The sequence below is a fragment of the Sanguibacter sp. Z41_6 genome, assembly GCF_059621145.1.
Map to the genome: position 1 here is coordinate 1 of NZ_JCAQIF010000001.1, position 57,671 is coordinate 57,671.

Annotated in this window: 54 protein-coding genes (1 of these 54 running past the window's edge); 13 read left to right on the plus strand and 41 right to left on the minus strand. The window is 72.2% G+C overall.

Features of this window, described 5'->3' with window-relative positions; translation table 11 throughout:
- Positions 1-2,314 (plus strand): FUSC family protein (locus tag AC54T1_RS00005; protein ID WP_496910578.1); only part of this gene is annotated, 2,314 nt, incomplete at its 5' end.
- Complete coding sequence (locus tag AC54T1_RS00010) at positions 2,311-4,254, plus strand: heavy metal translocating P-type ATPase (RefSeq protein ID WP_496910579.1); 1,944 nt, start codon at positions 2,311-2,313, stop codon at positions 4,252-4,254. The genes AC54T1_RS00005 and AC54T1_RS00010, both read left to right, overlap by 4 nt.
- Here the strand turns inward: AC54T1_RS00010 and AC54T1_RS00015 are convergent.
- Positions 4,251-5,096 (minus strand): DsbA family protein, encoded by an 846-nt coding sequence (locus AC54T1_RS00015; RefSeq protein ID WP_496910580.1) that lies wholly within the window; start codon positions 5,094-5,096, stop codon positions 4,251-4,253. The genes AC54T1_RS00010 and AC54T1_RS00015 overlap by 4 nt on opposite strands.
- A 50-nt stretch (positions 5,097-5,146) precedes the next feature.
- Positions 5,147-6,856: a serine/threonine-protein kinase gene (locus AC54T1_RS00020; protein ID WP_496910581.1), complete on the minus strand. Its 1,710-nt coding sequence runs from the start codon at positions 6,854-6,856 to the stop codon at positions 5,147-5,149.
- 101 nt (positions 6,857-6,957) lie between these two features.
- On the opposite strand from AC54T1_RS00020, the gene otsA reads away from it, so the two are divergent.
- The 4 genes from otsA (at position 6,958) to AC54T1_RS00040 (ending at position 11,901) form a co-directional block, all read left to right on the plus strand.
- The gene (gene otsA / locus AC54T1_RS00025; RefSeq protein WP_496910582.1) at positions 6,958-8,409 is read left to right on the plus strand and encodes an alpha,alpha-trehalose-phosphate synthase (UDP-forming); all 1,452 of its coding nucleotides are present in this window, start codon (positions 6,958-6,960) and stop codon (positions 8,407-8,409) included.
- The gene (gene otsB / locus AC54T1_RS00030; protein WP_496910583.1) at positions 8,399-9,220 is read left to right on the plus strand and encodes a trehalose-phosphatase; all 822 of its coding nucleotides are present in this window, start codon (positions 8,399-8,401) and stop codon (positions 9,218-9,220) included. Before otsA ends, otsB begins: the two co-directional genes overlap by 11 nt.
- 196 nt (positions 9,221-9,416) lie before the next feature.
- Complete coding sequence (locus AC54T1_RS00035) at positions 9,417-10,547, plus strand: ABC transporter ATP-binding protein (RefSeq protein WP_484343284.1); 1,131 nt, start codon at positions 9,417-9,419, stop codon at positions 10,545-10,547.
- A 112-nt stretch (positions 10,548-10,659) separates the two neighbouring features.
- Complete coding sequence (locus AC54T1_RS00040; protein ID WP_484343285.1) at positions 10,660-11,901, plus strand: DUF4032 domain-containing protein; 1,242 nt, start codon at positions 10,660-10,662, stop codon at positions 11,899-11,901.
- Between the two features lie 93 nt (positions 11,902-11,994).
- Here AC54T1_RS00040 and rlmB read toward each other — a convergent pair whose 3' ends face one another.
- The 7 genes from rlmB to AC54T1_RS00075 all read right to left on the minus strand — a co-directional run bounded on the left by rlmB (position 11,995) and on the right by AC54T1_RS00075 (position 17,648).
- Positions 11,995-13,035, minus strand: coding sequence for a 23S rRNA (guanosine(2251)-2'-O)-methyltransferase RlmB (rlmB, locus tag AC54T1_RS00045; protein ID WP_496910584.1), 1,041 nt, complete (start codon positions 13,033-13,035; stop codon positions 11,995-11,997).
- A complete protein-coding gene (gene cysS / locus AC54T1_RS00050; protein ID WP_496910585.1) occupies positions 13,035-14,465 on the minus strand; it encodes a cysteine--tRNA ligase in 1,431 nt (476 codons plus the stop codon). Before cysS ends, rlmB begins: the two co-directional genes overlap by 1 nt.
- A gap of 9 nt (positions 14,466-14,474) precedes the next feature.
- Positions 14,475-15,137 (minus strand): TetR/AcrR family transcriptional regulator, encoded by a 663-nt coding sequence (locus AC54T1_RS00055; RefSeq protein ID WP_484343288.1) that lies wholly within the window; start codon positions 15,135-15,137, stop codon positions 14,475-14,477.
- 100 nt (positions 15,138-15,237) lie between these two features.
- Positions 15,238-15,711, minus strand: a complete 474-nt coding sequence (locus AC54T1_RS00060) for a VOC family protein (protein ID WP_496910586.1) — start codon at positions 15,709-15,711, stop codon at positions 15,238-15,240.
- Positions 15,712-15,779: 68 nt separating this feature from the next.
- The gene (ispF, locus tag AC54T1_RS00065; protein ID WP_496910587.1) at positions 15,780-16,307 is read right to left on the minus strand and encodes a 2-C-methyl-D-erythritol 2,4-cyclodiphosphate synthase; all 528 of its coding nucleotides are present in this window, start codon (positions 16,305-16,307) and stop codon (positions 15,780-15,782) included.
- The gene (gene ispD, locus AC54T1_RS00070) at positions 16,304-17,110 is read right to left on the minus strand and encodes a 2-C-methyl-D-erythritol 4-phosphate cytidylyltransferase (protein WP_484343291.1); all 807 of its coding nucleotides are present in this window, start codon (positions 17,108-17,110) and stop codon (positions 16,304-16,306) included. The genes ispF and ispD overlap by 4 nt, the downstream gene beginning before the upstream one ends.
- A 55-nt stretch (positions 17,111-17,165) precedes the next feature.
- On the minus strand, positions 17,166-17,648 hold the full coding sequence (locus AC54T1_RS00075; RefSeq protein WP_484343292.1) for a CarD family transcriptional regulator: 483 nt from the start codon (positions 17,646-17,648) through the stop codon (positions 17,166-17,168).
- Between the two features lie 353 nt (positions 17,649-18,001).
- Between AC54T1_RS00075 and AC54T1_RS00080 the strand changes: the two genes are divergently transcribed.
- Entirely contained in the window at positions 18,002-18,475 is a 474-nt protein-coding gene (locus tag AC54T1_RS00080) for a hypothetical protein (protein WP_484343293.1), read from the plus strand.
- 125 nt (positions 18,476-18,600) lie between these two features.
- Here AC54T1_RS00080 and pstB read toward each other — a convergent pair whose 3' ends face one another.
- The 6 genes from pstB to AC54T1_RS00110 form a co-directional block, all read right to left on the minus strand.
- Complete coding sequence (gene pstB, locus AC54T1_RS00085) at positions 18,601-19,380, minus strand: phosphate ABC transporter ATP-binding protein PstB (RefSeq protein ID WP_484343294.1); 780 nt, start codon at positions 19,378-19,380, stop codon at positions 18,601-18,603.
- 59 nt (positions 19,381-19,439) lie between these two features.
- Positions 19,440-20,495 (minus strand): phosphate ABC transporter permease PstA, encoded by a 1,056-nt coding sequence (pstA, locus tag AC54T1_RS00090; RefSeq protein ID WP_496910588.1) that lies wholly within the window; start codon positions 20,493-20,495, stop codon positions 19,440-19,442.
- Positions 20,495-21,484 carry a phosphate ABC transporter permease subunit PstC gene (gene pstC, locus AC54T1_RS00095; protein WP_496910589.1) on the minus strand — a complete coding sequence of 330 codons (990 nt, stop codon included), beginning with the start codon at positions 21,482-21,484 and terminating at the stop codon, positions 20,495-20,497. Before pstC ends, pstA begins: the two co-directional genes overlap by 1 nt.
- 34 nt (positions 21,485-21,518) lie before the next feature.
- Entirely contained in the window at positions 21,519-22,658 is a 1,140-nt protein-coding gene (locus AC54T1_RS00100; protein WP_496910590.1) for a phosphate ABC transporter substrate-binding protein PstS, read from the minus strand.
- Between the two features lie 148 nt (positions 22,659-22,806).
- Positions 22,807-23,502 (minus strand): response regulator, encoded by a 696-nt coding sequence (locus tag AC54T1_RS00105; RefSeq protein ID WP_484343298.1) that lies wholly within the window; start codon positions 23,500-23,502, stop codon positions 22,807-22,809.
- On the minus strand, positions 23,499-24,707 hold the full coding sequence (locus AC54T1_RS00110) for a sensor histidine kinase (RefSeq protein WP_484343299.1): 1,209 nt from the start codon (positions 24,705-24,707) through the stop codon (positions 23,499-23,501). The genes AC54T1_RS00105 and AC54T1_RS00110 overlap by 4 nt, the downstream gene beginning before the upstream one ends.
- Positions 24,708-24,898: 191 nt before the next feature.
- Here AC54T1_RS00110 and phoU point away from each other — a divergent pair, with 191 nt between their 5' ends.
- Complete coding sequence (gene phoU / locus AC54T1_RS00115) at positions 24,899-25,576, plus strand: phosphate signaling complex protein PhoU (protein ID WP_484343300.1); 678 nt, start codon at positions 24,899-24,901, stop codon at positions 25,574-25,576.
- Positions 25,577-25,648: 72 nt separating this feature from the next.
- On the opposite strand, the gene AC54T1_RS00120 is transcribed toward phoU, so the two are convergent.
- Positions 25,649-26,386, minus strand: coding sequence for a phosphoglyceromutase (locus tag AC54T1_RS00120; RefSeq protein WP_484343301.1), 738 nt, complete (start codon positions 26,384-26,386; stop codon positions 25,649-25,651).
- Positions 26,383-27,717 carry a D-inositol-3-phosphate glycosyltransferase gene (gene mshA, locus AC54T1_RS00125; protein ID WP_496910591.1) on the minus strand — a complete coding sequence of 445 codons (1,335 nt, stop codon included), beginning with the start codon at positions 27,715-27,717 and terminating at the stop codon, positions 26,383-26,385. Before mshA ends, AC54T1_RS00120 begins: the two co-directional genes overlap by 4 nt.
- A 114-nt stretch (positions 27,718-27,831) precedes the next feature.
- Between mshA and AC54T1_RS00130 the strand changes: the two genes are divergently transcribed.
- On the plus strand, positions 27,832-28,131 hold the full coding sequence (locus AC54T1_RS00130; RefSeq protein ID WP_496910592.1) for a (2Fe-2S)-binding protein: 300 nt from the start codon (positions 27,832-27,834) through the stop codon (positions 28,129-28,131).
- Positions 28,132-28,469: 338 nt separating this feature from the next.
- On the opposite strand, the gene AC54T1_RS00135 is transcribed toward AC54T1_RS00130, so the two are convergent.
- From AC54T1_RS00135 to dacB, 19 genes are all read right to left on the minus strand, one after another.
- Positions 28,470-28,811 (minus strand): histone-like nucleoid-structuring protein Lsr2, encoded by a 342-nt coding sequence (locus tag AC54T1_RS00135; RefSeq protein WP_484343304.1) that lies wholly within the window; start codon positions 28,809-28,811, stop codon positions 28,470-28,472.
- Positions 28,812-28,901: 90 nt separating this feature from the next.
- Positions 28,902-29,093 (minus strand): hypothetical protein, encoded by a 192-nt coding sequence (locus tag AC54T1_RS00140; protein WP_484343305.1) that lies wholly within the window; start codon positions 29,091-29,093, stop codon positions 28,902-28,904.
- A gap of 56 nt (positions 29,094-29,149) precedes the next feature.
- The gene (lysS, locus tag AC54T1_RS00145; protein ID WP_496910593.1) at positions 29,150-30,682 is read right to left on the minus strand and encodes a lysine--tRNA ligase; all 1,533 of its coding nucleotides are present in this window, start codon (positions 30,680-30,682) and stop codon (positions 29,150-29,152) included.
- A gap of 44 nt (positions 30,683-30,726) precedes the next feature.
- Positions 30,727-31,620, minus strand: coding sequence for a carboxylating nicotinate-nucleotide diphosphorylase (nadC, locus tag AC54T1_RS00150; RefSeq protein WP_496910594.1), 894 nt, complete (start codon positions 31,618-31,620; stop codon positions 30,727-30,729).
- 9 nt (positions 31,621-31,629) lie between these two features.
- Positions 31,630-33,327, minus strand: a complete 1,698-nt coding sequence (locus AC54T1_RS00155; protein ID WP_484344225.1) for an L-aspartate oxidase — start codon at positions 33,325-33,327, stop codon at positions 31,630-31,632.
- 77 nt (positions 33,328-33,404) lie between these two features.
- A complete protein-coding gene (gene panD / locus AC54T1_RS00160; RefSeq protein WP_484343308.1) occupies positions 33,405-33,860 on the minus strand; it encodes an aspartate 1-decarboxylase in 456 nt (151 codons plus the stop codon).
- Positions 33,857-34,756 (minus strand): pantoate--beta-alanine ligase, encoded by a 900-nt coding sequence (panC, locus tag AC54T1_RS00165; RefSeq protein ID WP_484343309.1) that lies wholly within the window; start codon positions 34,754-34,756, stop codon positions 33,857-33,859. Before panC ends, panD begins: the two co-directional genes overlap by 4 nt.
- Positions 34,753-35,691 (minus strand): Rossmann-like and DUF2520 domain-containing protein, encoded by a 939-nt coding sequence (locus AC54T1_RS00170; protein ID WP_484343310.1) that lies wholly within the window; start codon positions 35,689-35,691, stop codon positions 34,753-34,755. The genes panC and AC54T1_RS00170 overlap by 4 nt, the downstream gene beginning before the upstream one ends.
- A complete protein-coding gene (locus AC54T1_RS00175) occupies positions 35,688-37,193 on the minus strand; it encodes a PH domain-containing protein (protein WP_496910595.1) in 1,506 nt (501 codons plus the stop codon). The genes AC54T1_RS00170 and AC54T1_RS00175 overlap by 4 nt, the downstream gene beginning before the upstream one ends.
- On the minus strand, positions 37,190-37,690 hold the full coding sequence (locus AC54T1_RS00180; RefSeq protein ID WP_484343312.1) for a PH domain-containing protein: 501 nt from the start codon (positions 37,688-37,690) through the stop codon (positions 37,190-37,192). Before AC54T1_RS00180 ends, AC54T1_RS00175 begins: the two co-directional genes overlap by 4 nt.
- On the minus strand, positions 37,683-38,162 hold the full coding sequence (locus AC54T1_RS00185; RefSeq protein WP_484343313.1) for a DUF3180 domain-containing protein: 480 nt from the start codon (positions 38,160-38,162) through the stop codon (positions 37,683-37,685). The genes AC54T1_RS00180 and AC54T1_RS00185 overlap by 8 nt, the downstream gene beginning before the upstream one ends.
- A complete protein-coding gene (gene folK / locus AC54T1_RS00190) occupies positions 38,162-39,952 on the minus strand; it encodes a 2-amino-4-hydroxy-6-hydroxymethyldihydropteridine diphosphokinase (protein WP_496910596.1) in 1,791 nt (596 codons plus the stop codon). The genes AC54T1_RS00185 and folK overlap by 1 nt, the downstream gene beginning before the upstream one ends.
- A complete protein-coding gene (folP, locus tag AC54T1_RS00195) occupies positions 39,949-40,821 on the minus strand; it encodes a dihydropteroate synthase (RefSeq protein WP_496911248.1) in 873 nt (290 codons plus the stop codon). The genes folK and folP overlap by 4 nt, the downstream gene beginning before the upstream one ends.
- A 70-nt stretch (positions 40,822-40,891) precedes the next feature.
- Positions 40,892-41,464: a GTP cyclohydrolase I FolE gene (folE, locus tag AC54T1_RS00200; RefSeq protein WP_484343315.1), complete on the minus strand. Its 573-nt coding sequence runs from the start codon at positions 41,462-41,464 to the stop codon at positions 40,892-40,894.
- Positions 41,465-41,496: 32 nt separating this feature from the next.
- Complete coding sequence (ftsH, locus tag AC54T1_RS00205; RefSeq protein WP_484343316.1) at positions 41,497-43,578, minus strand: ATP-dependent zinc metalloprotease FtsH; 2,082 nt, start codon at positions 43,576-43,578, stop codon at positions 41,497-41,499.
- Positions 43,579-43,739: 161 nt separating this feature from the next.
- Positions 43,740-44,294, minus strand: a complete 555-nt coding sequence (hpt, locus tag AC54T1_RS00210) for a hypoxanthine phosphoribosyltransferase (RefSeq protein ID WP_484343317.1) — start codon at positions 44,292-44,294, stop codon at positions 43,740-43,742.
- Positions 44,295-44,310: 16 nt separating this feature from the next.
- Positions 44,311-45,339 carry a tRNA lysidine(34) synthetase TilS gene (gene tilS, locus AC54T1_RS00215; protein ID WP_496910597.1) on the minus strand — a complete coding sequence of 343 codons (1,029 nt, stop codon included), beginning with the start codon at positions 45,337-45,339 and terminating at the stop codon, positions 44,311-44,313.
- A complete protein-coding gene (locus AC54T1_RS00220; RefSeq protein WP_496910598.1) occupies positions 45,336-46,448 on the minus strand; it encodes a zinc-dependent metalloprotease in 1,113 nt (370 codons plus the stop codon). Before AC54T1_RS00220 ends, tilS begins: the two co-directional genes overlap by 4 nt.
- 2 nt (positions 46,449-46,450) lie before the next feature.
- Positions 46,451-47,851, minus strand: a complete 1,401-nt coding sequence (gene dacB / locus AC54T1_RS00225) for a D-alanyl-D-alanine carboxypeptidase/D-alanyl-D-alanine endopeptidase (RefSeq protein ID WP_496910599.1) — start codon at positions 47,849-47,851, stop codon at positions 46,451-46,453.
- Positions 47,852-48,073: 222 nt separating this feature from the next.
- Here dacB and AC54T1_RS00230 point away from each other — a divergent pair, with 222 nt between their 5' ends.
- On the plus strand, positions 48,074-48,571 hold the full coding sequence (locus AC54T1_RS00230) for an inorganic diphosphatase (protein WP_484343321.1): 498 nt from the start codon (positions 48,074-48,076) through the stop codon (positions 48,569-48,571).
- 95 nt (positions 48,572-48,666) lie between these two features.
- Here the strand turns inward: AC54T1_RS00230 and AC54T1_RS00235 are convergent, their stop codons facing one another.
- A complete protein-coding gene (locus AC54T1_RS00235; protein ID WP_496910600.1) occupies positions 48,667-50,220 on the minus strand; it encodes a C40 family peptidase in 1,554 nt (517 codons plus the stop codon).
- Between the two features lie 446 nt (positions 50,221-50,666).
- Here AC54T1_RS00235 and AC54T1_RS00240 point away from each other — a divergent pair, with 446 nt between their 5' ends.
- Positions 50,667-52,007, plus strand: coding sequence for a bifunctional o-acetylhomoserine/o-acetylserine sulfhydrylase (locus AC54T1_RS00240; RefSeq protein ID WP_484343323.1), 1,341 nt, complete (start codon positions 50,667-50,669; stop codon positions 52,005-52,007).
- A gap of 109 nt (positions 52,008-52,116) precedes the next feature.
- Positions 52,117-53,340: a homoserine O-acetyltransferase MetX gene (gene metX / locus AC54T1_RS00245; protein WP_496910601.1), complete on the plus strand. Its 1,224-nt coding sequence runs from the start codon at positions 52,117-52,119 to the stop codon at positions 53,338-53,340.
- 15 nt (positions 53,341-53,355) lie between these two features.
- On the opposite strand, the gene AC54T1_RS00250 is transcribed toward metX, so the two are convergent.
- From AC54T1_RS00250 to AC54T1_RS00265, 4 genes are all read right to left on the minus strand, one after another.
- Positions 53,356-54,141, minus strand: coding sequence for an ABC transporter ATP-binding protein (locus tag AC54T1_RS00250; protein WP_484343325.1), 786 nt, complete (start codon positions 54,139-54,141; stop codon positions 53,356-53,358).
- Positions 54,142-54,227: 86 nt separating this feature from the next.
- Positions 54,228-55,319: a FecCD family ABC transporter permease gene (locus tag AC54T1_RS00255; RefSeq protein WP_496910602.1), complete on the minus strand. Its 1,092-nt coding sequence runs from the start codon at positions 55,317-55,319 to the stop codon at positions 54,228-54,230.
- Complete coding sequence (locus AC54T1_RS00260; RefSeq protein ID WP_484343327.1) at positions 55,316-56,353, minus strand: FecCD family ABC transporter permease; 1,038 nt, start codon at positions 56,351-56,353, stop codon at positions 55,316-55,318. Before AC54T1_RS00260 ends, AC54T1_RS00255 begins: the two co-directional genes overlap by 4 nt.
- Positions 56,353-57,408: an iron-siderophore ABC transporter substrate-binding protein gene (locus tag AC54T1_RS00265; RefSeq protein ID WP_496910603.1), complete on the minus strand. Its 1,056-nt coding sequence runs from the start codon at positions 57,406-57,408 to the stop codon at positions 56,353-56,355. The genes AC54T1_RS00260 and AC54T1_RS00265 overlap by 1 nt, the downstream gene beginning before the upstream one ends.
- A 175-nt stretch (positions 57,409-57,583) precedes the next feature.
- On the opposite strand from AC54T1_RS00265, the gene AC54T1_RS00270 reads away from it, so the two are divergent.
- On the plus strand, positions 57,584-57,671 hold the beginning of the coding sequence (locus tag AC54T1_RS00270) for a maleylpyruvate isomerase N-terminal domain-containing protein (protein ID WP_496910604.1). It continues 644 nt past the right edge of the window; 88 of the gene's 732 nt are visible here — the first part of the coding sequence; the start codon lies at positions 57,584-57,586; the stop codon falls past the right edge of the window.

Genomic DNA, 57,671 nt, shown 5'->3' on the forward strand with positions numbered 1-57,671 from the left:
CATGCACACCCTCACCACCACCGTCGCCCACGACCTCGACTACCAACCCATCCTCATCCCCACACCCACCCCACCCGGGCCCACCGCGGTGCAGGCAGAACCGGACGGCGCCGATCGCACAGCCCGGCACCGGTGGGGGGTGTTCCTGCGGGACCGGGCCGCCCTCGTCGACCCCGGCTCCACCCGTCGCCGGTCGGCGGTGCGTGCCCTGATCGCCGCTACCGCCACCGTCGTGACCCTCGTCGTCGCGCTCCGCCCGTTCGACGGTGCGTCGTTCCCGGCTGCGGTCTACGGAGGCATCATCGCGATGGTCACGAGCGGCGCGATGAGCAGCGCACCAGGCCGGGCACGGGGTTCGCTCGCTGCCCTCGCCGTCGGCCCCGTCGTCGTCGCGGTGGTGCTGACCGCTGTCGTCGACGGCTCCTCCCTCGTGATCGCCGCGTCGGTCGTGGTCGTCGCCCTCCTCGGTGTGTGGGTGGGGCGGTACGGGACGACCTGGGCGTTCCTGGGTCAGATCACGTTCATCGCGTACTACTTCGCTGTGCTCATGGACCTCGAGATCGGGGACATCGTCATGCACGTCGTCGCCGGTGTGGTCGGCGTCGTGTGGTCGGGGATCCTCGGTCTCGTCGTGCTGCGGGACGCCCCGGGGCGGATCGCCCGGGAGGGCGTGGCCGCCTTCCTCTATCGCGTCGTCCTGGCACTGGACCCGCTCGTCGACGCGACCTCGTGGGGACGCTGGGACCCGGACGTCTCCCGACGGGTCGACCAGAACATGCTCCAGCTGCACCGCGCGAGCGCGTTCCTCAGCGGCCAGCTCACCCCGGAGAACACCGCCGTCGACCTCGACCCGGCGCGCGCCGAGACCCTGCGGCTGAAGATCTTCGACGTCGCGCTCGCTACCGCCGCGGTGTCCGACGCGGCGCACGCGGCGAGCGGCGGCGCGCTGCCCGCACTGCTCCGGGGCCGGCTCGCGGGTGAGCTCGAGCTGGTCCGGAGCCGTCTTCACCAGGTCATGGACACGGGTCGCTCCGGGCCGGACGTCGGGCCAGCGACGTCAGACGCGCCCGGAGGGACGTTGTCCTCCGTCGTGCCAGACACGTGGCCCGGGTCCGCGCGTCGTCTGCACCGCGCAACCGTCGCGCTCCTGGACGCGGTGGACGACCTGCACGCGGTGGATGCTGCCGGTCAGACCGGCGGCACGGTGGCGCACGCCGCTCCCGACACCGCCCCGACCGCCGTCGTGCACGGCGATCCACAGGCCGCACCGGACGCCGCCGCGGCGGACGGGGGCACCGGTGCCGGGCCCGCCCACCGACCGGCGGCCCGCCTGCGGCCGTCGACCCGCCGCGCGATCCAGGCCGGTGCGTCCACCGGGCTGGCACTGACCCTCGGGTCGCTCGTGTCGTCGTCCCACCAGGTCTGGGCAGCGCTCCCGACCCTCCAGGTGCTCGCCGGGACGGACGGCGACACGTTCGTCCGGGCGGCCCAACGCGTCCTGGCGACCGTCGCGGGGGCGGCGATCGGCTTCGCCATCGCGATCGCGTCGGGCTCGCACCCGGCCGTCACGCTTCCCGTGCTCGCCCTGTGCGTCTTCGCGTCGCAGTACTTCCAGGCGGTGTCCTCGGCGATCGCCGCGTTCTGGGCGACGATGCTCTACGCCCAGCTCTACGAGCTCCTGCGCTCCATGGGGCCCGTCGCCATCGAGGTCCGCCTCCTCGAGACCATCATCGGTGCCGCCGCCGCACTCGCGGTCGCGCGCGTCGTCCTCCCGCTGCGCACACGCACCAGGCTCGACGGCGAGCTCACGGCCCTCGTCACCTCGCTGTCCGGCGCCACGTCGGCGTCGCTCGGTCTCCTCAGCGGATCGGCGCAGTCCCCGGGTCCGGCGCAGGCTCAGGCGCTGGCCGTCGACCACCAGCTCCAGGCGGTCGCCACGACAGCGGAGCCGCTGCGCCGGTCACCCGGCGCGCTCGGCGTCGGCGGGATCGAGGACGTGCTCACCGCGCTCCGGGCGATGGTCTCCAGCAACGAGGAGATGGTGCACGCAGCCACCGCGACAACGGCAGACTCGGGGATCAGCCACGAGGAGTGGAGGCGGCTCGCGGCCCTCACTGCGGGGAACCTCGACGCGCTCGCCACGGCGCTGCGCGGAGATCCCCCGGTCCAGCCGCCGGGCCCCCTCGAGCTCTCGGACGCCCTGGTGGACGGCGACCACCTCCCCCCAGCGACGACCAGAGCCATCCGGGAGCTCGAGAGGCTCAACGACGCAGCACTGTTCCTGCTCGACGAGCGGGCCGAGGCTGGCCGGTGACAGGACCTGAGCACAGGATCCCGCACCGCCGCACGCACCGGCCCGCCGGCGATCGACCAGCGCTGCGGCCCCGGAGCGCCGCCCGCCGGTACCCGTTGGTCGTCGCCACCATCATCGTCGCCGCCGTGGGAGGAGCCCTGTCCCGGACCGGATGGTCCGGGTACGTGCCCTGGCTCCTCGGAGGGTTCGCGGCCTACGTCGCCGCGCTGTCCGTGTGGCACATGGTCCAGGCGCTCGCGCACGGACGCCTCGGCGTGGACGTGCTCGCGGTCACCGCCATCGGCTCCGCCGTGGCGGTCGGGGAGTACTGGGCGGCGATGGTGGTCGTGCTCATGCTCACCGGGGGCGAGGCGCTCGAGGACTATGCGGCCCACCGCGCCGAGGGTGATCTCACCGCGCTGCTCGCCCGGGCGCCCGTCGTCGCGCACCGTGTGCGCCCCGACGGGACGACGGAGGACGTCCCGGTGGCGTCCGTCGCCCGGGGGGACCGCGTCCTCGTCCGCCCGGGCGAGGTGGTGCCCGTCGACGGCACGCTGCTCACCGAGCTCGCGAGCCTCGACGAGTCGTCGCTCACCGGTGAGAGCCTGCCCGTCGAGCGGGTCGCGGGCGACGAGGTGCTCTCGGGCGGGGTGAACACCTCCGTCGCGGTCACGCTCGAGACGACCCGTCCCGCCGCGCAGAGCCAGTACCAGCAAATCATCGCCCTCGTCGAGCAGGCCTCCGCCAGCAGGTCCCCGATGGTCCGGCTGGCGGACCGCTTCGCCGTGCCCTTCACGGCCCTGGCCTTCGCGATCGCCGGCACGGCGTGGTGGGCCTCGGGTGAGGCGGTGCGGTTCGCCGAGGTCCTCGTCGTCGCCACGCCGTGCCCCCTCATCATCGCTGCGCCCGTCGCGTTCATGGCCGGGATGAGCCGTGCAGCGCGCGAGGGAGTGATCATCAAGAGCAGCGCGACGCTCGAGGCTCTCCACCGCACCCGGACGGTGGCCTTCGACAAGACCGGCACCCTCACCCAGGGGGCGCCGCAGCTCGCGGACGTGCGCAGCTCCGGCGCCCTCGTGGACGCCGAGGTGCTCCGGCTGGCCGCGTCGGCCGAGCAGTACTCCTCGCACGTCCTCGCCGCAGCCGTGATCGACGGCGCGGCGCGGCAGCACCTGAGCCTGTCCGGCGCCGACGCGGCGCAGGAGTCGACGGCCAACGGCGTCACCGCCCGTGTCGACGGCCGCACCGTCGTGGTGGGAAAGCGGTCGTTCGTCGCGGGGGCCGTCGGCCAGGACGTCCCCCGCACGCCGCTCGATGCCGGTGAGCTCGCCGTCTACGTCGCCGTCGACGGCGCGTACGCCGGCTCCCTCGTCCTGCGCGACGAGATCCGGCCCGAGTCGGCGGACACCATCAGCGCCCTGCGGGCACTGGGCGTGCAGAGGATCGTCATGCTCACCGGGGACGGCCGGCAGACCGCCGAGCACGTCGCCGGAGAGCTCGGCGTCGACGACGTGCGCGCCGAGTGTCTCCCGGCCGACAAGGTGCGCGCCGTCCAGGAGATCACCCCGCGGCCGGTCGCCATGGTCGGGGACGGGGTCAACGATGCGCCGGTGCTCGCCGCGGCGGACGTGGGGATCGCGATGGGAGCCCGCGGTGCGACGGCGGCGAGCGAGTCCGCGGACGTCGTCGTCCTGCGGGACGACGTCGCGCTCGTGCCCCGCGCGCTCTCCGTCGGCCGGGAGACCGTCGACGTGGCCCTGCAGAGCATCTGGGTCGGCATCGGGCTCAGCGTGACGCTCATGGTCGTCGCCGCCGGCGGCGTCCTGCCCGCGGTGGTCGGCGCATGGCTGCAGGAGGGTGTCGACGTGGTGTCGATCCTCTGGGCCCTGCGTGCTGGCGGGCGCCGGACAGCACCGCGCCCCGCAGCCGACTCGGCAGCTGCGGGGCGCGGGAGCGACTAGTCGCCTGCGGGCGCGGAACCCTGCGCCTCGGCGATCGCCGCGGCGAGCCCGCCCGGCTGGGCCCAGTTGCCCTCGAACCGCTCGCCGTCGATGACGACCGTGGGGGTACCGAACCCGCCGTTGGGTCCGGCGAGGGCGGGGTTGCTGAAGGCGATCTCCGTCTGAGCCTCGACGAAGGGCTCGTACACCTCCTCCGAGATCTTGCTGGCGACGTCCTCGGGCACACCGACGCTCACCGCGATGTCCCGCAGCTCGTCGTCGGACAGACCCGTGGTGTTCTCGGCAGGCTGGTTGAGGAACAGGGCCTCGTTGAACGCGAGCGCGTGCTCCGGTGCGTTCTCGGCGACGTAGGCGAACGCCTGGGCGGCGCGCGTCGAGTAGGACGTCCCCCGGGACACGGAGTCGAGGATCGAGATGCCGTGGAGGACGAGGTTGATGTCGCCGGAGCTGCGCAGCTCCTCGAGCTCGGGACCGTTGACCTGCTCGAACCCGGCGCAGTTGGGGCACATGTAGTCGAGATAGACCTCGACGGTCACGGCGCCCTCGGACGACGAGCCGGCCTCCCCGCTCGCGCCGAAGCTGATCCCGCCGGTCGCGTCCGCGACAGCGGGAACCTCGATGTCGTCCGGGAACGCCGTGAGACCGTCGCGGTCGGAGTCACCGTTCTGCAGGATCGCCCAGGCGATCAGCGCGACGACGAGCACGCCCGCCACGAGTGAGGTGATGATGACGGCACGCGTCCGCTTCTCGCGGCGCAGCTGCTCCTGCTGGAGCTTGAGCGCCTGCGCCCGGGCGGCCTCCCTCCGGTCGACCTTCGAGAGCTGCGGTTCCTTCGTAGCCATGCGTTCAAGACCTTTGCTGGGTGGGGCACGGACTGGGATTCGCGGCGAGTTTACGGACCAAATCTGGGGGGTTCCTGAAGGGGTGACCACTCGACGGGGTGCCCGGAGACGACGAGCCCGAGGAAGTACGCCGCGAACAGGGCCGCGATGACGACGAGGACGAGGGTACCCACCCACCCCGGCGCGACGCGGTCGAGCACCACGCGCGCACCGTGCCGCACGGGCCAGGTCGCCGGTCCGAACCACAGGAGCAGGGCCGCGAGCGCCGTCGAGAGCGCGAGGACCATCGCGTAGGCGAGGGGCTCGCTCCCGTCCCCGCCGGCGCCGTCCCCGACGACGATCCGGCCGGTCCGCAACGCCCACCACAGCACGCCTCCGACGACGACGACGGCACTGGCGGCCACGAGGAGGGAGGGCACGGCACTGAGCACCGTCCACACGACCCGCCACGGCAGGGCGACGACGGCCCGGACCCCGTCGGACCGCCGGGGCCCCTGCTCCTCCCGTCGGGAGTGGAAGGCGTCATGGCACAGCCCGACGAGCCGGGCCAGGACGACGACCACGAGCAGCGCGACGAGGGCGCCGCCGGGATAGGTCGCCCCCGCGAGCACGATCATGGCGGCGAGCGCGAGGACCGCGGTACCGCGGCGCCGCAGGGGTGGGCGGCGGTAGCCCGGTTCGCCCGGCGGCCCACCATCCTCGCCGGGCCTCTCCCCGTACGGGGAGAGGGGGATGTCTTGCGTCGCCGGCCCCTCGTACGCGGGGCCGACGACGAGTCCCGGTGGGTAGGAGGGGGCTGCCGGCGCACGTTCGAGGACCGCCGTCGCGTCCAGCTCCGGGGCCCTCGCGACATCGAGGGGCCGGGTGGCGTCACCGGCGGGGAGGACAGCGGTCGGGTCCGGTGGCGGGACGTCCGCGGTCTGCGGGAGCACCGCGGTGCTGGGCATGTCCCCGTCCTCGGCCGCGATGCGCAGCTGCTCGACGACGTCGCTCGGCGCGAGCCGGTCGCCCGCGTCGCTCATCAGCGCCCCACGCAGCGCGGCGCTCGTGCGTGGACCGAGGCCAGCTGTGTCCGGGTCACCGTCCCGGGCTCGTGCGATGACGGCCTGCAGGGGTCGCACCCCGAAGGGCGAGCGACCGGTCGCGGCGTAGACGAGCAGCGCGGCCCAGCTCCACCAGTCCGTGGCGGGCGAGGGATCCTGGCGGTCGATGAGCTCGGGCGCGAGATATCCCGGCGTCCCCATGACGAACCCGGTGGAGGTCACGCGCGCGTCCTCCAGGCCGTGCGCGATGCCGAAGTCGATGAGCACGGGTCCGGTATCGGCGATGAGCACGTTGCTCGGCTTGAGGTCCCGGTGGATGACCCCGGCGGCGTGCACGGCGGAGAGGGCGTCCCGGAGCTGCTCGGCCAGCTCGAGAAGGTCCTCGGCGTCCAGCGGGCCGCCCCGGGCGACCTCGGCCTCGAGGGTCGGGCCGTCGACGAGCTCCGTGACGATGAACATCTCCGCGGAGTCGGCCTCGGCGTCGAGCACCTGGGCGACGCCGGGGTGGTGGACGCGCTGGAGAGCGGCGACCTCGCGCGCCAGTCTCCGGCGCATCTCGGCATCGGCCGGGTAGTTGGGGTGCAGCAGCTTGAACGCGACGGGCTGCCCGCCGCCGTCCACCGCCCGGTACACGGTGCCCATGCCCCCCGAGCCGAGCGCGGACAGCAACCGGTATCCACCGATCTCGGTTCCGGGCTCCAGGCCGATCCGCTCCATGCCGCCTACCGTACGCGGAGCGGGGTGCGTAGACGGCCGCCACTGGGCACGCGTCGCGAGGTGTCGTTATTCTGGTGCGGATTCCAAGGAGTTGATCATGTATGGGTAAAGACGGGTTCAGTCTCGTCGTGGTGGCCAACCGGCTACCTGTCGACATGTCCGTGTCCGACGACGGCACCGTGGACTGGAAGCGGTCGCCGGGCGGCCTCGTGACGGCTCTCGAGCCTGTCATGCAGGACGCCGACGGCGCATGGGTGGGCTGGTCGGGAGCGCCCGACCTCGCTGCGACGCCCTTCGACGCCGACGGCATGCGACTCGTACCCGTCACCCTGAGCGAGGACGAGATCGAGCGGTACTACGAGGGGTTCTCCAACGACACCCTGTGGCCGCTCTACCACGACGTCATCGCGGCGCCGGCGTTCCACCGGCAGTGGTGGGACACGTACCGCAAGGTCAACCTCCGGTTCGCCGAGGCAGCAGCCGAGCAGGCGGCCGAGGGTGCGATCGTGTGGGTGCAGGACTACCAGCTGCAGCTCGTGCCCAAGATGCTCCGTGACCTGCGGCCCGACGTGCGGATCGGCTTCTTCAACCACATCCCCTTCCCGCCGCTCGAGATCTTCCAGCAGCTGCCCTGGCGCAAGCAGGTCATCGACGGCCTCCTCGGCGCTGACCTCATCGGGTTCCAGCGGGCGGGCGACGCATCGAACTTCATCCGCGCCGTGCGGCGCCTGACGGACCTCACGACCCGGGGCCAGATCATCACGATGCAGGGCGCGGACGGCCAGCCGAGCCGGCACGTGCGCGCCGCACCGTTCCCCATCTCCATCGACTCCCGACGGTTCGACGAGCTCGCCCGCACCCCGGAGGTGCAGGCACGCGCCAAGGAGGTGCGTGCCGATCTCGGCAACCCCGCGATCATGATGCTCGGCGTCGACCGCCTCGACTACACCAAGGGCATCAGGCACCGCATCAAGGCCTACGGCGAGCTCCTCCAGGACCGTCGTCTCGACCCGGCGCGGTCCACGCTCGTCCAGGTGGCCAGCCCGAGCCGCGAGAACGTCGGCGCGTACCAGGAGCTCCGCGAGCACGTCGAGGGCCTCGTCGGACGCATCAACGGGGAGTACGGAGAGATCGGGCACAGCGCCATCCACTACCTCCACCACTCCTACCCCCCGGAGGAGATGGCCGCGCTCTACCTCGCCGCGGACGTCATGCTCGTGACCTCGCTCCGCGACGGGATGAACCTCGTCGCCAAGGAGTACGTCGCGGCCCGCTCCGACGACCAGGGTGTGCTCGTGCTGTCCGAGTTCACGGGCGCCGCCGACGAGCTGTCCGGGGCGGTCCTGGTCAACCCGCACGACATCGACGGCATGAAGGACGCCCTCATGCAGGCCGCGACGATGGACCACCGCGAGCAGCGCAAGCGCATGCGGCGGCTGCGCCGACGGGTGCTCACGGACGACGTCGCGAAGTGGTCGGCCAACTTCCTCGGGGCGCTCAGCGCGATGCCCGCGAGCTCCCACCACTCCCAGGGCGGCACCCATGACGCCTGAGGCCGTCCTGCGGGACGCGGTGGAGACGTTCCTCGCGGGGTCGGGCACCGCCGGGCCGCTGCTCGTGGCGAGCGACTTCGACGGCGTGCTCGCACCCCTCGTCGACGACCCTGCCTCCTCCCGCATGACGGATGCGGCTGCCCGGGCACTGGCCCGGCTGGCCGCCCTGCCTGCGACGCTCGTCCGGGTCGCCCTCGTCTCGGGCCGCGACCTCGACGCCCTCGCGCACCTCGCGTCACCACCCGCGGGAGCTGTGCTCGTCGGCAGCCACGGCGCCGAGCGTGGGGACGTGCTCGCCGGCAGCGGCGAGACCCGTGTGGAGCGCAGACGCCTCTCGCTGACTCCCGAGCAGGCCGACCTCCTCGCGCAGGTCGAGGCCGGACTCGACTCCCTCGCGGCACCGCTCGACGGTGCCTGGGTGGAGCACAAGCCCTCCGCCGCGGTCCTGCACACACGCCTCGCCGGGCAGCGGGAGCGTGCCGAGGAGTCGGCTCGCGCCTCCGCGGCCCTGGGCGAGCGGCTCGGCGCGCACGTCACGCGAGGCAAGGACGTCGTCGAGATCGCTGTCGTGGAGACCTCGAAGGGGCAGGCGCTGGACGGCCTGCGCACGGAGCTCGGGGCACGCGGGGTGTTCTACATGGGCGACGACGTCACCGACGAGCGCGCGTTCGCCGTCCTCGGCAGCGGTGATCTCGGCGTGAAGGTCGGCGACGGGGACACCCTGGCCGCGGTGCGTGTCGCGGACCCCTCCGCCGCCGCGGACCTCCTCACCCTCCTCGCGGACCGGCTCTCCGAGCGCGCCGGAGCCTGACCGGCGACGCCGCGCGCCGACGAGGACCCTTACGCCCCTCACCCGCTCGTAGTATGCTCACCGTGCCTGGCACCGATGCCGGGCACCACAACTGAAGACGAGTGTCTGCGCGCCGTCTGTTCCTGGACGATCCGCACACACCCCATTCACAACGGATCGTCCGGCACGTACCTGCCGGTGAAGGGATGTCATCACCATGGCAACGGTCACCTACGACCACGCAAGCCGCATCTACCCAGGGACCGAGCGTCCGGCGGTGGACCAGCTCAACCTCCACGTCGAGGACGGCGAGTTCCTCGTCCTCGTCGGCCCCTCCGGCTGTGGCAAGTCCACCTCGCTGCGCATGCTCGCAGGCCTCGAGGACGTCAACGGCGGCCGCATCCTCATCGGTGACCGCGACGTCACCGACGTGCAGCCCAAGGACCGCGACATCGCGATGGTCTTCCAGAACTACGCGCTGTACCCGCACATGTCCGTCGCGGACAACATGGGCTTCGCGCTGAAGATCGCCGGCACCCCGAAGGCGGACATCCGTACCCGCGTCGAAGAGGCCGCGAAGATCCTCGACCTCACCGAGTACCTCGACCGCAAGCCGAAGGCGCTCTCCGGTGGTCAGCGTCAGCGTGTCGCCATGGGCCGCGCCATCGTGCGTCAGCCGCAGGTGTTCCTCATGGACGAGCCGCTGTCGAACCTCGACGCCAAGCTCCGCGTCCAGACCCGTACGCAGATCGCGTCGCTCCAGCGTCGTCTCGGCGTCACGACCGTCTACGTCACGCACGACCAGACCGAGGCGCTCACCATGGGCGACCGCATCGCGGTCCTCAAGGACGGCCTCCTCCAGCAGGTCGGCACGCCCCGCGAGATGTACGACACCCCGCAGAACGTCTTCGTCGCCGGCTTCATCGGCTCGCCCGCGATGAACCTCGGCACGTTCGCCGTCTCCAACGGCGTCGCGCAGATCGGGCAGGCTCGCATCCCGATCGCCCGCGAGGCGACGTCCGCGCTCACCGCTGAGGACAACGGCCGCGTGACCCTCGGGTTCCGCCCCGAGGCGCTCGACATCGTCAGCGCGTCCGACCCGTCGGCCATCCCGGTCGAGGTCAACATCGTCGAGGAGCTCGGCTCCGACGCGTACGTGTACGGCACCCTCAAGGGCGACCTCGCCAACGCCGACCTCGGGGCTGCCGGCGCCGGCGACCACGAGATCATCGTGCGCGTCAACCCGCGCTCGGTGCCGGGCAAGGGCGAGCGCATCCACGTCGCGATCCGCCCCGGCCAGGAGCACGTGTTCTCGCCGAGCAGCGGCCTGCGGCTGTCGAGCTTCTGATGTAGTCCGCAAAGGGGCGGGTGGTGGCCTGGTGCCTCGCCCGCCCCTTTCGCGTTGCCCCGGTACCGACGCCGTGCCGGACCGCTCCACTACCACGGAAAGGACCGCTTTCGTGGCGCAGAACCTCCAGATCACCGCCGCATCACCCGACCCGGCGCTCCTCGACCTCCCGTGGGACGTCCCGCTCGAGGACTGGCCCGCGTCCGTCCTGGCGGCCCTGCCGCGCGGACTGTCGAGGCACGTCGTGCGGTTCGTGCGCCTGTCCGGCGGGGTGATCGCTGTCAAGGAGATCGGCGAGTCGGTCGCGTACCGCGAGTACGAGCTCCTGCGGCAGCTGAGCCGCATCGACGTCCCGAGCGTCGAGCCGGTCGGAGTGATCACCGGTCGGCAGGACAAGAACGGTGAACGCCTCGAGGCCGTGCTCATCACGAAGCACCTCCAGTTCTCGCTGCCCTATCGGTCGCTGTTCAGCCAGACGTTGCGTCCCGACACGGCGACGAGGCTCATCGACGCCCTCGCGGTGCTCCTCGTGCGGCTCCACCTCATCGGGTTCTACTGGGGCGACGTCTCGCTCTCCAACACCCTCTTCCGGCGGGACGCTGAGACCTTCGCCGCGTACCTCGTCGACGCCGAGACGGGTGACCTGCACCAGAAGCTCAGCCCCGGCCAGCGCACCTACGACGTCGAGCTCGCGCGGACGAACATCATCGGCGAGCTCATGGACCTGGCTGCCGGTGAGCTCCTCGACGAGGACATCGACACCATCGCCATCGGGGATGCCCTGCTCGAGCGGTACAACGAGCTGTGGAACGCGCTCACGGAGGAGGAGTCCTTCGACGCGGACGAGCGGTGGCGTGTCGCAGCGCGGATCGACCGCCTGAACAACCTCGGGTTCGACGTCGGTGAGCTCGAGATCACCACCGACATCGACGGGACGAGCGTCCAGATCCAACCCAAGGTGGTCGACGCCGGCCACCACTCCCGACGCCTCATGCACCTCACCGGCCTCGACGTCCAGGAGAACCAGGCGCGCCGGCTGCTCAACGACCTCGACACGTTCCGGGCGGCGACCGACCGCCAGAACGACGACGAGGAGTTCGTCGCCCACGACTGGCTGTCCGGGGTGTTCGAGCCGACCGTGCGTGCCGTGCCCCGGGACCAGCGCCGCAAGCTCGAACCCGCACAGATCTTCCACGAGGTGCTCGACCACCGCTGGTTCATCTCGGAGCAGCAGCACCGCGACGTGCCGCTCAACGAGGCCGTCGCCAGCTACGTCGAGAACGTGCTGCGCCACCGGCCGGACGAGATGGCCATCCTCGGCCTCCCGCCGGAGGCTGCGGACCAGCAGGAGTAGCAGGAGCAGCACGCACGCGCAGAGGGCGGGACCCGGTCGGGTCCCGCCCTCTGCGCTTGGCATGTCCGCCGTCGCGCGGTGCTGACGCGTGTGTCAGGCCTGGGCAGCTGCCGCAGCCCGGACCCGGGCGACCTCGTAGAGCGAGATGCCCGCTGCCACGCCGGCGTTGAGAGACTCGACCTCGGACCCGATGGGGATGGAGGCGATGACGTCGCACGTCTCACGCACGAGCCGCGACAGGCCCTTGCCCTCGGACCCGACGACGAGGACGAGCGGATCCGTGGCGAACGCGAGGTCGCCCACGTCCGTCGAACCGCCCCCGTCGAGGCCCACGATGAAGCAGCCCGCCGACTTGTACTCCTGCAGCGTCCGCGTGAGGTTCGTCGCCCGGGCGACCGGCACACGGGCCGCGGCGCCCGCGGACACCTTCCAGGCGGAGGCCGTGACACCCGCGGAACGTCGTTCGGGGACGAGCACGCCGTGGGCACCGAACGCACCGGCGGAGCGCAGGACGGCCCCGAGGTTGCGGGGGTCCGTCACGCCGTCGAGCGCGACGATGAGCGGCGGTACACCCGCGGCCGCCGCCGCGTCGAGCAGGTCCTCGGGGTCGGCGTACGCGTACGGGGGCACCTGGACCGCGACGCCCTGGTGCACAGAGTCGTCGGTGAGCCGGTCGAGCTCGGGCTTCGTCACCTCGAGGAGGTTGTAGCCCCGGCCGGACGCGATCTGGAGGATCTCCCGGGTGCGGTCGTCGGCCTCGAGCCGGGTGGCGATGTACACCGCCGAGACGGGGATGCGTGCCCGCAGGGCCTCGAGCACGGCGTTACGACCGGAGACCATCTCGTGCGTGGCGGACCCGGCCTTCTTCGTCGTGCGTCCGCCGCGGGGTGCGGCCTTGCCTCCTGGCCGCGCACCACGCGGCCCCTCGGCGCGGTCGGACCGGCCGGCGCTGTCGCCGCGGCTCGCCGCGGCTGCCTTGCGCTTTGCGGCGGGGTGGTGCGGTCGCTCCTCGGCCTTCGGGGTGGGGCCGCGGCCCTCGAGGGCCTGCCGCCCCCAGCCGCCGGATCCCGTCTGGGCGCCCTTCTTCGATCCGGGCTTGCGCACCGCTCCGCGGCGCTGTGAGTTGCCTGGCATCAGTTCTGGTCCTCCGTGGTCGTGGCGGCGAGCGTCCATCGCGCGCCTGATGTCGAGTCCTCGACGACGATCCCGGCCCGCGCGAGGCGGTCCCGGATCGCGTCGGACGTGGCGAAGTCCCGGGCAGCTCGCGCCTCGGCGCGTGCCTCGAGCTCGCAGGAGACGAGAGCGTCCAGCGCTCTCGCGAAGCGGCTGTCGCCGGAGGCGTCGGCAGTCCAGCGTGCCGGGTCGAGCCCCAGGACGTCGAGCATCGCGCGCACGGCGGCGAGCTCGATCGCCACGACGGCGTCCTGGCGGTCCGCGAGCGCGGAGTTGCCCGCCTTGAGGTGCTCGTGGACGACAGCGAGTGCCGCCGAGACGTTGAGGTCGTCGTTCATGGCGGCGACGAATGCCTCGGGCAGCTCGACGGAGCCCACGTCGTCGGGCGCACCCACCCGCTCGGTCGCCCGCTCGACGAACCCGGCGAAACGGTCCCACGTCGCGTCCGCGTCCGCGAGGGTCTCCGGGGTCCACTCGAGCATCGACCGATAGTGGACCGACGCGAGGGCGAACCTCAGGACGGCGGGACGGGTCCGCGCGAGCACCTCGGTGACGAGCAGCCCGTTGCCGAGCGACTTGCTCATCTTGGCGCCCCCCTGCGTCACCCAGGCGGAGTGCATCCAGTACCGGGCGAAGTCGTACCCCGCGGCTCGTGACTGGGCCTGCTCGTTCTCATGGTGCGGGAACCTCAGGTCGAGCCCGCCCCCGTGGATGTCGAAGGTGTCGCCGAGGTATCGCCGCGCCATCGCGGAGCACTCGAGGTGCCACCCGGGGCGGCCGCGGCCGAACGGCGTTGGCCACGACGCAGTCTCGGGTTCGCCGGGCTTCGCGGCCTTCCACAGAGCGAAGTCGCGCGGGTCCCGCTTGACGCTCACGTCCGTCTCGTCGGGGGCCGGGGTGAGGTCCTCGAGACGCTGGTTCGTGAGCTCCCCGTAGGGCTCCCACGACCGCACGTCGAAGTACACGTCGCCCTCGCCCGTCTGGTACGCGTGCCCGGCGGCCACGAGGCGCTCCATGAGGTCGATCATGTCGGTGACGTGCCCGGTGGCACGGGGCTCGTACGTGGCAGGCTCGTTGCCCAGGGCGTCGTAGGCGTCACGGAACGCACGCTCGTGCCTGTCCGCCCATGCCCACCACGGCACGCCCGCCGCTGCGGACTTCGCGAGGATCTTGTCGTCGACGTCGGTGACGTTGCGGATGTACGTCACCGAGCTCCCGGTCCGACGCAGCCAGCGGACGAGGACGTCGAACGCCACGGCCGACCTCATGTGGCCGATGTGCGGCGGGCCCTGGACGGTCGCACCGCAGACGTAGATGCCCACCTCACCCTGACGCAGGGGCTCGAAGTCGCGGACGTCACGCACGGCGGTGTCGTACAGGCGGAGGGTCACACCCCAAGGTTACCGGGGGCCAGCCTCCGCGGCGGAACCGCTCCCGACCTCCGCACCGCGACGGCGCTCGGCCTCCGCACCGAGCGGGGCGGCGAGTCCCGCGATCTGCCGTGCGAAGAGGCGCACGACCCTGCGGGCGGCGTCGTCGTCGCCGTCTGCCACCCAGGCCAGACCCAACCCGTCGAAGAATGCGGCCACTGTCCGCCCGACGTCCTCGACCGGGTACGCCCAGACGACGCCGTGCTGCTCGGCCACCGCTGTGAGGACCGCGACGGCGCCGGCCCGAGAGTCCACGTACTGGCGCGTGACGAGAGGTCGCATCGCGGTGCGTCGCAGCCCGAGCAGGGTGAGCTCGTAGCCGAGGAGCTGGTGGTCCCGCCGGGCGGACAGGTGCGCCCAGAGCGCGAGCCCGACGGACTCGAGCACATCGACGAGGTCGCCCTCCGCGGGCACCTGGAGGTCGTCCGCACCGATGATGAGCCGGGTGACACGACGGCTCATGGCGGCAAGCAGGTCCGCCTGGTCGTCGAACGAGGAGGTGGCCGCGTCCCAGGACACCCCGGCGGCGGCGGCCGCCGAACGGAGCGTGACGTGCTCGATCCCCTGCTCCGCCGCCAGCTCCAGCGCCGCGCTGACCACGCGGTCCCTACGCTCCTCGAGCGTCCACCCCATGTCGATCCTCCGCGCGTCGCCGTCCAGCACCTGACCCCATCATGCGACACGTCTCGTCCCGGACGCCGCGGAGTCCACAGGATCACCCGGTGTATCGCCCTCAGCCCTGCGCCGCCGCACGGAGGGCGGGCAGCGAGATCTTGTCCATGGTGGACAACGCCTGAGCGACCCGGGCCGTGCGGTCGGGGTCGGGGTCGCTCATGAGGCGTTCGAGCTCCGTCGGGACGATCTGCCACCGCAGGCCGTAGCGGTCGGTGAGCCACCCGCACCGGCTGGCCGCACCTCCGTCGCCCGTGAGCCGCGCCCAGAGCTCGTCGATCTCCTCCTGGGTCTCGACCTGCACCGCGAGGGAGACCGCGTCCGTGAACGGGACCGTCGTGCCACCGTTGAGGGCTTGGAAAGACCGCCCTGCGAGCTCGAACTCGATCATGAGCGCGGTGCCTGCCGGAAGCCGCGCGTCGTCCCCGTACCGGGAGATGGACGTGACGGTCGAGCCCGGGAACAGCGAGGTGTAGAAGGCGACCGCCTCTTCCGCGTCCTGGTCGAACCACAGGCACGTGCTGATGCTCGTCATGGGTCCCTCGTCTCGTCGACGTCAGCCCAGCGTGGCACATGTCCGGCCACGGGACCAGGATCCGCGGGTCAGGATCCGGGCGCGACGACCAGCGCGGTCGCGATGGCGGCGACGCCCTCGCCGCGCCCCGTGAGGCCGAGGCCGTCCGTCGTCGTCGCGGTGACGGTGACGGGGGCGCCGGCGGCCACACTCAGCACCCGCTCGGCCTCCGCGCGTCGGGGTCCGAGCCGGGGCCGGGTCCCGACGAGCTGGACAGCGACGTTACCGATGTGGAAGCCGGCAGCCCGGACGCGCGCGGCCGCCTCGGCCAGGAGCACGGCGCCGCTGGCGCCAGACCACTCGGGCGCGCTCGTCCCGAAGTTCGAGCCGAGGTCGCCGAGGCCGCTCGCCGAGAACAGGGCATCGGCCGCGGCGTGCGCGACGACGTCCGCGTCGGAGTGCCCGGCGAGCCCGGGTTCCCCGGGCCAGTGCAGGCCCGCCAGCCAGAGCGCGCGGTCAGCACCCGGCAACGCGTAGGCGTGCACGTCCGTGCCGATCCCGACGCGGGGCAGGACGCCCGCGGGCGGTGCGGCCGGCGGCAGGGGCGGCTCGGTCATCGCCCGGGTGCGGCAGGGTGGGCGTCCACCCCGTCCGCGAGCAGCCGCGCGACAGCGAGGTCGTGCGGCGTGGTGATCTTCAGGGCGGCCACGTCACCGTCGACCACCCACACCGGCTCACCGACGGCTTCGACGAGCGAGGCGTCGTCGGTCGCGGCCGTGGCCTCGGAGCGGGCTCGCTCCTCCCCGGCGGCGTGGGCGCGCACGAGCAGGTCCCAGGTGAAACCCTGCGGAGTCTGCACAGCACGCAGCGACGACCTGTCGACCGATCCGGCGACGAGCTCCGGAGCCGGGCCGTCGGCCGCCGTCGAGCCGAGCGCGGGCGCCACGAGCTTCATCGTGTCCGTCACCGCGTACCCCGGGATGACGGCGCTGTATCCGCGCCGGACCGCGTCGATGATGCGCAGCATCATCGACGCCGGCGCGAGCGGGCGGGCCGCGTCGTGGACGAGCACGACGTCGCACGGTGCGTGCGCGTCCTCGGGGTCCGCCGACGCGTCCTCGAGCGTCGCGGCAAGCGCTGCGATGCCGGCTGCCACCGACGCCTGGCGGGTGTCCCCACCGGCGACGACCTGCCACGGGCCGAGCCCGTCGACGCCACGCAGCACGTCCTCGAACTCGCTGACCCTGTCGGCCGGCGCGGTGACGACGATGCAGCGCACCTCACCGGTCCGGGCGAGCTCACGAGCGGCGCGGACGACGAGGGGCACCCCGCCGATCTCGACGAGGGCCTTGGGGTGCCCGAACCCCAGACGCGTCCCGGAACCGGCCGCCGTGAGGATCGCGACGGCGTTCGCCGTCATCGGCCGGCCGACCCGCGCAGGCACCGCGGGCCGGCAACCGTGTTCTGTCGGCGCATCAGGATGCGAGGACCTCGTCGAGGATGGCTTCCGCCTTCTCCTCCTCCGTGTGCTCGGCCAGAGCCAGCTCGGAGACGAGGATCTGGCGAGCACGGGCGAGCATGCGCTTCTCGCCCGCAGACAGGCCGCGGTCGGCATCACGGCGGGAGAGGTCACGGACGACCTCGGCAACCTTGATGACGTCGCCCGAGGCGATCTTCTCGACGTTCGCCTTGTAGCGGCGCGACCAGTTGGTCGGCTCTTCGGTGTAGGGGGCGCGGAGCACCTCGAACACCTTGTCGAGACCCTCCTGGCCCACCACGTCACGGACACCGACGAGATCGACGTTGTCCGCCGGGACCTCGATGGTCAGATCACCCTGGGCAACCTTGAGCTTGAGATAGATCTTGTCCTCACCGCGCACGGTTCGGGTCTTGATCTCTTCGATAAGAGCAGCACCATGGTGCGGGTAGACAACGGTCTCCCCAACTGTGAACGTCATCAGTGGAAGTCCCCTTTCGCGGATGCCCATCTTACCACGCCAGAACGTTGAAATTCCGGGCTCCTCCGCTCCCCTCCCGCGCCCCCACGAGGAAGCGTCGCGACGCGCCCGGGCTCCCGGTGTGGCGTGCGACATAGTGCAGTCCGTGTCCGGCTGGTACCCGTTCGGCTAGGCTGTGCCCCAGACGGCCTGTCCCCCGAAGGAGCGCGACGGTCGGTGCACGGCCCGCCCGGTGAGACCGGGCGCGACGTGACCAGCACACTCAGCACGACTCCTCAGAGCCGCGCCGACATGCGCCGTGACCCCCGCCACCGTGGCCCCCCGGGCCCGCACGTGACATCCAGGAGCCACCCGTGATCACCCGTTCTCCGAAGACACGCTCCGTTCTCGCCCTCTCCGCGCTCGGCCTCACCCTCGCCGTCAGCGCCTGCGCGCCGACGACGAACCTGCCCTACAACCCCTCGGACGGCATCCGCGCCGAGATCGGTGACATCTCGGTCGACAACCTCATGATCGTCACGACCGCCGAGGGCGAGCCGGGCCAGCTTCTCGGTGCGGCGACGAACGCCGCCGACGACAGCGGGACCCTCTCGATCCGCACCGGTGACAGCTCGGTCAACATCCCCGTCATGCTCAAGGGCGGCGAGACCCTGACCTTCCACAAGGACGGCGCCACCCCGACCGTCATCTCGGCCGTCCCGACCGCTCCGGGGACGAACCTCTCCGTCACCTTGGCGAACGCGGCTGGCGAGTCCACGATCGTGAGCGTCCCGGTCCTCGACGGCACGCTGCCGGAGTACGCCGACGCCCTGCCCGGAAACAGCTGAACCACGGGCTCGGACCGCACCACGGACGACACCGACGAGGGCGGGGCCTGCAGCTGCAGGCCCCGCCCTCGTCGTGATTCATCCGTGCACCTGCCCGCGTCCTCGTCCCTCGACCGGGCGCCCGGTCACCCGAAGCGGCCCGAGATGTAGTCCTCCGTCGCCTTCTCCCTCGGCGAGGAGAACATCGTCGAGGTGTCGTCCATCTCGATGAGGCGGCCGGGCTTGCCCGTGCCGGCGATGTTGAAGAAGGCTGTCCGGTCGCTCACCCGGGCCGCCTGCTGCATGTTGTGCGTGACGATGACGATCGTGTAGTCGTTCTTCAGCTCCGCCATGAGGTCCTCGATCGCGAGCGTCGAGATCGGGTCGAGGGCCGAGCACGGCTCGTCCATGAGCAGGACGTCCGGCTTCACGGCGATCGCGCGAGCGATGCACAGACGTTGCTGCTGCCCGCCGGACAACGAGGAGCCAGGGCGGTCCAGCCGGTCCTTCACCTCGTTCCAGAGGTTCGCACCGCGCAACGACGACTCGACGAGCTCGCTCGCGTCGGTCTTCGAGATCCGCCGGTTGTTCAGCCGCACCCCCGCGAGCACGTTGTCCGCGATGGACATCGTCGGGAAGGGGTTGGGGCGCTGGAAGACCATCCCGACCTGGCGGCGGACGCCCACGGGGTCGACGTCCGTGCCGTAGAGGTCCTGGCCGTCCATGACGGCCTTCCCCTCCACCCGGGCCCCGGGGATGACCTCGTGCATCCGGTTGAGGGTGCGCAGGAAGGTCGACTTCCCGCAGCCCGAGGGGCCGATGAGAGCGGTGACGGACCGCTCCTCGACGGTCATCGTCACGTCGGCGACCGCGAGGAAGTCGCTGTAGTACACGTTGAGGTCGCTGACCTCGATGCGTTTGGACACGTGGATCCTTCCGTTCTCGGTGCGGTACGAGTCCGCGAGCCGTGCGGCGCCGTCGGCCCTCAGCGGGCTGCGGCTGGGGAGAAGTACTTGCTGACCATGCGGGCGACGACGTTGAGGAGCATGACGATCACGATGAGGGTGAGCGCTGCCGCCCAGGCGCGCTCGACCCCGGCACCGCCCTGGGAGTACTGCCGGAACGCGTACACCGGCAGCGTCGTCATGCGGCCGTCGAAGAGGTCCCAGTTGACCCCGACGACGATGCCCACGGTGAGCAGCAGCGGAGCGGTCTCCCCGATGACCCGGGCGACCGCGAGCATCACCCCGGTGACGATCCCCGCGACCGCGGTCCGCAGGACGACCTTGATGATCGTCAGCCACTTGGGCACCCCCAGGGCGTAGGAGGCCTCGCGGAGCTCGTTGGGGACGAGGCGCAGCATCTCTTCGACCGACCGGATGACCACCGGGATCATGAGGACGGACAGGGCCGCGGCTCCCATGATCCCGGCACGGTACGCCGCCCCGAAGATCATGGTGAAGAGCGTGAACGCGAAGAGCCCGGCGACGATCGACGGGATGCCCGTCATGACGTCGACGAGGAACGTGATGCTCCGTGCCAGGCGACCCCGCCCGTACTCGACGAGGTAGATGGCCGTGAGCAGGCCGATCGGGACGGAGATCGCCGTCGCGGCGAGAGTGATGAGCAGGGTCCCCATGATCGCGTGGTAGACGCCGCCCTCGGCCATGTCGCCGAAGACGCCGACCATGTTCGTGTTGAGGAACGTGAAGCTGAACCGCTTCGAGCCCTCACGCACGACCGTCCACAGCAGGGACACGAGCGGGATGAGCGCGACGAGGAAGGCGCCCGTGACGAGAGTCGTCGCGAGCCGGTCCTTCGCCCGGCGCTCGCCCTCGACGATGAGCGACGTGATCGGCAGCGCCAGGACGTACAGGAGCGCCGCGAGGGCGAGGACGGTCCCGACCGTGGGGGTCGCGGCGACGAGCAGGACGAGGAACGACACGACGAGCGCACCGGCACCGAACGCCCAGGGGGCGCGGTCCGGCAACCGGGGGGACACCGAGCTCGACGTGGCCGGCGGGTCTGCGACGAGCGTCATCAGTTGGCTCCTGAGAACTCGCTGCGGCGGGAGATGATCCACCGCGCGAACATGTTGACCGCGAGGGTGATGAGGAACAGCGCGAGACCGGTCGCGATGAGCACGCTGACCGACAGGCCGGAGGCCTCGGGAAACTTCGCCGCGATGTTCGCCGCGATGGACTGGTGGTTGCCGGGCCGGAGGAGGAAGAAGGAGTACACGAACCCGGGCGAGAGGATCATGAGGACGGCCATCGTCTCGCCCAGCGCCCGGCCGAGGCCGAGCATGGACGCGCTGATGATGCCGGACCGGCCGAACGGGATCACCGCCGTGCGGACCATCTCCCAGCGGGTGGCGCCGAGCGCCAGCGCGGCCTCCTCGTGCAGGCGGGGCGTCTGGAGGAAGACCTCCCGAGCGATCGCGGTGATGATGGGAAGGATCATCACGGCGAGCACCACGGCGGCCGTGAGCACGTTCTTGGCCGGTGGCTGGTACCCGCTGAAGAGCGGGACGAACCCGAGCGGACCGGTGAGGAACCGGAAGACGGGATCGAGGACGGGAGCGAGCCACAGCGCGCCCCACAGGCCGTACACGACCGACGGGACGGCCGCCAGGAGGTCGACGACGTACCCGAAGCCGTGCGCCAGACGCCGCGGAGCGTAGTGCGAGATGAACAACGCGATCCCGACAGCCAGCGGCACGGCCAGCAGCAGGGCCAGCACCGAGGCCAGAAGGGTGCCGAACACGAGGGGCCCGACGTACTCGAGCAGCGACGAGGCCTCGCCGAACCAGGCGATCTCCTGGAGCTCCTCCGGCGAGGCCGTGAGCGCTGGCCACGCGCGCAGGACGAGGAACCCCGCGACCGCCGCGAGCGTGACGAGGATCGTCAGGCCCGCGGCGATGCACAGGTACTCGAAGAGCCGTCCCGCGAGCGGACCCCTGGCGCGCGTGCGCGCAGGGGGTTCACCGGCGGGGGCGGTGCGGATCTTCGAAGGGCTCAGAACGGCCACAAGGACTCCGTCAGCTGTGAGGGGTGGGAGAGGGTCAGCCGACCGTGGTGATCGAGTCGATCGCCGCGGTCACCTCCGCGCGCAGCGCGTCCGAGATGGGGGCGGAGCCAGCGACGTCGGGCATCGCCGCGACATCCTGGCCCTCGGTGCTCGCGATGTAGCCGAGGAACGCCTTGACGTTCGCCACCTCGGACGCGTCCTCGTACTGCGAGCAGGCCACCGAGTAGGAGATGAGCACGAGCGGGTACGCACCCTCGGCCGTGGTGGCGCGGTCGAGCTCGACGACGATCTGGTTCTCGTTCGCGGTCTCCGCACGGGGCGAGGAGTCCACGACGGAGGCCGCGGCCTCGGGCGAGAAGGGCACGTACTCCTCACCGACCTTGAGCGCGACCGTGCCGAGGGAACCGGCGCGGGAGGCGTCGGCATAGCCGATCGCACCCTCGGCGCCCGAGACCGTGTCGATGAGCCCGGACGTGCCGTTGCCCGACTGCGTGCCCGAGATGGGCCAGTCACCGCTCGGCTCGTAGGTCCAGGCGCCGTCCGACGCCGCCGCCAGGTACTCGGTGAAGTTCTCCGTCGTGCCCGACTCGTCGTTCCGGTTCACCGGGACGATGGCCGTCGCGGGGAGCTCGACGCCCGCGTTCTCCGCAGCGACGAGCGGGTCGTTCCACATGGTCACCTCGCCGCTGAAGATCTTCGCGATGAGCGGGGCCGACATGTTGAGGTGGTCGACCCCGAGGTCCGGGAGGTTGTAGACCACGGCGATGGGGCTGATGTACAGCGGGAGCTCGAGCACGTCGCCGCCGTAGCAGCGCTCGGACGCGGCAGCGATCTCGTCCTCGGTGAGGGCGGCGTCGGATCCCGCGAACTGCACACCACCGTTGAGGAACTGCTCGCGACCCCCACCGGAGCCCACGGCCTCGTAGCTCACCATGACGTCGGGGGCGACGCTCGCGAACGTGGCCATCCAGCCCTCCATCGCCTTCTCCTGGGAGGAGGCACCCGCGCCGGCGAGGTTGCCCGAGAGGTCGGCCGCGGCGCTCGAGGTTCCCGACCCGCTCGTCGCTCCGGCGCTGCCACCGCTCGTGGCGTCCGCACCGCAGGCGGCGAGCGTCACGGTGAGTGCGCCGACCGTCGCGACGGTGGTGAGGCTGCGGTTCTTGACACGCTTCACTGTCGTACCCATTCTGCAGAGCCCGCTCGCAGCGCGGTCGCGTGCGATCACCGCCGACGTTAGAGAGCGCGGGTGGCCGCCCGACGGGCTCAGGGTGAACGCGAGGTGAACACTCGTCGACGGTGGGGCAGGGCCGCCGACGGCACCGTCAGTCGTGCTCGGCGAACTTGTAGCCCAGTCCCCGGACGGTGAGCACGAGCTCGGGCGCCGCCGGGTCGAGCTCGACCTTCGCCCGGATGCGCTTGATGTGCACGTCGAGGGTCTTGGTGTCCCCCACGTAGTCCGCGCCCCACACCCGGTCGATGAGCTGGCCACGTGTGAGGACCCGCCCCGCGTTGCGCAGGAGCAGCTCGAGGAGGTCGAACTCCTTGAGCGGCAGCGGAACCACCTCCCCGCGCACCGTCACGACGTGCCGCTCCACGTCGAGGCTGACAGGCCCGACGACGAGCGTCCCGGGGTCGTCGTCGTCCGCCGGGGACTGCGGCTGGCGGCGGCGCAGCACCGCACGCACGCGGGCGAGCAGCTCCCGGAACGAGTACGGCTTCGTCACGTAGTCGTCGGCGCCGAGCTCCAGCCCGACGACCTTGTCGATCTCACCGTCCTTCGCGGTGAGCATGATCACCGGCACGTCGCCGCGCTGCCTCAGCTCCCGGCACACCTCGGTCCCCGACAACCCGGGCAGCATGAGGTCGAGCAGCACGAGGTCCGCCCCCGACTCGTCGTACGCCGCGAGCGCCTCCGGCCCTGTCGCAACGGCGACCACCTCGAAGCCCTCCCGCTCGAGCTGGTACGTCAACGGCTCGCGGTAGGACTCCTCGTCCTCGACCACCAGGATGCGCGTCACGCCCCGACCTCCCTGTCTTCGGGCGGGGCGCCCAGCGCCCCGCGTTGCGGTTGTCCGGCGGCAGACCCGTCGGCCACGCCCGGTGCGGGCGCGGCCGCCGGGATGCGGAGCGTGAAGGTCGAGCCCTTCCCCGGCTCGGACCAGATCGTCACGTCTCCCCCGTGGTCGGCCGCCACATGCTTGACGATGCTCAGGCCCAGCCCCGTGCCCCCGGTGTCCCGGGACCGTGCTGGGTCGACCCGGTAGAAACGCTCGAAGATGCGTTCCTGCTGGGCGGCGTCGATCCCGATGCCCTGGTCCACGACGGCGATCTCGACGAGGTCGTCCACGAGCCGGACGCCCAGGCCCACACGCGTGCTCGGTGGCGAGTAGGCCACGGCGTTGTCGAGGAGGTTGCGCACGGCCGTGACGAGCAGGGCGTGGTCCCCGTAGACCTGCAGGCCCGGCTGACCGCCCACCTGCACCGTGATGTTCTTCGCCTGCGCGACCACCCTGGCCCGGTCCGCCGCCTCGGCGACGACGTCGTCGACCTCGATGACAGAGACCTCCTGCAGCGCCCCTGCGACCTGGAGCCGCGACAGCTCGATGATCTCGTGGACGAGCGCTGCGAGCCGCGTCGACTCCTGCTGCATGCGCTGCGCGAAGTGCCGGACCGCGGCCGGGTCCTCGGCCGCGTCCTGCATCGTCTCGGCGAGCAGCGAGATCGCGCCCACCGGCGTCTTGAGCTCGTGGGAGACGTTCACCGCGAAGTCCCGGCGGATGGCCTCGACGCGCCGCGCCTCGGTCCGGTCCTCCGCGAGGACCGCCACGTGCCGGGCGTCGATGCTCGCGACGCGCACCTGGAGCATGACGCGACCCCGGCCGACCGGTCCCCGCGGGAGCTCGAGCTCCTCGTCGGCGATCACCCCGTCCCGGCGCACGGCGTCGACCATGTCCTGCACGGCCGCGTGGGCGATCGCCTCCCCCCGCACGACGCCGAGCGCGTACGCCGCGGCGCTCGCCCGGATGACGACGTCGTCGGGACCGAGGACCACGGCCGCGGAACGCAGGATCGCGAGCACCCGGGCGACGCCCGGATCGATCTCGGGGGCGGGCTGCTCCGGGACGCGTCGCTGCTCGTGCTCGCTCACCCGGAAGGCGAGCGTCGCCAGCACGCCCGTGACCAGGCCGAGCAGGCCGGCCACCACCACCTCGAATCCGTCCACGCACGCCAGCCTACGGTTCCGTGTCGGCGCCGTGGGCCGCTCCCAGCCGCCTCGGGCACGCCCCGTCGGGCCCACCGGACACCGTCCATGAAGTGTTCATCTGCGCCCCACCTCCTGTTCACCCACGGGTCGTCGCGTCCACACCTCACGTTGGGACGCTCGGGGCCGTACCGGACGACGAGAGGGAACACATGCGCGACATCTTCGAAGCAGAGCTCCACCAGGTCGGCGAGGACCTGGCCGAGATGAGCACCCTCGTCGAGACCGCGATCACGCGCGCCGGCACCGCTCTGCTCACGGCCGACCTCGAGCTGGCGCAGGCCGTCATCGCGGCCGACCACGCGATCGACCAGCTGGAACGGGGCCTGGACGAACGCTGCGTGCTCCTGCTCGCCCAGCAGCAACCGGTCGCGACCGACCTGCGCGTGGTCGTCTCCGCCCTGCGCATGAGCGCGACGCTCGAGCGCATGGGAGACCTCGCGCGGCACATCGCCCAGGTGGCACGGGGCCGCTACCCCCATCCCGCCATCACCGGAGGGGCACAGCCGACCTTCGCCGCGATGCACGACGCCGCGACGCAGCTCGCGAGCCGCACGACGGTGCTGCTCACGACCCGGGACCTCGCTGTCGCGGAGAACATCGAGCGGGACGACGAGATCCTCGACCAGCTTCACAAGGACACGTTCGACGCGCTCCTGCACGAGTCCTGGTCCGGGACCGCCCAGGAGACCATCGACGTCACGCTCGTGGGCCGCTACTACGAACGGTTCGGCGACCACGGGGTCTCGATCGCCCGCCGCGTCGCCTTCCTCGTCACCGGGGAGTTCACGGACGAGCACCGCCGACCGGTCCAGCCGGCCGCACGCTGACAGGACCCGGGGTCAGACACGAAGGACGCGCCACCCGCACGGGTGGCGCGTCCTTCGTTCGTCGGGCAGGTCTCAGCGACCCTGGTTCGCGACGGCCTGGATGGCTGCTGCGGCAGCGTCGGCGTCGAGGTACGTGCCCCCGGGGACGACCGGGGCGAAGTTCTCGTCGAGCTCGTAGACGAGCGGGATGCCCGTCGGGACGTTGAGCCCCGCGATGGCCTCGTCGTCGATGCCGTCGAGGTGCTTGATGATCGCGCGCAGCGAGTTGCCGTGCGCCGCGACGAGCACCGTCTTGCCGGACGTGAGGTCCGGGATGACCTCGGACTCCCAGTAGGGCAGGGCGCGGACGAGGACGTCCTTGAGGCACTCGGTGAGGACGACAGGCGCGTCCGCGTAGCGCGGGTCCGCGTCCTGGGAGAACTCGGAGCCGACCTCGATGGCGGGCGGCGGCACGTCGTAGGAGCGCCGCCACGTCATGAACTGCTCCTCGCCGAACTCCGCGAGGGTCTGCTTCTTGTCCTTGCCCTGGAGCGCACCGTAGTGACGCTCGTTGAGGCGCCAGCTGCGCTTGACCGGGATCCAGTGGCGGTCAGCGGCGTCGAGCGCCAGGTTCGCGGTCGTGATCGCGCGGCGCAGGAGCGACGTGTGCACGACGTCGGGGAGGATCCCTGCGTCGGCGAGCAGCGTGCCGCCGCGCCGCGCCTCCTCGATGCCCTTCTCGGACAGGGCCACGTCGACCCAGCCGGTGAACAGGTTCTTCGCGTTCCACTCGCTCTCGCCGTGGCGGAGCAGCACAAGGGTGTATGTCATGTCATCCATCCTGCCGCATGCGCGTCAGCGGTGCCCGGGCCTTTCGTCCGCTGGACACCACCGTCACTGAGCCTCGTCGCCGCGAACGCGTAGGCCTTGAGCGTCTGCTCGGCGGTGGCGTCCCAGCTGAACCGCGCGCCGACCTGCCGTGCACCCGCAGACAGGCGGGCCCGCCGCTCGTCGTCGTGCAGGAGGTCGTCGAGCGCACGTGCCCAGACGGCCGGGTCGTGCCCGGGGACGAGGACACCGGTGACGTCATGATCGACCGCCGTGCGCAGTCCTCCGACGTCGGCAGCCACCACCGGCGTCCCGCACGCCTGCGCCTCGACCGCGACCAGCCCGAACGACTCGCTGCGGGACGGGACCGCCACGAGGTCGGCGGCACGGAACCACTGGGCCAGGCGGTCGTGCGGCACGGGATCGCGCAGGACGAGGTGGTCGGCGACCCCGAGCTGTGCTGCCAGCGCGGTGAGCTCACGCAGCGCCGTCGGTCGGCCGCTCGGACCACCGAGCACGACGAGCGTGGGCACGTCGCGCCCCTGGGCAGCGAGCACACCCAGCGCGCGGACGAGGACGTCCGGTGCCTTGAGCAGCTGCACCCGCCCGGCGAACAGCACGAGAGGACCGCGGACAGGCAGCCCGAGCGCCCGGCGCTCGGCCTCGCGCCCCGGCCCCCCGGGGTGGAACGTGTCGAGGTCCACGCCCGGTGCCACGACGTGCACCCGCGCCGGATCGGCGTCGTACAGCGCGACGAGGTCCTGCGCCTCCTGGTCGGTGTTCGCGATGAGGGCGTGCGCTTCGGCGGTGACCTGCTCCTCGCCGATGATGCGGTTCGGCGGCTCTGGTTCGTCACCGGGCGCGAGGCTCGCGTTCTTCACCAGGGCCATCGTGTGCATGGTGTGGACGAGCGGGACGTCCCAGCGGTCTGCCGCCAGCCATCCGGCCTGCCCCGACAGCCAGTAGTGCGAGTGCACGACGTCGTACCACCCCGGGCGTCGTGCGGCTTCCGTCCGCAGGACGCCCGCGGAGAAGGAGCACAGCTGGCCGACGAGGTCGGCCTTGTCGAGCCCCTCGAACGGGCCGGCCGTGATGTGGCGCACGAGGACGCCGTCGGCCACCTCGACGACGTCGGGCTGCGCGGAGTGCGTACGCCGCGTGAAGATCTCGACCTGCGCGCCGCGCCGGGCCAGGGCCCGGGACAGCTCCGTGATGTAGACGTTCATGCCGCCCGCGTCACCGGACCCCGCCTGCTCGAGCGGCGACGTGTGGACGGAGAGCATCGCGACCCGGGGAGAGGTGTCCGGCACGTCGGGCGACGCAAGATGTTGCATCCGTCCAGTCTCCCACCATCGCTGGACAGCTCTCACCGCGCCGGACGCCGGCGCACCGGGAGCGCGGGCCGAAGGTCCCACCGCCGCACGCCGCCGCACACCCACCATGGACATATGGGAACCACGACAGCACATGACTCACTCGCCGCCCTGCGGTCGATGCTGGACGACGAGCCCGCTCAGCCGCTCACGCCGCTCGACGCCGACGCATGTGAAGCCCTGCCTGACGACCACGTCGTGTGCACCTGCAACAACGTCACCGCTGGCGAGATCCGGACAGCGATCTCGACCGGCGCGTGCACCACCCTCGACGACGTGCAGGTGTGCACCCGCGCCGGCGGAGCCTGCGGGGGCTGCCTGCCCGCCGTCGCCGGCCTCGTGGACGTGGAGATCGGTCGGTCAGGCACCTGCTGACGAGGCAGCTGCCGAGCGCTCCGGACCCGGCCAGACCACTGCCGGGACGTCCCGACGAGCGGGTGCAGGGCCGGCAGGCTCTCGCCCGTGGGCGGAATGGAAACGCTTTCCTTTGTCCGTCCCGACCTGCACGCCCTGCCAAAACCGTCCCCGTTCGGCCCCCAGCACTCCCGCGATCCGACGTAAATGATTAAAAGTTCACCGAGGGTCCATCCGTCAAAAACGACCAGAAATGGTTCGGGACAGGCACCCGGCAATACGCCTGCGAGACGACGAACGCCGGGTCGGACCGGCTGGTGCCGGACCGACCCGGCGTCATGCCGAGCGCAGCAGGTGCGTCAGTTGGCGGCCTCGTACGCCGCACGGACCTCCGCGGAGATACGACCACGGTCGTTCACCGTGAACCCGTTCTCCCGGGCCCACTCACGGATCGTGTTGGCCGACGGTCCACCGCTGTTCCCGGCGGAGCGTCCCGGCGTCCTGCGGGCCTGGCGGGCCGCAGGACGACCGACCTTGCGTGCGTGACCGACCCACGGTGCGAGCGCCTCACGAAGCTGCGTGGCGTTCTCCGTCGTGAGGTCGATCTCGTAGGAGACGCCATCCAGGGAGAAGGACACGGTCTCGTCCGCGCCGCCACCATCGAGGTCGTCGACAAGAATGACCTGAACCTTTTGAGCCACTGGGAGGACCTCACCATTCTTCATCACGTTGGTCCTTAATCATCACACCGTTCGGCATTCATCGTCAACAGCGCGCATTTTTCGGGACAACTATGCCCGGTCCGGTGAAGTTCCTGCGTGATGATTGTGCTCAGAAAGTGTGTTCTCGGCCTCGTCCAGCTTTGCGAGCTCCGCACGTTCGTTCCGATCCGCACGGATGATGAAGCGCATGACGAAGTAGAAGATCACACCGACACCGATGGACGGCACCAGTGCGGCGACGGCCGCCCAGAAGGTATTCACACGTCGATCCTACGCAGCGAACCTTGGAGCAGAACCGGTCCGGCAGGTGGCGCTGGTCACGCCTGCGGCTTGACCAGCGGGAAAAGGATGGTCTCGCGGATGCCGAGCCCGGTGAGCGCCATGAGCAGGCGGTCGACGCCCATGCCCATGCCACCGCTGGGGGGCATCGCGTACTCCATCGCTGTGAGGAAGTCCTCGTCGAGCGCCATCGCCTCGTCGTCGCCAGCAGCGGCGAGCACCGCCTGCGCCTCGAACCGCTGGCGCTGGACCACGGGGTCGACGAGCTCGGAGTACGCGGTGGCGAGCTCGAACCCCCGGACGTACAGGTCCCACTTCTCCACCTGCCCGGGCTCGGACCGGTGGTCGCGGGTCAGGGGCGAGGTCTCGACGGGAAAGTCCCGCACGAAGGTCGGTGCGTAGAGCGCGTCTCCCACATGGTGCTCGAACAGCAGCTCGACGAGCCTCCCGTGCGACACCTTCTTCGGATCCATGCTGATCTCGGCACGCTCCGCGAGCGCGAGCAGGTGCGGCACGGTGGTCGCCGGCGTGATCTCCTCCCCGAGTGCCTCGGAGAGCGAGCCGTACATCGTGATCTCCGCCCAGTCACCACCGAGGTCGTACTCCTCACCCGACGGCAGCGTGACGACCGTCGTGCCCAGGACGTCCCGTGCCGCTGTCTGCACGAGGTCCTTCGTCAGCTCGGCCATCGTGTTGTAGTCGCCGTACGCCTCGTATGCCTCGAGCATCGCGAACTCGGGAGAGTGGGTCGAGTCCGCGCCCTCGTTGCGGAAGTTCCGGTTGATCTCGAACACCCGCTCGATCCCACCGACGACAGCCCGCTTGAGAAACAGCTCGGGAGCGATGCGCAGGTACAGGTCGATGTCGTAGGCGTTCATGTGGGTGGTGAACGGACGCGCCGCGGCGCCACCGTGGATCGTCTGCAGCATCGGCGTCTCGATCTCGAGGAACGACCGCCGGTGGAAGTTCTCCCGCAGCGAGCGCACGACGCCAGCACGCAGGCGGGCGGCATCCCGTGCGGCGGGCCGGGCGATGAGGTCCACGTACCGCTGGCGGACGCGCGCTTCCTCCGACAGGTCCTTGTGCAGCACGGGCAACGGACGGAGCGACTTGGCGGCGATCTGCCACGAGTCGGCGAACACGCTGAGCTCTCCACGCTTGGAGCTGATGACGCGCCCGTGGGCGAAGAGGTGGTCACCGAGGTCGACGTCTGCCTTGAACGCCGCGAGGGAGTCCTCGCCGACGACAGCCTGGCTGAGCATCACCTGCAGACGGTTGCCCTCACCGTCCTGGAGCGCGACGAAGCAGAGCTTGCCGGTGTTGCGCAGGAACACCACGCGCCCGGCGACCCCCACGAGGTCGTCCGTCTCCTGGCCCTGCTCGAGGTGGGCGTACTGCTCGCGCACCTCAGCGATCGTGTGGGTGCGCGGCACCCCGACGGGGTACGCCTCGTCACCCCGCTCGATGAGGCGGTCGCGCTTCGCGCGCCGCACCCGCAGCTGCTCGGGAAGATCGTCGCCGTCACGGACGGGAAGGGCGTCGGCAGGAGCAGGGGTCTGGGCGGAGTTCACCGCACTATTCTAGACGCCGCGGCACGCCGACCCCGGTGCTCGGGTCAGCCCACGAGGTCGAGCGCGAGGTCGAGGATCGGTGCGGAGTGCGTGAGAGCACCGACCGACATGTAGTCGACACCCGTGGCCGCGACCTCCGCGGCACGGTCGAGCGTGAGGTTGCCCGTCGCCTCGAGCTCCACCCGGCCCACCTCCGGCTCGAGCGCGCGGACCGCCGCGACGGTCGCTGCGAGGACGGGCGTCGGCATGTTGTCCAGGAGGAGGAAACGGGCACCGGCACGTACGGCCTCGAGCGCCTGCTCCGGTGTGTCGGCCTCGACCTGCACGAGGACGTCGCCGAACCCCTCGCGCACGGCGCGCACGGCCGCGTCGACCGATCCGGCTGCGACGACGTGGTTGTCCTTGACCATCGCGACGTCGTAGAGGCCCATGCGCTTGTTCGTGCCGCCACCCGCGCGCACGGCGTGCTTCTCGAGCGCCCGCAGCCCGGGTGTGGTCTTGCGGGTGTCGAGGACGGTGGTACCCGAGCCGGCCAGCTGGTCCGCCCAGGCACGGGTCGCGGTGGCGACGCCCGACGCGCGGCTCGCGAGGTTGAGCAAGGAGCGCTCCGCGACGAGCATCGCCCGGACGGGCCCGGTGAGCACGGCCAGCCGCTGTCCCGCGACGACCCGGTCCCCGTCCGCCGCCTCGAGCTGCACCTGCACCGGATCGAGGCCGAACCGTCGGGACACCTGGTCGACGGTCTCCTGCACGATCGCCAGCCCGGCCACCACTCCCGCAGCGCGGGCCATGAGGTGCGCGGCGGCGTGCGTCGACGCCGGGATCGTCGCCTGGCTCGTCACGTCACGACCGGGATCACCGCCGAGGTCCTCGTCGAGCGTGCGGCGGACGGTGTCGGAGATCCACGCGGGATCGAGGAGCGCAGGAGAGTCGGTCACCGCCCCAACCTAGCGGGCCTCGAGCACACCGTCGTCGTCGAGTCGCACGACCACGCGGCGCTCCCAGGCCGGGTCCGGCTCCGGGAAGTCCGTACGGAAGTGGCCACCGCGGCTCTCCGCCCGGACCGCCGCCGCCGCGGTGAGCGCAGACGCGACCTGGTGGACGTTGCTCGTCTCCCACTCGGCCGTCTGCGGCAGCGCGCTGAGGTCACCGGGCACCGGCTCGGGGAGGTTCGCGTCGGTGCGCACCTCGCGGAGCGTGCGCGCCGTGGCTGCGAGGCTCTCCGCGGAGCGGAGCACCCCCGAGCCGGCGGTCGTCGTGCGCTGGATGCGCGACCGCGTCGCCGCCATGACGAGGCCGGTGGGACCGGGTCGTCGGACGGGTTCGAGGAGCGGCAGCTCCCCCGCCGCCATCCGGGCCGCGATGTCTGCCGCCGCCCGGTGGGCGAACACGAGCCCCTCGAGCAGGGAGTTCGAGGCGAGCCGGTTGGCACCGTGCACCCCGGTGCAGGCGACCTCGCCGACAGCGTAGAGACCGCGCACGGAGGTGCGTCCGGCGAGGTTCGTCGCCACCCCGCCCGAGTGGTAGTGCTGGGCCGGGGCGACCGGAACCGGCTCCTCGGTGATGTCGAAGCCCTGCGCGAGGAGCCCCTGGGTGATCGTCGGGAAGCGGCGGCGCAGGAAGTCGGCACCGAGGTGCCGGGCGTCGAGGAACACGTGGTCCGAGCCGGTCGCCGCCATCTGTCGGACGATCGCGTGCGCGACGACGTCGCGCGGCGCGAGCTCGGCCATCGGGTGCACCGCGGGCATGAACCGGTGCCCGTCGACGTCCACGAGGTAGGCGCCCTCGCCGCGCACCGCCTCCGAGATCAGGGTGAGCTGCCCGCGGGCAGCGCTGCCCAGCCACAGGACCGTCGGGTGGAACTGGACGAACTCGAGGTCACCGAGGTCGGCGCCAGCACGCAGGGCGGCCGCGACACCGTCCCCGGTCGCCTGCGGCGGGTTCGTCGAGGACACGTAGATCTGACCGATCCCACCGGTGGCGAGGACCACCGCGCGGGCGCGGGCAGCGCCGACGCCGTCCCTGCTGCCCTCGCCGCGCACGTGCAGGGTCACCCCGCACACGGCACGGCGCGGGCCGTCAGGCGTCGCGGGGGCGATCGGCCCGGCGCTCGTCAGGAGGTCGATGACCAGGGCGTGCTCGATGACCTCGATCCCGGGATCGTTGCGCACGGCCTCGAGCTGGGCGACGAGCGCCCGGGAGATCTCCGCGCCCGTCGCGTCGCCACCCGCGTGCGCGATGCGGTCGGCGTGGTGCCCACCCTCGCGGGTCAGCGACATCTCGCCGTCGACCTCGGTGTCGAAGTTCGCCCCCCGCCCGACGAGCTCGCGCACGCGCGCAGGCCCCTCCGTGACGAGGATCTCGACAGCTGCCGGGTCGCAGACGCCACCACCCGCGACGAGCGTGTCCGCGAGGTGCGCGGCCGGGGAGTCGGAGGGATCGAGCGCGGCAGCGATGCCGCCCTGCGCCCACACCGTCGAGCCGGACGAGAGCTCACCCTTCGTGACGAGCAGCACGCGCGGCACGCGCGAGCGGAGTTCGAGCGCGGCCGTCAGACCCGCGATGCCCGAGCCGACGACGATGACGTCGGCGTGCGTCACCCATCCCGGCTCCGGGGCTGCGAGAGTCGTCGCGAGGCGGGTCACCGGGAGCCCGCCCGGTGCGGGGACGCCGGCGGCGTCCGGTGCGGGTTCGACAGCGACGTGCGGTGCGAGGCCTGCGCTCACGCGTCGATGCCGACGGCGGACTGGAACGGGGTGATCTCGAGCCCGCTGGCCTCCAGCCCGTACCCGTCGGGCACCTGGCCCGGCTCGTGGGACAGGTCGACGATGCGGTTGTCGCCGTCGACGAACACGACGCGCGGCAGGAAGTGGCGCGCCTCGGCGTCGGCGAGCATGCCGTACGCGATGACGATGACCGTGTCGCCGGGGTGGACGAGGTGGGCGGCGGCGCCGTTGATGCAGATCTGGCCCGAGCCCGGCTCGCCGGGAATGACGTACGTCGTCAGTCGCGCGCCGTTCGTCACGTCGACGATGTCGACCTGCTGCCCGGCGACGAGGTCGGCCGCCCGCAGCAGGTCGGCGTCGACCGTGATCGACCCCACGTAGTGGAGGTCGGCCTGGGTGACGGTGGCGCGGTGGATCTTGGCGATCATCATGGGACGTTGCAAGGACGTCACGGGGTGCCTCCTGGGGCGGGGTGCTGAGGAGCCGGGTGCAGCTCCACCGCCATGGTGTCGATGAGACGGGTGGGCCCGACCCGTGCGGCGACGAGCAGCAGGGCGGGACCGGCGTAGGTCTCCGGCGCGGTGTCCACCGTAGTCGGATCCACCAGCGCCAGGTAATCCACGTCAACGCCCTGGGCCGTCCCAAGAATTCCCAGCGCCGCGGTCCGGACCTCCTGCGGTCCCGCTCCGTGGGCTGCGGCGTCACGACCCGCCCGCAGCGCCCGGGAGAGCGCGAGGGCCGCACGCCGGTCGTCACCCGACAGGAACGCGTTGCGGGACGACAGCGCGAGCCCGTCGGGGTCGCGGACGGTGGGCACCCCGAGGATCTGCACCGGGACCTCGAGGTCGGCGACCATGCGCCGGATCGCGAGGATCTGCTGGGCGTCCTTCTCACCGAACACGGCGACGTCGGGCGCCGTGAGGTTGAGCACCTTGAGCACCACGGTGAGCACCCCGTCGAAGTGCCCGGGCCGCGACGCGCCCTCGAGCACCGTCCCGATGGGGCCGGAGCTCACCCGGACGAGCGGGGGCCCACCCGGGTACATCTCGTCGACGTCGGGCGCGAACACCACGTCGACGCCCTCCCCGGTGAGCAGGGCGAGGTCGGCCTCGAGCGTGCGGGGGTACGCCTCGTAGTCCTCGCCCGGCCCGAACTGCAAGGGGTTGACGAAGATCGACACGACGACCTCGTCCGCGACGCCGCGGGCGGCACGGACGAGCTCGAGGTGCCCCTCGTGGAGTGCGCCCATCGTCATGACGAGCGCACGCACCCGCCCGGTCGGCTGCTCCCGGCGCAGGGCGTCCGCGAGCGCCGCACGCGTCGTGGCCAGGACGGGCGTGCGACTCATCGGGGTCCCTCCTCAGGGGCGTTCAGGACATCGAGCAGGGCCTGCGCCTGCGCCTCGCGGATACGACCAGCGTCGAGGGCCCGGACCGTGGCCGCCCGGCTCAGAGCACGGTAGCTGCCGGGAGTGTCCGTGGCGTCGCGCTCCGCAGCGAGCGCGGTGAGCGCCGCGAGATGCGCCTCGACGGTGCCCGCGTCACCGCGGACGACGGGCCCGGTGAGGGTCTGGACCGGGTCGCCGACCCCGTCGGCAGCGCGCAGCGCCCCGTCGAGCGCGGCGTGCAGCAACGGGGCGAGCGCGCGGCCCGGGTCGTCGACACCGGCCACCTGCAGCGCCTGCGCCGCCTGGGCGACGAGCACGACGAGGTGGTTCGCGCCGTGCGCCAGCGCTGCGTGGTAGAGGCCGCGGTCCCGCTCGTCGATGACGACGGGCTCGCCGCCGATCTCGACGACGAGCGCCTGACCGATGGGCTGGACGGGGGCCGGTGCGGTGACCGCGAACGTCGCACCCTCGAGCCGGCTGAGGTCGAGCGACGTCCCCGTGAACGTCATCGCGGGGTGGATCGCCACGGGGATCGCGCCCGCCGCCCGGGCAGGCGCGAGGACGTCCGCCCCGTAGCGGCCGGAGGTGTGCACGACGATCTGGCCGGCCTGCCAGGCCCCCACCTCGGCGAGTCCGCGCACGAGGCCGGGCAGGGCGTCGTCGGGCACCGCGAGCAGCGCGAGCTCCGCGCGCTCGACGACGTCCCGCACCTCGAGCACCGGGACCCCGGGCAGGAGGGTGTCGATGCGCTCGCGTGACGCCTCCGAGATGCCGCTCGCCCCGACGACCGCGTGCCCGACCGCACGGAGCGCACTGCCCAGCACCGCTCCCACGCGGCCTGCGCCGACGACCCCGACCCCGAGACGACCCGGCCGGGGACGAGGTTCCGGGCTCACCCGGCACCTTCCATCCAGCGCTCCGGCCGCGCCGAGAGCCGCGCCTGACGGGCGCGCTGCGACTGGTCCGCGAGGAGAGCGGCCGCGTCCGAGGCGGCCAGGTGGGGCACCTTCGGCGAGATCGGGCCGACGGTGGAGTGCAGCGCGACCGACGCGAGGTCGAGCCGTCGCTGCAGCGGGCCCTGCGTGATCGCGAGCGACTGCGTCCGCTCGTGCGGGACGATCTCGACGGTGCGCACGAGTCGGCCGCTCCGGACGAGCAGGCCCCGGCCCATCACGGCGAAGCCATTGCGCCGCCACGCCACGGGGTCCACCCAGCGCGCCCGACGGGGGCTCGTGGTGAACCCCTGCGCCTCGCCGCTGCCGACGAGCGCGGCGTCGAGCAGGGCCAGCGGGTCCGCGACCCCGAGGTCGGGGAGGACGAGCCACAGGGCCCGGAGCGCGTCGTCGCGTGTCCCCACCGGCAGCAGCACGGTGTTGGTCTGCTGCCCGTCGGTGCTCAGGCCGTACCCCGCGACGTTGACGTCGACGCGCCACCAGCCGAACCGGCGCCACAGCAGCCCCTGGCGCAGCCGGATCGCCTGGACGCGGCCGGGCGGGATCGTCTGCGCGCGCGTCTCGAGCAGGCCGTGACGCAACCGGATGCCGTCCGGAGAGATCGCGCCACGGAAGTTGAACTCGCTGGTGAACCTCGCGACGACGAACGTGCCGGTGACGAAGAGCCACGGCAGCACCGAGACGAACGGCGTCACGCTCCGCGTGATGACCGCTGCGACGGTGGATCCGACGACCATGACGACGAGGACGAGCGCTCCAGCAGTGAGCAGCAACGACGCGACGAGCCGGCCAGCGGGAACCTCGAGGACGTCCTGCTCCGGAGCCTCGACGCTCTCGCCCTCGTCGACGACGCCCGCGGCGCGGGCGAGGAGGGTGTTGCGCAGAGCCGCGGCGTCGGCGTCACGGAGGAAGCCGAGCCGCACGTTGGAGTTGAGACCGCCCGCGACCTCGAGCTTGAGCTCCGCCAGGCCGAAGAACCGGGCGAGCAACGGCTTGACCACGTCGATGGCCTGCAGGCGGTCGAGGCGGACCTTGCGCTGCTGCCGGAAGAGGACGCCCGAGTGCACGTACACGGCCTCGGAGTCGTACGCGTACCGCATGACACGCCACGACAGCCAGGCGTAGATGCCGCCGGCGAGCACGGCGGCGACGACGACCCCGGCGATGATCCACCAGTTGTCGGTCGGCAGGACGGATCCCCCGCTGGGCAGGTTCTCGACGGACTGCTGGGCGAAGATCGCAAGGATGACGGCGAGGACGGCCCATCCACGCACGAGCGGCGTGACGGGGTGCAGGCGGCTCCAGGTGAGATTCTCGTGGTCGGGCTCGACCGTCTCCTCCGAGCCGTGCCCGCCCCTCTCCTCCGCCGCGGCTTCGAGCGCCACCGCGCGCTTGCGCAGCTCGACGACCTCGGGGGACGCCGGTGCTGTCTCGTCGCCGCTCACAGGCCCGCCAGCCGTGCCTCACCGCGGGATGCGAGGCGGTCGCGCAGGCGCGCAGCCTCTCCCGGCACGAGCCCGTCGATGGAGGCATCCGTCGCCATGGACGCGGTGTGCAGCTCCACGGAGGCGATCCCGAGCTTGCGGTCGAGGGGCCCGGCGCTCACGTCGACGAACTGCATCCGCCCGTAGGGCACGACGACGAGCGACCGGAACAGCACGCCCTTGCGGATGAGGAGGTCGTCGTCCCGCTCCGCGTAGCCGATCGCGCGGACCTGCCGGGTCACGACCACGGCGGAACAGGCGGCGACGAGGACGAGCACACCGGTGACGATCCACAACCACAGCTGGCTGAAGATCACCGCGAGGACGGCACCCGCGAGCGCAGGGACGCCGAGGTAGAGCGCGAGCATCACGAGACGTGCGGTGGTGAGCCGCGGGGACACGCGCTCCCACTCGATGCCCTCCGGGTCGAACGCGGACGGCGTGTTCAGGTCAGTCATGTGCACCATCCTCCCGCACGGCGTCATCGGACCTGTCATCGGGCGGCAGCTCGCACCACCGCTCGGCGACGAGGGCGAGCACGGTGAGCACGATCGCGCAGAGGGCGGCGACGCCAGCGGAGAGCGCCCGGTCCCGCTGCGAGGCGACGTCGGCATGCTCCGCCGCGAGGACGAGCTGGGCGCCGTACCAGCCCACGAGGATCGAGCCGGTGAGCGCCCCCGCCTTCGCCAGGGCGACCGTGCGCGCCGCCCGGAGCCCGCCGAGACCCGGGCGCTGCCCGCGCACGTACGCCCGGACCGCCCGACCGGCCCAGAGCACGCCGACCCCGACGACGAGGAGCACGGGTCCGACGATCCACGGCACAGGGGCCAGGTAGGTCCCCCGGTCCTCGAGGATGGACAGCACGCCCCACCCGACGACGAGGACGGCCGCCGCGAGCAGCCCGAGCGTGCTCAGGCGCGTCCGGCCCATCAGCGGAGGGGCGCCTGCGGCGTCGCTGTGCGGGCATCGGTGCCGGGCTCGCCCTCCTGCAACCAGTCGAGCGCCATCCACCGGACGCCCTCGACGTCGGGAGCCGTCGCGGCGAGGGCAGCGACCGGCCCCCCACCCAGGCCCGGCAGCACGGCGTCGGGCAGGATCTGCGCCCACGGCGCCAGCACGAACGCGCGTTCGTGGGCACGCGGGTGCGGCAGCTCAAGGTCGTCCGAGGACGCCACGAGCGAGCCGTACACGATGATGTCGACGTCGAGCGTGCGCGGACCCCACCGTTCGTCGCGTGCACGACCGTGCGCCTCCTCGACGCCCTGGCACGCCTGCAACAGCTCCCGGGGAGACAGGGTCGTGCGCAGAGCGACAACCGTGTTGAGGAAGTCCGGCTGGGCGGGCCCACCGACGGGCGCGGTGCGCGCCAGCGGCGCAACGACCACGACCTCGACACCGTCGATCTGACCGAGGTCCTCGACCGCCCGGCGCAGGGTGCCCTGCGCGTCACCGATGTTCGCCCCGAGAGCGACGATCGCCTCGACAGGATCCGTGGGACGGGCGCCCATCCGGTCTGGGACGCCTGGCCTCTCCTCCTCGCCGGACGCGACCCTCACCTGCTCGTCCATCACGAGGTCGGGAGCCCAGTCGTCTCCGAGCCGGGCGAACCCCAGCACCTCCGTACGAGGACCGTCGTCGTCCTCGAGGAACGCCGGGTTGAGCCCAGCGGGCGGCTCGTTGCGGCCGCTGGCCGGCAGGCCGGACCACTCGTCGGAGGGCGGCTCCGGGGACGGGTCCGTGTCGCGGACCGGGTGGAGGATCTGGGTCGCGTCGAGAGACGGTCCGGGGTCCTGGGGCGCCGGCTGCGACAGGTCGATCGGCCCGCGCCGGACCGACCGTGCGCGCTCGCTCGGCGGGGTCGGCTCGACCGACAGGCTGTGCTCCACCGACGGAGTCGGCTCCACCGACAGGCTGTGCTCCGCCGACGGGCTGTGCTCCACCGACGGGCTGTGCTCCACCAACGGGCTGTGCTCCACCGACAGGGTCAGCTCCGCGGGTGGGAGCGGCGGGGCCGGCGGCTCCGGCGGGAGGGGCACGGGCGGGAGGACCGGCGTGCCGAGGTGCTCCAGCTCCGTCGTCGCGGGGCGGCTGATGACGACCGGCTCGGCTCGACGACGAGCGGGTGCCACGGGGTCCTGCGCCGGGAGGTCACGGGGCGCGGCGTCCGGTGCCGAGGTGTCGCCCGGGGTGCCCAGGGGTGCAGGCTGCACGGCCGGGGTGTCCTGCGACCACGTGTCCGGGGCTGTGAGGCCCGGCGCCGCGAGGTCCGCGCTCGCGATGCCGTCGAGCGCGCCCGGCGTCGTCACCGGACGGCGGACGCGGTCACGCCGGATCGACACGACGACGTCCGCGAACGGCACGCTGATGGGCGCCTGCGGCTTGTGCACCGAGACGTCGACGGCGACGACCTGCGGGTGCGCGAGGGCCGCCTGCGCGATCCGCTCGGCGACGGTCTCCACGAGGTCTGCGGGCGCACCCGCGAGGATGGCGACGACGTCGTCCGCCACCGCGGCGTAGTTCACCGTCCGGTCGAGGTCGTCCGAGCTGGCGGCAGGCCTCGTGTCGAGGTGGAGGGTGACGTCTGCGGAGAAGTCCTGCCCGTCGCGACGTTCGCTCGCGAGGACCCCGTGGTACCCGTACGCCGCCAGCCCGGCGAGGTGGATCCGGTCGAGCAGCCGACCGTCCTCGTCCAGTGCGGGTGGCAGTGCCGGCGTGCTCATCGGTGGTCCCCGTTCGTCGGTGGTGGTCCGGTCGGTGCACGGCGTCGTGAAGCCGGGTGCCGGCCACCGTACCGCTGCGCGATCAACCATGCCCGAGCCACGTGCACGGCGTCCACTGTGCCCCGGACGTCGTGCACGCGCACGCACCAGGCGCCGGCCGCAGCCGACAGCGCGCTCACCGCCGCCGTGGCGCCGTCGCGTTCGAGCGGACCGACCGGCTGACCGTCCGCCCCGGCGAGGAGGTGGCCGAGGAACCGCTTGCGCGACGCCCCGACGAGCACGGGCAGGCCGAGCTCGTCGAGCTCGTCGAGGTGCGCGAGCAACGGCCAGTTCTCGGCACCGGTCTTCGAGAATCCCAGGCCCGGATCGAGCACGAGCTGGCTGCGCCGCACGCCCGCGGACTCGAGCGCCGTCACCCGCGCCGCGAGCTCGGCGCGCACGTCGTGCACGACGTCGTCGTACCCGGTGAGGGCGTCCATGACGTCGGCGTGCCCGCGCCAGTGCATGACGACGTACACGGCGCCGGTCCGCGCGACCACGTCGGCCATGCCCGGGTCGGCGAGACCGCCGGACACGTCGTTGACGACGAGCGCGCCGGCGTCCACGGCCTGCTCGGCGACGACGGCCCGCGTCGTGTCGACCGACACGACGGCGCCGAGCGCGGTGAGCTCCCGCACCACCGGCAGCACCCGGGCGAGCTCGTCCTCGACGGCGACCCGTCCGGCTCCGGGGCGCGTCGACTCACCGCCGACGTCGAGGATGTCCGCCCCCTGCTCGAGGAGTGCGGCACCGTGCGCGACGGCTGCGCCGGGCTCGAACCACCGACCCCCGTCGGAGAAGGAGTCCGGCGTGACGTTGACGACGCCCATGACGAGCGTGCGGTCGAGGTCTGTGAGGCGCGCCGGCAGCGGCGCCGGGTGCCGGGCGGTCACCGGCACGTCAGCGTCCGATGATGAGGCTCATGACCTCGGCCCGCGTCGCGGCGTCACGCATCTGGCCGCGGACGGCGGACGTGACGGTCCGTGACCCGGGCTTGCGCACGCCGCGCATCGACATGCACAGGTGCTCGCACTCGACGACGACGATCACGCCACGGGGCGCGAGCGCGGCCACGAGCGCGTCGGCGACCTGCGCGGTGAGGCGCTCCTGCACCTGGGGCCGACGCGCGAAGACGTCCACGAGCCGTGCGAGCTTGCTCAGCCCCGTCACCGTCCCGTCGGCGTTCGGGATGTAGCCGACGTGAGCGACGCCGTGGAACGGCACGAGGTGGTGCTCGCACGTCGAGTAGATCTCGATGTCCTTGACGAGCACCATCTCGTCGTGGCCGATGTCGAACGTCGCGTTGAGCACGTCCTCGGGGGTCTGCCGCAGACCGGCGAACGTCTCCGCGTAGGCGCGGGCGACCCGCTCGGGGGTGCTCCGCAGGCCGTCCCGGTCCGGGTCCTCCCCCACGGCGATGAGCAGCTCCCGGATCGCCGCGGCGGCACGCGGGAGGTCGACCTCGCGGGTCAATGCCTGGCCTGATCGTCCGTCGACCGCTTCCGTCACGGAGTGCCGTCCGAGGTGGGCCTGTCCTTGCTCAGCTCCACAGGCGTGCCGTCGCCCACCGCTGACCCGGGCGGGAGCTCCCCGATGCTCACGGCAGGCTTCTCCTCGCGGGCAGCCGCGGCCTCGTCCTCGGGGATGACCGGCCCGTCGCCGTGCTCGACCTGCTCTGCGGCCGTGAGCACGGGCGGCCGGTCCGAGACCGCCCGCTGGTCGCTCGAGAGCCACACCTTGCGCGGGGGACGCTTGACGACGGGCTCGAAGATCTCGGCGAGCTCCTTCTGGTTGAGCGTCTCCTTCTCGAGGAGCTCGAGCACCAACCGGTCGAGCACGTCGCGGTACTCGATGAGCACCTCCCACGCCTCGTCGTGCGCGGACTCGATGAGCTTGCGCACCTCGTGGTCCACGGCGCCCGCCACGGCCTCGGAGTAGTCGCGCTGGTGGCCCATGTCACGGCCGAGGAACGGCTCGCTCGACGCGTTGCCGAGCTTGATGGCTCCCACGCGCTCGCTCATGCCGTACTCGGTGACCATCTTGCGGGCCGTCGAGGTCGCCTTGTCGATGTCGTTCGAGGCACCGGTCGTCGGGTCGTGGAAGACGATCTCCTCGGCGACACGTCCACCCATCGCGTACGCCAGCTGGTCGAGCAGCTCGTTGCGGGTCGTCGAGTACTTGTCCTCCGTCGGCATGACCATCGTGTACCCGAGGGCGCGGCCGCGGGGCAGGATCGTCACCTTCGTCACGGGGTCCGTGTACCGCATGGCGGCTGCGACGAGCGCGTGGCCACCCTCGTGGTACGCCGTGATCTTCTGCTCCTTGATGTTCATGATGCGTGTCCGCTTCTGCGGACCAGCGATGACCCGGTCGATCGCCTCGTCGAGCGCGCGATCGTCGATGAGCTGGGCTCCGCTGCGGGCGGTGAGCAGGGCCGCCTCGTTGAGGACGTTCGCGAGGTCGGCACCGGAGAAGCCGGGCGTGCGTCGTGCCACGGCGCGCAGGTCGACGCCATCGACGATCGGCTTGCCCCGCGCGTGCACGCGCAGGATCGCCTCACGACCGTCGAGGTCGGGCGCCTCCACGGCGATCTGCCGGTCGAACCGACCGGGACGCAGGAGTGCGGGATCGAGGATGTCGGGGCGGTTCGTCGCCGCGATGAGGATGACGTTCGAGCCACCGCCGAACCCGTCCATCTCGACGAGCAGCTGGTTGAGCGTCTGCTCGCGCTCGTCGTGCCCGCCACCCATGCCGGCCCCACGGTGGCGCCCGACCGCGTCGATCTCGTCGACGAAGATGATCGCGGGGGCGTTCTCCTTCGCCTGCGTGAACAGGTCGCGGACGCGCGATGCGCCGACACCGACGAACATCTCCACGAAGTCCGAGCCCGAGATGGAGTAGAACGGCACGCCCGCCTCACCCGCGACGGCACGGGCGAGCAGCGTCTTCCCGGTCCCGGGAGGGCCGTAGAGCAGGACACCCTTGGGGATCTTGGCGCCGACGGCCTCGAACTTGGCAGGCTCGGCGAGGAACTCCTGGATCTCCCGCAGCTCCTCGACGGCCTCGTCGGCACCGGCGACGTCGCTGAAGGTGACCTGCGGCATCTCCTTGCTGTGGAGCTTGGCCTTGGACTTGCCGAAACCCATGACGCGCGAGCCGCCACCCTGCATGCGGCTGAGGATGAAGTAGAAGATCACACCGATGATGAGGAACGGGATGATCACCGAGAGCATCGAGCTGAGGAAACCAGGGCGCGAGACCTCCGAGTTGAACCCGTCGACCGGGTCCGCCGCGGTCACAGCCTCGACGATCTGCTCGCCCTGGGGCTCGACGTAGAAGAACTGGACGTTCGTCCCGAGGTCTTCGTCGTCGACGACGAAGTCCTCGGAGAGCGTCAGACGCACCCGCTGGTCGCCGTCGATGATGAGCGCCTGCTCCACGGTGTCCCCGGCGAGGAGCTCGAGGCCCTGGGACGTGTCGATCGTCACCACCTTCTCACCGAAGATGGCGCTGAGGGCGAACCCCACGATGACGAGACCCAGGATGATCCACAGGAACGGGCCGCTAAAGAGTCGCTTCATTTTCATCGGGGTCGGGGGGCTCCCCCGATTCCTTCCGTTCGCGCACTGATACCTCGCCGAAAGTACACGCGATACCTGGTGGTTTGCTGGTCCGTCGGCCGGTGTTCGCCCAGGGCTGGACGGGCTCGGTCAGCGGGTCGGACGATGACGGCGGTCCGCGCCGGGTGTCAGCTGGCGTAGACGTGCGGAGCGAGCGTGCCGACGAACGGCAGGGTGCGGTACTTCTCGGCGTAGTCGAGGCCGTACCCCACGACGAACTCGTTGGGGATGTCGAAGCCGACGTAGCGCACGTCGACCTGGACCTTCGCCGCGTCCGGCTTGCGCAGCATCGCGGCCACCTCGACGGACGCGGGCCCCCGGCTGCGCAGGTTGGAGATGAGCCACGAGAGCGTGAGCCCCGAGTCGATGATGTCCTCGACGATGAGCACGTGGCGACCGGTGAGGTCCGCGTCGAGGTCCTTGAGGATGCGTACCACGCCGGACGACTTCGTCCCCGAGCCGTACGAGGACACCGCCATCCAGTCCATCTCGACGCCACGGTGGCGGATGCGGCGCGAGAGGTCCGCCATGACCATCACCGCGCCCTTGAGGACGCCCACGAGCAGGAGGTCCTTGCCCTCGTAGTCGGCGTCGATGCGGGCCGCGAGCTCGTCGAGCTTCCCCGCGATCTCGTCTTCGCTCAGCAGGACGCTCTCGATGTCGCCGGTCTCGGCAGATCCCACAGGTGTGGCTCCTCGGTCAGGGGTGCGGGCGTGTCAGGACTAGCCTGCCACAGTCCCGGAGTGCCTCGACCGCCCCCGGGAGGTGGATCGGCCCCTGTCCGCGCCACTGCGTGAGGAGGCGGTCGACCTCGAGGACGTGGGCACGCGTGAGTGTCCCGGCCGGGCTCCCGGCCCGGATCACGGCGGCGCGCAGCGCCCGTCGCCGGACGGCTGGGGGTGCCGCGACGAGGACGTCGACCATGAGGCACCCGGGGGCGTCCGCGCCCGCAACCGCCCGCTCGACGAGCTCGTCGGCGAGCGAGGACAGCGCGTCGTCGTCCTCGCGCACCTGCTCGGCGGTGCGTGCGAGGGCGCGTGCGATCCCCGGTCCCAGGACGGCGTCCAGCACGGGTAGCACCTGCGACCGCACCTGCGACCGCAGCGGCGCTCCCGGGACCGCACCGTCGTTCGTCGGGTCCTGCCACGGCACGACGCCGACGTCCGCGCAGACCGCCTCGGTGTCGGCGCGGCGCAGCCCGAGGAACGGGCGTCTGACGAGGCCCGCCCGGGAGCGCATCCCGGCGAGGGACCGTCCGCCCGAGCCGCGCGCGAGGCCGAGCAGGACGGACTCGGCCTGGTCGTCGAGGGTGTGCCCCACGAGCACGGCGTGCGCCCCCAGCTCGACCGCGACCTCGTGCAGTGCTGCGTAACGCGCCGTGCGCGCCACCGACTCCGGCCCGCCCGCGCCCGGCACGGCCCGGGCATCGACCCGTCGCACGACGACGGGCGCGAGGTCGAGGCCACGGCACTGCTCGGCCGCGCGCTGCGCGACGTCTGCACTCGCGTCGTGGAGTCCGTGGTCGACGACGACGGCGCCGGCGCGCAGACCCGCACGCGGCGCGACGAACCCCGCTGCGGCGGCGAGGGCGAGCGAGTCCGCTCCGCCGGAGCAGGCGACGAGCACGAGCGGGGCGGGCTCGGCGGGGTCAGCCGGGGCGATGAGGTCGGCGAGGCACAGCCGGACCGCACGGCGGGCGTCGGCGACGGCGCGCGGCGGTCCGGTCATCCGTGGACCCGGCGGACCCAGGCCACGGGGTCGGCGATCTCGGCCGGGCGCGGCAACGCGTGCGGCCCCGCCCACACGGCGTTGAAGCCGTCGGGACCGACGGCGCCGAGCACCCCGCGTACGAATCCTGCGCCGTCGCGGTACTGCGCGATCTTCGCGTCGATGCCGAGCAGCCGACGCAGCACCCCGTCGGCGCCGGCGGACGAGGTGCGCCGCGCGTCGAACCGCCGGCGGATCGTGCGCACGGAGCGGACGGTGCGCGGCCCGACAGCATCCATCGTCACGTCCGCGTGCCCCTCGAGCAGCGCCATGACCGCGGTGACCTCCGCGACGACGACGCGCTGCTCCGCGGTGAGCAGCCCGTCGAGCAGCGAGCCGCCGGGGCGGCCGCGCACCGCCGCGTAGACCGCGTGGAGGACCGCTGCGAGCCGCGGACCGACCTCGCGCGCACCGGAGGTGGTTGCGAGGCCCGTGACGAGCGACGTCGTGAGGTCCTGCAGGTGGGCCGCGAGCCACGGGGCGGCGGCGAACTGCAGGGCGTGCGTCTGCTCGTGCAGGCACACCCACAACCGGAAGTCCTCCGGGTCGACACGCAGCAGCCGCTCGGTCTGCAGGACGTTCGGGGCGACGAGGAGCAGGCGGCCCGGCGCCGGGGAGGACACCGCGTCGATGCGGCCGACCGTGCGGTCGTCGGCGGGCCCGGCCTCGGCGGCCGCAGCCGGGTACGGGTCGAACTGCCCGAGGATCCGCGAGGACAGGAACGCGAGCATCGCGCCCACCTCCGCGGTCGTCGCCACGTCGGCGACGAGCGGCAGCGCCCGCTCACCGACGAGCGCACCGGCCGTCATCGACTCCATCGCCCGGGCGCCGGCTCGTGCCCAGCCCGGCCTGTCGACGACGTGCACCCGCGACAGGTCCGCCGCCCGGGCGGGCCGGCCGCCGGCGGGCACCATGCGGGTGATCGCCGCGACAGGATCCACGGCGCGGTAGGCGGCGTGGCGGAGGGAGCCGACGAGGTCCGCGAGCTCGTCGCGGCCCGCCACCGGGCCGGGCCGTACGAGGCGCCCGGCGACGCCCGCGGCATCGGTCCAGTCGATGAGCGGGGGCACGGTCAGCGGCAGCCGCAGGCCGCGAGCCCTGCGACGAAGCCGTCGATGGCCTGGCGCGGTGCCCACTGGCCGCCCGGCGGTGTCTGGTCGGCCATGATCGTGAAGACGAGCAGCCGGCCCTCTGCGGTGACGACGGTCCCGCTGAGCGACGTGACGTTGGGCAGGCTTCCCGTCTTCGCGCGGACGACCCCCCGGGCCTGGGTCGAGAGGAACCGGTCGGCGACCGTCCCCTCGAGCCCCGCGACGGGGAGCCCGGTCGCCGCGGAGCGCAGCTCCGGGTGCGCGGGGTCGGTGACGAGCCTGAGCACGTCGGTGAACAGGCGCGCCGGCGCGATGCTGCCGTCCCCGAGCCCGCTGCAGTCGGCGAGCACCGTCCCGGTCGTGTCCAGGCCGAGCCGGTCGAGGCCGAGCAGCACCGCTCGGGTCGCTCCCTCGAACGTGGCCGGGAGCCCCTCCTCGATCGCGACGACCCGCCCGACGACCTCGGTGATCGTGTTGTCCGACGTCTCGAGGAGGTACTCGACGATCTCTCCCAGCGGTGCCGACGTCACCGTGCCCAGGACGGGCGCGTCACCGTCCGCGGTCCCGCGGACGGGCGACCCGTCGACGGTGATGCCCTGCGCCGCGAGGGCGACCGCGAACGCGTCGGCCGCCGCCATCGCCGGGTCGGCGTGCCGGGGCGCGTAGAAGCCCTCGGACTGGCGTCCGGTGTCGACCGCGATCGCGGCGACGGGGGCCGCGAAGCCCAGGGCCGGCTGGTCCGTCTGCCACGGGCCGGTCTGGCTGCCCGTGAAGAGCGTGTCGTCGAGCACGAGGGACACCGTGGTGCGGCCGGTGAGCTGGAGCTCCTTGGCGACCTGGGCAGCGAGGTCCTGGAGGCCCGCACGTCCGTTCACGGCCTCGGGGTCGCCCGCACCAGCAGCGAGCATCATGTCGCCGCCACCGACGAGCGCGATCCGTCCGGGCGACAGCTCGGTGACGGTCGTGGTGAGCACGTGGTCGTAGCCGGGGCCGCTCAGCGCGGCGACCGCCGTGAAGGTCTTCTGGATCGACGCGGGGACACGTGAGGCGTCTGCACCGACGGCGGCCAGCACGTCGCCAGTCAGGGCGTCCGCGACGTGGACGCCGACAGAGGCACCCATCCGGGGGTCGACGGCGAACGCATCGGCGAGCGGCTGGACCGCAGCAGCCGCCGGCACGGGGGCCGCGGGGTCGAGCGTCGCGAGGACGTCCGCCGGGGGCGGACCCTCCACCGCGGCCAGCACCTCCGGGAACGGCTCGGGCGGCGACGGCTCGGGTCCGATCGTGAGGATCCCCGGCACGAAGTCGTGCGCATCGGCCCACGCGTACCCGCCCGCGACGACAAGGACGGCAGCAACCGTCCCGCCGACGACCCGCGCCATCAGACCCACGTCACACCTGTCCCCACGCTCTTGCCTGCACCGGCCCACGCTGCAGCGGGGCCTTCGTCAGGGTAGGTCACACCACCCACGAGAGCGAGCACCGCCCACCTTCGCTGCGCGTTGTCGTCTACTCTGGCCCTGGTCACACCGACCTATCGACGCACGACGCCTCCTGGCCGCGGGACCCGCCTCCGCCAGGACCGCGACAACGGAGGATGAGCTGTGGAGTTCGACGTCACGATCGAGATCCCCAAGGGCCAGCGCAACAAGTACGAGGTGGACCACGCGACGGGCCGGATCCGGCTCGACCGCATGCTCTTCACCTCGACCCGCTACCCCGACGACTACGGGTTCATCGAGGGCACCCTGGGCGAGGACGGCGACCCGCTCGACGCGCTCGTGCTCCTCGAGGAGCCCACGTTCCCCGGGTGCCTCATCCGGTGCCGCGCCCTGGGCATGTTCCGCATGCGTGACGAGGCAGGCGGTGACGACAAGGTGCTCTGCGTGCCGACGGGCGACCAGCGTGCCGCATGGCGTCAGGACATCGACGACGTCTCCGACTTCCACCGCCTCGAGGTGCAGCACTTCTTCGAGGTGTACAAGGACCTCGAGCCCGGCAAGTCCGTCGAAGGTGCTCACTGGACCGGCAAGGCCGAGGCCGAGGCAGAGATCGAGCGGTCGTTCCAGCGCGCCAAGGAAGCTGGCTACTACAACCACTGATCCACCGCGCGGGGAACGACACCGGCCACGGCGAGACCTCCTGGAGAGGTTCGCCGTGGCCGGTGTCGTTCGGCGGCTTCAGCGCCGACGCACGGTCAGGGGCGGGCGCCGTACGGCATGAGCCGCTTGTCCCACCGCATGGGCGTCAGCCGCGACGGGACACCGGGGCGCGACGCCTCGAGGATCTGGTTGTTGCCGGCGTAGAGCGCGACGTGCGTGATGCTCGACGCGGCGTTGGGGTTGTCGCCCCAGAAGACGAGGTCACCCGGGCGGAGGCTGTCCAGGCTCACCTTGGCCCCTCCGGTGTACTGGTCGCGTGACGTCCGGTTGATGTTCAGGCCAGCGGCCGCCCAGGCACCCTTGGTGAAGCCGGAGCAGTCGTAGGAGCTCGGCCCGTTGCCGCCCCACACGTAGGGGAGCCCGAGCTTCGTCTTCGCCCAGGCCACCGCGGCCTCTCCCTGCGCGGCGGTGCTGCGCGCCGAGCCCGCGGGAGGCGCCGGGGTCGGTTGCGGAGCGGGTGCCGGCGCAGGAGCGGGTGCCGGCGCGGGAGCAGGAGCCGGCGCAGGAGCAGGAGCAGGAGCAGGAGCCGGTGCGGGCGTCGACGGCGCCGGCTGGGCAGGCGCGGGGGTCGACGGCACGGGCTGGGCGGGCGCCGTGGGAGCCGGAGCCGCAGGTGCGGCAGGCTGTGGGGCGGCCGTGACAGGCGGCGCTCCGGCGGAAGGAGCGGCGGGCGCAGCGGGCGCGGCAGCCGGGACGGCGGACCGGGCGACGCGGTCGCGCGCAGCGGCCTCCTCGCGCGCGAGACGCTCGGCAGCGAGCCCGTCCTGGCGTTCCTGCTCGACGGCGACGCTCGTGCTGCGCGCCTCGGCGAGCTGCGAGAGGAGCTCGTCGTACTCCACGGCGGCGTCGGCGATAGCGGTGTCCGCGGCGGCCTGCGCCTCCTGCGTGGCGACGAGCGCGTCGTCAGCTGCTTGCTTCTGGGCCGCCTGCTCGGCCACGGCGGCGTCCGCCCGACCCTGCAGGGTCGTGGCCACGACGCTGTCTGCCTGGAACTGCTGGCCGGCACGGTCTGCCTTCGACCCGACGAGCTCCATGGCGTCGGACGAGCTGACGGCATCGTCGATGCCGTCCGCGGACAGGTACATGCTCAGCTGCTCGATGCCGCCGCCGCTGCGGGACTGGTCCCGGGCGAGGCCGACGAGCAGGACGCGAGACTCTTCCGCGCGGACGTTGGCCTCGTCGCTGAGGGCCTGTGCCTGCGCTGCCGCGGTGGTCGCCGTCTCGTAGTCGACGAGCGCCTGGTTGTACGCCTCTCCGGCGGCGGCGGTCGCATTGACGGCGGCCTCCTGGACGCCGGAGAGCTCGGCGATGCGGACATCCATCGCCGCGACGCTGGACGCCGCGGCGACGACCTGCTGGCGCGCTGCGGCGACGTCGTCCTCGGACGGCGTGGGGTCCGCCGCCGCCGGTGCGGCTGCGCCTGCGGCGAGGAGGATGGTGACAGCCAGCAGGCTCGTCGACCGACGCAGCGCGTCGCGCGCAGGACGGGCCGGGGCGGCTGGACGGCCCGCGTCGTTCCTCGCGGAGGAGGCGGAGCCTTCTGGGCGCTCGGCGCGCAGGGCTCGGTGAAGCAGCGCGCGGAACGCCATGGGGATCCTCTCGACACGTGTGCACAACCTCCCCGAGAGTACCCACGGGCCCTCCGGGTGGGAACAGGCTGAGGGCGTTTGCCGCCCGGTTCACCCGCTCGTCACCACGACCCCGAGGTGGCTGGCGTGACGTGCACAATCGGGACTATTCCGGCTCCGTCCCGCATGGCGGACTGATTACGGGGGTTCGCATCTCGTCAGATGAGATTTCCGGGCGTTTGTCTCTCCAACGGTGCACCCCGGTGCTTAGGGTGTCCGGCATGACGACGCGAATGTGTTGCTGACCGCCCCACCGCACGACCGACCACGCAGCCCCAGCACGCAGACCCGCACGTCATCCGTCCCACGCGACCCCCGCCGTCCCGCGCGGACCGCAGCGCCCGCCGCACGGACGGACCCCCGGACGTGACACGCGTGCGCCTCCCCCCGCGAACCAGGAGCATCCGATGAGCACCTCCGACTGGTCCTTCGAGACCCGCCAGATCCACGCCGGCCAGACCCCCGACCCCACGACGGGCGCGCGCGCCCTGCCGATCTACCAGACGACCTCGTTCGTGTTCCCCGACGCCGGTGTCGCGGCCGACAGGTTCGCGCTCAAGGACCTCGGCCCCATCTACACCCGCATCGGCAACCCGACGCAGGAGGTCGTCGAGAACCGGATCGCCAGCCTCGAGGGTGGTGTCGGCGCCCTGCTCCTCGCCTCGGGTCAGGCCGCGACGACGTTCGCGATCCTCAACATCGCCGAGGCCGGTGACCACGTCGTCGCCAGCCCCAGCCTCTACGGCGGCACGTACAACCTCCTGCAGTACTCCCTCGCGAAGCTCGGTGTCACCACGACGTTCGTCACCGACCCGCACGACCCGCAGGCGTGGCGCGACGCGGTCCAGCCCAACACCAAGCTCTTCTTCGGTGAGACGATCCCCAACCCGCAGGCCGACGTCCTCGACATCGAGGCCGTCGCTGCGGTCGCGCACGAGGTGGGCGTCCCGCTCGTCGTCGACAACACCGTGGCGACCCCTTACCTCATCCGCCCCATCGAGTTCGGCGCCGACATCGTCGTCCACTCCGCGACGAAGTACCTCGGGGGCCACGGCTCGGCCATCGGCGGCGTGATCGTCGACTCCGGGAACTTCGACTTCGCCGCCGACCCCGAGCGGTTCGCCAACTTCAACACCCCGGACCCGAGCTACAACGGGCTCGTGTACGCACGCGACCTCGGCGTGGACGGGATCCTCGGCGCCAACCTCGCCTACATCCTCAAGGCACGGGTCCAGCTGCTGCGCGACCTCGGGTCGGCGATCTCCCCGTTCAACGCCTTCCTCATCGCCCAGGGCATCGAGACCTTGTCGCTGCGGGTCGAGCGGCACGTCGCGAACGCCCAGCAGGTCGCTGCGTGGCTCGAGGCACGCGAGGACGTGGCCCGCGTCCACTACGCCGGCCTGCCGTCCAGCCCCTGGCACGCCAACGCTCTCAAGTACGCGCCCCGTGGCGCGGGTGCGATCGTCGCCTTCGAGCTCGCCGGGGCCGACGCCGCGGCCGGCCAGGCGTTCGTCTCCGCGCTCGAGCTGCACTCCAACGTGGCCAACATCGGCGACGTGCGCTCGCTCGTCATCCATCCCGCGTCGACGACCCACAGCCAGCTCACGGTCGAGGACCAGCTGAAGTCCGGCATCACGCCCGGCCTCGTGCGGCTGAGCGTGGGCATCGAGAACGTCGCCGACATCATCGCCGACCTCGAGGCCGGGTTCGTCGCAGCTGCCGCCGTGACGGCCGTCCAGGGCGTGTGACCTGATGGTCCCCGACTCCGCGCGCGGCGCACAGGCACCCGCCGTCCGTCCCGGCCCGGCCGTGGACTCCCCCGCGCGCGGAGCCGGGCCGTCCGTAGAGTGGTCAGTGATGATGGACGACCAGCACCCGACGACATGGGCCCGCTCCGGCGGGCCGTCCCGGGCGCAGTCACGCCGTCGTGACCCACGATCCTTCCCCGTCACCGGCGCGTGGCGCGAGGGCGACCCCGTGGGCCGACGTCGGTTCGTCGAGATCGGTGCGCTCGAGCTCGAGGCGGGCGGCGTCCTGCCGGGGGTGCGGCTCGCCTACGAGACCTGGGGGACGCTCAACGACGCCGGGGACAACGCGGTGCTTGTCCTGCACGCGCTCACGGGCGACAGCCACGTGACGGGCGAGGCCGGCGAGGGCCACGCCACCGCCGGCTGGTGGGCGGACATGGTGGGTCCCGGTGCGCCGATCGACACCGACCGCTTCTTCGTCGTGGCGCCCAACGTCGTCGGTGGCTGCCAGGGCAGCACCGGCCCGTCGAGCATCGCGCCCGACGGCACCCCCTGGGGCAGCCACTTCCCGATCCTCACGGTCCGCGACCAGGTCGCCGCCGAGATCGAGCTCACCCGAGCCCTCGGCATCGAGCGGTGGGAGTTCGTCGTCGGCGCGTCGATGGGTGGGCTCCGCGCTCTCGAGTGGGCGCTGCTCGGGCCGGAGTCCGGCATCGACGTCGTGTCCGTCGGGGTCATCGCCGCCGGCGCCCAGACGTCCGGCGACCAGATCGCGTGGGCGCACCCCCAGCTCAGCGCCATCCATGCCGACCCCGGCTTCCGCGGTGGTGACTACTACGACGCGCCCGCGGGCGAGGGACCGCACGCGGGGCTGGGCATCGCCCGGCAGATCGCCCACACGACGTACCGCAGCGCAGCGGAGCTCGACGCCCGGTTCGGACGGATCCCCCAGGGCGGGGAGGACCCGATGCGTGGCGGGCGGTTCGCCGTGCAGTCGTACCTCGACCACCACGCGAGCAAGCTCGCGCAGCGGTTCGACGCGAACAGCTACGTCGTCCTCACCGAGTCGATGCTCACGCACGACCTCGGTCGGGACCGCGGTGGGGTGCAGACGGCGCTGCAGTCGATCACGGCGCGCACGCTCGTCGTCGCCGTGGACAGCGACCGGCTGTTCCTCCCGGCGGACTCCGAGCGCATCGCGACCCACGTCCCCGGCTCGGGCACCGCGCACATCCTGCACTCCGACTTCGGGCACGACGGGTTCCTCATCGAGTTCGAGCAGCTCGGCCCGATCGTCACGGACTTCCTCTCCGGTGCACGCCGGCGGGGCTGAGCCCACCCCCGTACGTCAGCCGGCAGCAGTCCGTCGGCGCGCGAGCGGGACGACGAGCGGTGTGCCGGACTCCGGGTCGTCGATGACGCGGCACCGGAGCCCGAAGATCTCTTCCACACCCTCCGCCGTCATGACCTCCCGCGGCGTACCGGTCGCGATGATCGCCCCGTCCCGCATCGCGATCATGTGCGTCGCGTAGCGTGCCGCGAAGTTGAGGTCGTGGAGCACGGCGACGAGCGTGCGCCCCTCGGCGTGCATCTGCGCGCACAGCTCGAGCACGTCGACCTGGTGCGCGATGTCGAGGAACGTCGTCGGCTCGTCGAGGAGCAGCAGGTCCGTGTCCTGGGCGAGGACCATCGCGATCCACACCCGCTGGCGCTGTCCGCCCGAGAGCTCGGCGACCCTCCGCTCCGCGAGGTCGGTGGTGCCGGTCGCCTCCATCGCGGCACCGACTGCCGCCGCGTCGCTGGCCGACCACTGCCGCAGCAGGGTCTGGTACGCGTAGCGCCCCCGACCGACGAGGTCCCGCACGGTGATGGCTTCGGGCGCCAGCGGCGTCTGGGGCAGCAGTGCGAGGCGTCGCGCGATCTCCTTGTTCTTCATCCCGGCGATGGGCACGCCGCCGAGCTCGACGCTGCCGCTGCGCGGGGTGAGCGTCCGACCGAGCGCCCGGAGCAGCGTCGACTTGCCGCACCCGTTGGGCCCGACGATGACGGAGAACGACCCGGCCGGGATCTCCACGTCGAGGCCGTCGACGACGACCCGGTGGTCGTAGGCGAGCCGGAGACCGTGACCGCTCACGGGAGGCACGGGAGGCACGGCGGGCACGGACGACGACGCGGTCGGCGCGGACGACGTCGCGGGCGGGGTACTCCGGTCTGCGAGGGTCACAGCGTCCCACGCCTCCATTCCTGGGTGAGCAGCACGACGAGGTACACACCGCCGATGCCGGCGGTGAGGATGCCGACGGGCAGGGCGGGGACCCACGGCTGGTAGAGGGCGACGACGTCTGCCCCGATCATGAGCAGCGCTCCTGCCGCGCCGGCCGCGACGATGCCGGGGCCCGAGGAGCCGGTCACCCGGCGCGCGACCTGTGGTGCGACGAGGGCGACGAAGGCGACGGGTCCGCACACGACCACTGCGGCCGCGGCGAGCACCACACCGATGCCGACGGCGGCGAGGCGCACCCGTGGTGCGCTCACGCCCAGCGCGAGGGCGGCGTCGTCGCCCATCTCGATGACGTGCAGGCCACGGCTGACCACCAGGGCGAGTCCGCCGAAGACCACGAGCGCGACGGCGACGATGACGACGTGGTCCCAGCTCTGGGCGCTGAGCGACCCGTTGAGCCAGGCGGCCATGTCCTGCGCCTGCTCACGTCGGGTGCGTGTCACCGCGAGCTGCACCACGGCCAACGACATCGCCCCCACCCCGATGCCGAGGACCACCATGCGGTGGGGGGCGTGGAACCCGCGACCCGCACCGAGCAGGACGAGCCCGACGGCAGCGGCTCCGCCGAGCAGCGCCCCGACGGGTGCGGGCACGATCCCGGGCAGCATGAGCGTGGCGACCGCGGCGCCGGCGGCGGCGCCGGCGTTGAGCCCGATGATGTCCGGGCTGCCCAACGGGTTGCGGGTGACGCTCTGGAAGATCGCCCCGGAGATCCCGAGGGCCGCGCCGGCGCAGAGCGCGACGAGCCCGCGCGGCAGCCTGTTCGAGAAGACGGACCAGTGCTGCATCTTGGTGCCGCCACCCGTGAGGACGTCCATGAGCTCGTTGAGCGGGATGCCGATCTTCCCCAGGAGCAACGACAGGACGAGGACAGCGACGCTGACCACGAGCGCGCCGGTGACGACGGCGACCGCGCGGGGTCGCCACGGCAGGACGATGGTCGTGCCCATCGCGCGCAGACGCAGGTGCCGGGCCGGGGAGGCGGCCGGCGTGGCTGCCCGGGGCTCGAGCTCCTGGGCGGCGGTGCTCACAGCCCGCTTCCTGAGCGACGGACCGCGAGGTAGAGGAAGGGCGCGCCGACGAACGCGGTGACGACACCGACCATGAGCTCTCCCGGACGCGCGACGACACGGCCGAGGACGTCGGACCCGAGGAGCAGCACGGGGCCGAGGGCGACGCTGTACGCGACGAGCCACCGGTAGTCGGACCCGGTGATCGTCCGGGCGATGTGCGGCACGGCGAGGCCGACGAAGGCGATGGGGCCGACCGCGGCGGTGCAGGCCCCGGCGAGCGTCGTCGCGACGAGCGCACCGAGCAGCCGGGTGCGCGCGGCGCTGCCACCCAGGGCGCGCGCCGTCTCGTCGCCGAGGGCGAGGGTGTTGAGCGACCGGCCGAGGAGGAGGCCTGCGACGACCCCGGCGGCGACGATCGGCAGCAGCAGGTCGACCGTCTCCGGCGGTCGCCCGGCGAGGGACCCCACGACCCAGAACCGGTAGGACTCGAAGACCTCCGGGTTGGTGAGGGTGATGGCCTGGATGACGGCGGAGAGCACGGCCGTGACCGCCGCTCCGGCGAGGACGAGCCGGACGGGCGTCGCTCCCCCGCGGCCGGACGCCACGGCGTACACGACGACGGCCGCGACGAAGGCACCGGGGATCGCCAGCAGGACGCTGCGCTGGCCGAGCGAGCCGAGGGCGAGGGTGCCGAGCACCACCGCGAGCGACGCCCCGGAGTTCACGCCGAGCAGGCCGGGGTCGGCGAGCGGGTTGCGCATGATGCCCTGGAGCAGAGCGCCGGCGACCGCGAGGGCGGCGCCGACGAGCAGACCGAGGATCGTCCGCGGTATCCGGGAGTCGACGACGGTCGACGCGAACGTGTCGTCCGGGGCGGTGAGCCCCGTCCAGACCGTGCCGAGGGGCAGCTGGTTGGTGCCGACGGCCAGGCTGAGACCGACGACGAGCACCGCGAGCGCGAGGGCGAGCACCAGACCGGCACCCAGACCCCAACGCCGAGCAGGGCCGGACGTCGCCGTCCGGCCCTGCTCGGGTGCGAGGAGTGCGGTCATCAGCCGACCTGTGCCACTGCCTCAGCGATCATCGGGACGTAGCGGTCGATGGCCCACGGGAGGCTCAGCGGCGTGCTGATCGTCACGGCCATGCCGAGCTGCGCGTCGATCATCGGGACGTAGGCCCCGTCGGCGAAGGCCGGGATCGCGGCGTAGAGGGGCTGCGCCTCGGTCGCCTGCTGCTCGTCCTCGCTGTTGAACCAGGTGAACAGGACGTCGACGTCGGAGAGCTTGTCGGCGTTCTCGAGGCCGAAGTTCACGAGGAACTCGCCCTCCGGAGGGGTGAGGTCGGCGACGGAGGGAGCGAGGTCGAACCCGAGGCCGACGAGCGTGTCGACGCGGGGGTCGCCCGGCACGTAGACGCCGAGCGTCCCGGGCTCCTGCGCGGCGACGTAGGCGACGGTCGTTCCGGCGAACTCGGGGTGCTCCGCCGCGGCGTCGGCGAGGGTCGCCTCGACGCCGTCGATGAGCGGCTGCGCCTCGTCGGGCTTGCCGAGCGCCGTGGCGACGATCTCGATCTGCTCCTCGAGGGGCGTGATCCACGGGCCTTCGGGGTACGCGACGACGTTCGTGAACTCGGACAGCTGGTCGTAGACGTCCTGGTCGAGGCCGGACTGGGGAGCGAGGACGAGGTCGGGCTCGAGCGCGACGACGGCGTCGACGTCGAGCTCGGGGTACATCGTGATGGTCTCGGGCAGGTCGGCGCCCTCGGCCTCGACGGCCTCCCGGAACCAGGGCTGGTAGCCCTCGGCGTCGCCGGACCACTCGTCGATCTCGGTGCCGACCGGGACGACGCCGAGGGACAGCGCGATGTCCGCTGCACCCCAGCCGAGGGTGACGACGCGCTCGGGCGCCTCCTCGATCGTCGTGTCACCGAGGGCACCCTCGATCGTCACGGGGTACGCGTCGCCGGTCGAGGCGGTGGGCGCGGTGGTCTCGTCGGAGTCGGCGTCGCCGTCCGAGGAGCTGCACGCGGCGAGCGTCAGCAGGAGTGCGGCGGCGGTGGCGCCGGCGAGCGCACGGCGCGGGGCAGCTGATCGAGCGAAGGGGTTCACGGTGGCCTTCCGAGGCGTCGAGGTCCGGATCGGTGCATGAGCGGACCTGCAGTGTCTGACGTAGTAAGGCTAGCCTTCGCTGCCTCGCATGAACAGACGCCCCGGGCGTGGCAGGTGTGACGTACGCGACTCGCGACGGTCGACGCGCCCGGTGGTATACGGCACGATGGTGCGCATGACAGCCGAGCTCGCCCAGGTCTCCGCCGCCCTCACCGCCCAGTGGGGCCGCCTGCACTCGTGGCTCGAGCCGCTGGGCGACGACC

Bases quoted from the DNA above. Each gene is read 5' to 3' on its own strand.
- AC54T1_RS00015 (WP_496910580.1), bottom strand. From the start codon at position 5,096: ATGGCTACGAAGGAACCGCAGCTCTCGAAGGTCGACCGGAGGGAGGCC.
- AC54T1_RS00020 (WP_496910581.1), bottom strand. From the start codon at position 6,856: ATGGAGCGGATCGGCCTGGAGCCCGGAACCGAGATCGGTGGATACCGG.
- otsA (WP_496910582.1), top strand. From the start codon at position 6,958: ATGGGTAAAGACGGGTTCAGTCTCGTCGTGGTGGCCAACCGGCTACCT.
- otsB (WP_496910583.1), top strand. From the start codon at position 8,399: ATGACGCCTGAGGCCGTCCTGCGGGACGCGGTGGAGACGTTCCTCGCG.
- AC54T1_RS00035 (WP_484343284.1), top strand. From the start codon at position 9,417: ATGGCAACGGTCACCTACGACCACGCAAGCCGCATCTACCCAGGGACC.
- rlmB (WP_496910584.1), bottom strand. From the start codon at position 13,035: ATGCCAGGCAACTCACAGCGCCGCGGAGCGGTGCGCAAGCCCGGATCG.
- AC54T1_RS00055 (WP_484343288.1), bottom strand. From the start codon at position 15,137: ATGGGGTGGACGCTCGAGGAGCGTAGGGACCGCGTGGTCAGCGCGGCG.
- AC54T1_RS00060 (WP_496910586.1), bottom strand. From the start codon at position 15,711: ATGACGAGCATCAGCACGTGCCTGTGGTTCGACCAGGACGCGGAAGAG.
- ispF (WP_496910587.1), bottom strand. From the start codon at position 16,307: ATGACCGAGCCGCCCCTGCCGCCGGCCGCACCGCCCGCGGGCGTCCTG.
- ispD (WP_484343291.1), bottom strand. From the start codon at position 17,110: ATGACGGCGAACGCCGTCGCGATCCTCACGGCGGCCGGTTCCGGGACG.
- AC54T1_RS00075 (WP_484343292.1), bottom strand. From the start codon at position 17,648: ATGACGTTCACAGTTGGGGAGACCGTTGTCTACCCGCACCATGGTGCT.
- pstA (WP_496910588.1), bottom strand. From the start codon at position 20,495: ATGACGCTCGTCGCAGACCCGCCGGCCACGTCGAGCTCGGTGTCCCCC.
- phoU (WP_484343300.1), top strand. From the start codon at position 24,899: ATGCGCGACATCTTCGAAGCAGAGCTCCACCAGGTCGGCGAGGACCTG.
- AC54T1_RS00120 (WP_484343301.1), bottom strand. From the start codon at position 26,386: ATGACATACACCCTTGTGCTGCTCCGCCACGGCGAGAGCGAGTGGAAC.
- mshA (WP_496910591.1), bottom strand. From the start codon at position 27,717: ATGCAACATCTTGCGTCGCCCGACGTGCCGGACACCTCTCCCCGGGTC.
- AC54T1_RS00130 (WP_496910592.1), top strand. From the start codon at position 27,832: ATGGGAACCACGACAGCACATGACTCACTCGCCGCCCTGCGGTCGATG.
- panC (WP_484343309.1), bottom strand. From the start codon at position 34,756: ATGAGTCGCACGCCCGTCCTGGCCACGACGCGTGCGGCGCTCGCGGAC.
- AC54T1_RS00180 (WP_484343312.1), bottom strand. From the start codon at position 37,690: ATGACTGACCTGAACACGCCGTCCGCGTTCGACCCGGAGGGCATCGAG.
- AC54T1_RS00185 (WP_484343313.1), bottom strand. From the start codon at position 38,162: ATGGGCCGGACGCGCCTGAGCACGCTCGGGCTGCTCGCGGCGGCCGTC.
- folK (WP_496910596.1), bottom strand. From the start codon at position 39,952: ATGAGCACGCCGGCACTGCCACCCGCACTGGACGAGGACGGTCGGCTG.
- folP (WP_496911248.1), bottom strand. From the start codon at position 40,821: ATGGGCGTCGTCAACGTCACGCCGGACTCCTTCTCCGACGGGGGTCGG.
- ftsH (WP_484343316.1), bottom strand. From the start codon at position 43,578: ATGAAAATGAAGCGACTCTTTAGCGGCCCGTTCCTGTGGATCATCCTG.
- tilS (WP_496910597.1), bottom strand. From the start codon at position 45,339: ATGACCGGACCGCCGCGCGCCGTCGCCGACGCCCGCCGTGCGGTCCGG.
- dacB (WP_496910599.1), bottom strand. From the start codon at position 47,851: ATGGCGCGGGTCGTCGGCGGGACGGTTGCTGCCGTCCTTGTCGTCGCG.
- AC54T1_RS00235 (WP_496910600.1), bottom strand. From the start codon at position 50,220: ATGGCGTTCCGCGCGCTGCTTCACCGAGCCCTGCGCGCCGAGCGCCCA.
- AC54T1_RS00240 (WP_484343323.1), top strand. From the start codon at position 50,667: ATGAGCACCTCCGACTGGTCCTTCGAGACCCGCCAGATCCACGCCGGC.
- metX (WP_496910601.1), top strand. From the start codon at position 52,117: ATGATGGACGACCAGCACCCGACGACATGGGCCCGCTCCGGCGGGCCG.
- AC54T1_RS00260 (WP_484343327.1), bottom strand. From the start codon at position 56,353: ATGACCGCACTCCTCGCACCCGAGCAGGGCCGGACGGCGACGTCCGGC.